The 57,671-nt window shown below is 51.4% G+C and carries 46 protein-coding genes (1 of these 46 running past the window's edge); 31 read left to right on the forward strand and 15 right to left on the reverse strand.

The features are described 5' to 3' along the window. Positions 1 to 69: 69 nt before the first annotated feature. The 3 genes from ctlX to ACYVK4_RS25320 form a co-directional block, all read right to left on the reverse strand. Entirely contained in the window at positions 70 to 999 is a 930-nt protein-coding gene (gene ctlX, locus ACYVK4_RS25310) for a citrulline utilization hydrolase CtlX (RefSeq protein WP_461130366.1), read from the reverse strand. Positions 1,000 to 1,181: 182 nt separating this feature from the next. Next, positions 1,182 to 1,538 (reverse strand): four helix bundle protein, encoded by a 357-nt coding sequence (locus ACYVK4_RS25315; protein WP_461130367.1) that lies wholly within the window; start codon positions 1,536 to 1,538, stop codon positions 1,182 to 1,184. Positions 1,539 to 1,672: 134 nt separating this feature from the next. Then, positions 1,673 to 3,160: an arginine deiminase family protein gene (locus ACYVK4_RS25320; protein WP_461130463.1), complete on the reverse strand. Its 1,488-nt coding sequence runs from the start codon at positions 3,158 to 3,160 to the stop codon at positions 1,673 to 1,675. 288 nt (positions 3,161 to 3,448) lie between these two features. Between ACYVK4_RS25320 and ACYVK4_RS25325 the strand changes: the two genes are divergently transcribed. The 9 genes from ACYVK4_RS25325 (at position 3,449) to ACYVK4_RS25365 (ending at position 21,568) form a co-directional block, all read left to right on the forward strand. Then, on the forward strand, positions 3,449 to 6,292 hold the full coding sequence (locus tag ACYVK4_RS25325; protein WP_461130368.1) for a hypothetical protein: 2,844 nt from the start codon (positions 3,449 to 3,451) through the stop codon (positions 6,290 to 6,292). A gap of 407 nt (positions 6,293 to 6,699) precedes the next feature. Then, complete coding sequence (locus ACYVK4_RS25330; protein ID WP_461130369.1) at positions 6,700 to 15,339, forward strand: SdrD B-like domain-containing protein; 8,640 nt, start codon at positions 6,700 to 6,702, stop codon at positions 15,337 to 15,339. 410 nt (positions 15,340 to 15,749) lie between these two features. Further along, the gene (sufC, locus tag ACYVK4_RS25335; RefSeq protein WP_461130370.1) at positions 15,750 to 16,505 is read left to right on the forward strand and encodes a Fe-S cluster assembly ATPase SufC; all 756 of its coding nucleotides are present in this window, start codon (positions 15,750 to 15,752) and stop codon (positions 16,503 to 16,505) included. Positions 16,506 to 16,589: 84 nt separating this feature from the next. Next, a complete protein-coding gene (gene sufD / locus ACYVK4_RS25340; RefSeq protein WP_461130371.1) occupies positions 16,590 to 17,915 on the forward strand; it encodes a Fe-S cluster assembly protein SufD in 1,326 nt (441 codons plus the stop codon). A gap of 64 nt (positions 17,916 to 17,979) precedes the next feature. Continuing rightward, the gene (locus tag ACYVK4_RS25345) at positions 17,980 to 18,900 is read left to right on the forward strand and encodes an esterase-like activity of phytase family protein (RefSeq protein ID WP_461130372.1); all 921 of its coding nucleotides are present in this window, start codon (positions 17,980 to 17,982) and stop codon (positions 18,898 to 18,900) included. Between the two features lie 96 nt (positions 18,901 to 18,996). Then, positions 18,997 to 20,235 (forward strand): SufS family cysteine desulfurase, encoded by a 1,239-nt coding sequence (locus ACYVK4_RS25350; RefSeq protein WP_461130373.1) that lies wholly within the window; start codon positions 18,997 to 18,999, stop codon positions 20,233 to 20,235. A gap of 5 nt (positions 20,236 to 20,240) precedes the next feature. Further along, positions 20,241 to 20,684, forward strand: a complete 444-nt coding sequence (locus ACYVK4_RS25355) for a SufE family protein (RefSeq protein ID WP_461130374.1) — start codon at positions 20,241 to 20,243, stop codon at positions 20,682 to 20,684. An 8-nt stretch (positions 20,685 to 20,692) separates the two neighbouring features. Further along, a complete protein-coding gene (locus tag ACYVK4_RS25360; RefSeq protein WP_461130375.1) occupies positions 20,693 to 21,004 on the forward strand; it encodes a DUF59 domain-containing protein in 312 nt (103 codons plus the stop codon). A 132-nt stretch (positions 21,005 to 21,136) separates the two neighbouring features. Then, positions 21,137 to 21,568: a BrxA/BrxB family bacilliredoxin gene (locus ACYVK4_RS25365; protein WP_461130376.1), complete on the forward strand. Its 432-nt coding sequence runs from the start codon at positions 21,137 to 21,139 to the stop codon at positions 21,566 to 21,568. A gap of 80 nt (positions 21,569 to 21,648) precedes the next feature. Here the strand turns inward: ACYVK4_RS25365 and eboC are convergent, their stop codons facing one another. Beyond that, entirely contained in the window at positions 21,649 to 22,524 is an 876-nt protein-coding gene (gene eboC, locus ACYVK4_RS25370; protein WP_461130377.1) for a UbiA-like protein EboC, read from the reverse strand. Positions 22,525 to 22,614: 90 nt separating this feature from the next. Beyond that, positions 22,615 to 23,547: a TatD family hydrolase gene (locus tag ACYVK4_RS25375; protein ID WP_012924777.1), complete on the reverse strand. Its 933-nt coding sequence runs from the start codon at positions 23,545 to 23,547 to the stop codon at positions 22,615 to 22,617. Positions 23,548 to 23,709: 162 nt separating this feature from the next. Here ACYVK4_RS25375 and ACYVK4_RS25380 point away from each other — a divergent pair, with 162 nt between their 5' ends. After that, positions 23,710 to 24,393: a DUF4136 domain-containing protein gene (locus ACYVK4_RS25380; RefSeq protein ID WP_461130378.1), complete on the forward strand. Its 684-nt coding sequence runs from the start codon at positions 23,710 to 23,712 to the stop codon at positions 24,391 to 24,393. A 6-nt stretch (positions 24,394 to 24,399) separates the two neighbouring features. Continuing rightward, positions 24,400 to 25,062, forward strand: a complete 663-nt coding sequence (locus tag ACYVK4_RS25385) for a porin family protein (protein ID WP_461130379.1) — start codon at positions 24,400 to 24,402, stop codon at positions 25,060 to 25,062. Between the two features lie 63 nt (positions 25,063 to 25,125). On the opposite strand, the gene ACYVK4_RS25390 is transcribed toward ACYVK4_RS25385, so the two are convergent. The 4 genes from ACYVK4_RS25390 to rpsU all read right to left on the reverse strand — a co-directional run bounded on the left by ACYVK4_RS25390 (position 25,126) and on the right by rpsU (position 31,254). Further along, positions 25,126 to 25,800 carry an EboA domain-containing protein gene (locus tag ACYVK4_RS25390; protein ID WP_461130380.1) on the reverse strand — a complete coding sequence of 225 codons (675 nt, stop codon included), beginning with the start codon at positions 25,798 to 25,800 and terminating at the stop codon, positions 25,126 to 25,128. Positions 25,801 to 25,937: 137 nt separating this feature from the next. Continuing rightward, the gene (locus tag ACYVK4_RS25395) at positions 25,938 to 29,393 is read right to left on the reverse strand and encodes an ATP-binding protein (protein WP_461130381.1); all 3,456 of its coding nucleotides are present in this window, start codon (positions 29,391 to 29,393) and stop codon (positions 25,938 to 25,940) included. Between the two features lie 340 nt (positions 29,394 to 29,733). After that, positions 29,734 to 30,630 carry a tyrosine-type recombinase/integrase gene (locus tag ACYVK4_RS25400; protein WP_461130382.1) on the reverse strand — a complete coding sequence of 299 codons (897 nt, stop codon included), beginning with the start codon at positions 30,628 to 30,630 and terminating at the stop codon, positions 29,734 to 29,736. Positions 30,631 to 31,056: 426 nt separating this feature from the next. Further along, the gene (gene rpsU, locus ACYVK4_RS25405; RefSeq protein ID WP_012924721.1) at positions 31,057 to 31,254 is read right to left on the reverse strand and encodes a 30S ribosomal protein S21; all 198 of its coding nucleotides are present in this window, start codon (positions 31,252 to 31,254) and stop codon (positions 31,057 to 31,059) included. Positions 31,255 to 31,311: 57 nt separating this feature from the next. On the opposite strand from rpsU, the gene ACYVK4_RS25410 reads away from it, so the two are divergent. Next, entirely contained in the window at positions 31,312 to 32,232 is a 921-nt protein-coding gene (locus ACYVK4_RS25410; RefSeq protein ID WP_461130383.1) for a Ppx/GppA phosphatase family protein, read from the forward strand. A gap of 48 nt (positions 32,233 to 32,280) precedes the next feature. On the opposite strand, the gene ACYVK4_RS25415 is transcribed toward ACYVK4_RS25410, so the two are convergent. After that, the gene (locus ACYVK4_RS25415; protein ID WP_461130384.1) at positions 32,281 to 33,699 is read right to left on the reverse strand and encodes a SusD/RagB family nutrient-binding outer membrane lipoprotein; all 1,419 of its coding nucleotides are present in this window, start codon (positions 33,697 to 33,699) and stop codon (positions 32,281 to 32,283) included. 24 nt (positions 33,700 to 33,723) lie between these two features. Then, positions 33,724 to 36,843 (reverse strand): SusC/RagA family TonB-linked outer membrane protein, encoded by a 3,120-nt coding sequence (locus tag ACYVK4_RS25420; protein ID WP_461130385.1) that lies wholly within the window; start codon positions 36,841 to 36,843, stop codon positions 33,724 to 33,726. A gap of 289 nt (positions 36,844 to 37,132) precedes the next feature. Here ACYVK4_RS25420 and ACYVK4_RS25425 point away from each other — a divergent pair, with 289 nt between their 5' ends. The 7 genes from ACYVK4_RS25425 (at position 37,133) to ACYVK4_RS25455 (ending at position 41,250) form a co-directional block, all read left to right on the forward strand. Continuing rightward, positions 37,133 to 38,137, forward strand: a complete 1,005-nt coding sequence (locus tag ACYVK4_RS25425) for a bile acid:sodium symporter family protein (protein WP_461130386.1) — start codon at positions 37,133 to 37,135, stop codon at positions 38,135 to 38,137. Between the two features lie 122 nt (positions 38,138 to 38,259). Next, positions 38,260 to 38,724, forward strand: coding sequence for a DUF6932 family protein (locus tag ACYVK4_RS25430; protein ID WP_461130387.1), 465 nt, complete (start codon positions 38,260 to 38,262; stop codon positions 38,722 to 38,724). 1 nt (position 38,725) lies between these two features. Continuing rightward, the gene (locus ACYVK4_RS25435; RefSeq protein ID WP_461130388.1) at positions 38,726 to 38,944 is read left to right on the forward strand and encodes a hypothetical protein; all 219 of its coding nucleotides are present in this window, start codon (positions 38,726 to 38,728) and stop codon (positions 38,942 to 38,944) included. 85 nt (positions 38,945 to 39,029) lie between these two features. After that, positions 39,030 to 39,479, forward strand: coding sequence for a MarR family winged helix-turn-helix transcriptional regulator (locus ACYVK4_RS25440; protein WP_461130389.1), 450 nt, complete (start codon positions 39,030 to 39,032; stop codon positions 39,477 to 39,479). Positions 39,480 to 39,532: 53 nt separating this feature from the next. Continuing rightward, a complete protein-coding gene (locus tag ACYVK4_RS25445) occupies positions 39,533 to 40,000 on the forward strand; it encodes a DinB family protein (protein WP_461130390.1) in 468 nt (155 codons plus the stop codon). 32 nt (positions 40,001 to 40,032) lie between these two features. After that, a complete protein-coding gene (locus ACYVK4_RS25450) occupies positions 40,033 to 40,563 on the forward strand; it encodes a DUF4442 domain-containing protein (RefSeq protein ID WP_461130391.1) in 531 nt (176 codons plus the stop codon). Positions 40,564 to 40,569: 6 nt separating this feature from the next. Next, positions 40,570 to 41,250: an alpha/beta hydrolase gene (locus ACYVK4_RS25455; RefSeq protein WP_461130392.1), complete on the forward strand. Its 681-nt coding sequence runs from the start codon at positions 40,570 to 40,572 to the stop codon at positions 41,248 to 41,250. 66 nt (positions 41,251 to 41,316) lie between these two features. Here the strand turns inward: ACYVK4_RS25455 and ACYVK4_RS25460 are convergent, their stop codons facing one another. Together ACYVK4_RS25460 and ACYVK4_RS25465 are read right to left on the reverse strand one after the other, a co-directional pair. Next, positions 41,317 to 42,135 (reverse strand): SDR family oxidoreductase, encoded by an 819-nt coding sequence (locus tag ACYVK4_RS25460; protein WP_461130393.1) that lies wholly within the window; start codon positions 42,133 to 42,135, stop codon positions 41,317 to 41,319. 366 nt (positions 42,136 to 42,501) lie between these two features. Beyond that, the gene (locus ACYVK4_RS25465; protein ID WP_461130394.1) at positions 42,502 to 43,254 is read right to left on the reverse strand and encodes an SDR family NAD(P)-dependent oxidoreductase; all 753 of its coding nucleotides are present in this window, start codon (positions 43,252 to 43,254) and stop codon (positions 42,502 to 42,504) included. A gap of 314 nt (positions 43,255 to 43,568) precedes the next feature. Between ACYVK4_RS25465 and ACYVK4_RS25470 the strand changes: the two genes are divergently transcribed. From ACYVK4_RS25470 to ACYVK4_RS25515, 10 genes are all read left to right on the forward strand, one after another. After that, the gene (locus ACYVK4_RS25470) at positions 43,569 to 44,558 is read left to right on the forward strand and encodes a glycosyltransferase family 2 protein (RefSeq protein WP_461130395.1); all 990 of its coding nucleotides are present in this window, start codon (positions 43,569 to 43,571) and stop codon (positions 44,556 to 44,558) included. 135 nt (positions 44,559 to 44,693) lie between these two features. Beyond that, entirely contained in the window at positions 44,694 to 45,860 is a 1,167-nt protein-coding gene (locus ACYVK4_RS25475; protein WP_461130396.1) for a 3-dehydroquinate synthase, read from the forward strand. After that, positions 45,857 to 47,083 carry a metabolite traffic protein EboE gene (gene eboE / locus ACYVK4_RS25480; RefSeq protein ID WP_461130397.1) on the forward strand — a complete coding sequence of 409 codons (1,227 nt, stop codon included), beginning with the start codon at positions 45,857 to 45,859 and terminating at the stop codon, positions 47,081 to 47,083. Before ACYVK4_RS25475 ends, eboE begins: the two co-directional genes overlap by 4 nt. A 42-nt stretch (positions 47,084 to 47,125) precedes the next feature. Further along, positions 47,126 to 48,514, forward strand: a complete 1,389-nt coding sequence (locus ACYVK4_RS25485; protein WP_461130398.1) for an alkaline phosphatase family protein — start codon at positions 47,126 to 47,128, stop codon at positions 48,512 to 48,514. 39 nt (positions 48,515 to 48,553) lie between these two features. Then, a complete protein-coding gene (locus ACYVK4_RS25490; RefSeq protein ID WP_461130399.1) occupies positions 48,554 to 49,108 on the forward strand; it encodes a hypothetical protein in 555 nt (184 codons plus the stop codon). Positions 49,109 to 49,298: 190 nt separating this feature from the next. Continuing rightward, entirely contained in the window at positions 49,299 to 50,387 is a 1,089-nt protein-coding gene (locus ACYVK4_RS25495) for a hypothetical protein (RefSeq protein ID WP_461130400.1), read from the forward strand. A gap of 147 nt (positions 50,388 to 50,534) precedes the next feature. After that, positions 50,535 to 51,047, forward strand: a complete 513-nt coding sequence (locus ACYVK4_RS25500; protein ID WP_461130401.1) for a hypothetical protein — start codon at positions 50,535 to 50,537, stop codon at positions 51,045 to 51,047. A gap of 436 nt (positions 51,048 to 51,483) precedes the next feature. Beyond that, positions 51,484 to 51,753: a hypothetical protein gene (locus ACYVK4_RS25505; protein ID WP_461130402.1), complete on the forward strand. Its 270-nt coding sequence runs from the start codon at positions 51,484 to 51,486 to the stop codon at positions 51,751 to 51,753. 302 nt (positions 51,754 to 52,055) lie between these two features. Then, complete coding sequence (locus tag ACYVK4_RS25510) at positions 52,056 to 54,149, forward strand: PAS domain-containing sensor histidine kinase (RefSeq protein WP_461130403.1); 2,094 nt, start codon at positions 52,056 to 52,058, stop codon at positions 54,147 to 54,149. Positions 54,150 to 54,230: 81 nt separating this feature from the next. Next, positions 54,231 to 54,665, forward strand: coding sequence for a response regulator (locus ACYVK4_RS25515; RefSeq protein ID WP_461130404.1), 435 nt, complete (start codon positions 54,231 to 54,233; stop codon positions 54,663 to 54,665). Positions 54,666 to 54,693: 28 nt separating this feature from the next. Here ACYVK4_RS25515 and ACYVK4_RS25520 read toward each other — a convergent pair whose 3' ends face one another. Together ACYVK4_RS25520 and ACYVK4_RS25525 are read right to left on the reverse strand one after the other, a co-directional pair. After that, complete coding sequence (locus tag ACYVK4_RS25520; RefSeq protein ID WP_461130405.1) at positions 54,694 to 55,227, reverse strand: hypothetical protein; 534 nt, start codon at positions 55,225 to 55,227, stop codon at positions 54,694 to 54,696. Between the two features lie 376 nt (positions 55,228 to 55,603). Beyond that, entirely contained in the window at positions 55,604 to 56,131 is a 528-nt protein-coding gene (locus tag ACYVK4_RS25525; protein ID WP_461130406.1) for a CopD family protein, read from the reverse strand. Positions 56,132 to 56,482: 351 nt separating this feature from the next. Between ACYVK4_RS25525 and ACYVK4_RS25530 the strand changes: the two genes are divergently transcribed. Both ACYVK4_RS25530 and ACYVK4_RS25535 read left to right on the forward strand, forming a co-directional pair. Next, positions 56,483 to 57,172 carry an RNA polymerase sigma-70 factor gene (locus tag ACYVK4_RS25530; protein ID WP_461130407.1) on the forward strand — a complete coding sequence of 230 codons (690 nt, stop codon included), beginning with the start codon at positions 56,483 to 56,485 and terminating at the stop codon, positions 57,170 to 57,172. A gap of 66 nt (positions 57,173 to 57,238) precedes the next feature. Next, positions 57,239 to 57,671, forward strand: the 5' portion of a protein-coding gene (locus ACYVK4_RS25535; protein WP_461130408.1) for a FecR family protein. 569 nt of this gene lie beyond the right edge of the window; the window shows 433 of its 1,002 coding nt (coding positions 1-433); its start codon is at positions 57,239 to 57,241; its stop codon lies off the right edge, out of view.

Genomic DNA, 57,671 nt, shown 5'->3' on the forward strand with positions numbered 1-57,671 from the left:
GCAGACGTATCAGTAACACTTGCGTCAGCCACTTACCGACTTGGGCGAAGCCGCTTACTGACTTACTGACTAATTCTTCGGCAAATGCACTTCGGCCATCATGCAGCGGGCGGAGCCGCCACCGTTGCCTTCGATCATGGACAGGTCGAAGTGGAACAGCGTGGCGTAATCATCTAACAGGTCGATCTGTTTGGCGGTCAGTGACTCGTAGGCTTTGGTCGACATGATGAGCATTTTTTCGCCTTTGCGGGTCAATACCAGCAACATGTTACCTGCGAAACTGGCCATCTGCTCCAGCGAAATATCGATTACCCGCTTGTTTAGCTTCTCCAGTTCCTGCCGGACCATGAGCCGCTCGTCGGGATCGCTGATGGCCGAGAGGCAAATGACGGCAAACGTATCGGCAATGCACATGAGCACATTGGTATGGTAAACGGCCTTCCCTCCCGCGTCGGCTGCGCTGAACGAGACAATCCGGTAGTTGGTCTGTTTGCTGAATTCGGCCAGCACATCGGGGTGCGTTCGGGGCGACAGGCTGGCAAAGGCAACTTTGTTCATCCGATCGAGGACGAGACTACCCGTGCCTTCGAGGAACTTCCCTTCCTGCTCAAAATGGGTCAGGTCAACGACCCTGGCGACATGGTACTGTTTGGCCAAATCGTCGATAATGTCCTGTCGGCGTTCGAGACGACGATTTTCGGCCTGCATGGGATACAAGACCACCGTTCCGCTGGCGTGAAAGGACACCCAGTTATTAGGAAATATCGAATCGGGCGTATAGGGTTCAGCCGTATCGTCATACACGGTAACGTCGACCCCCATTGCCTGAAGCTGGCGGGCCATTTCGTCAAACTCCTGACGGGCCGTTTCCTGGGCTACACCCTTCGTTTGTAAGGCCAGTTGACTATCCTGAAACGCATTCGACTCGGCCGTTTCGGTATTGAAGCCAAAGTTGACCGGACGAATCATTAAAATATGGGAAGTGGCCTGTGATTGCATGGAAATTCAGTTAGTAAGTTGGTAAGTCAGTAAGTTGGTAAGTCAGTAAGTCAGTAAGTTGGTAAGTCAGTAAGTGGCTGACGCTGGAGTATTGCTTTCGCGCGTCAGCCGCTTACCGACTTGGGCGAAGCCGCTTACCGACTTACTGACTAAATTTTCTTCAGCAAGTTAGCATGATCCAGCTATTTGTTCAATGCCCTGCTGAAAGCGTTTATCATCTTTGACAACTCCTCCGTCAATAAAATGATATGAGTTCGTTGCCCTTCATCAACATACCCTAATCGATAGGCCAGGTAAGTCATTGATTTAACTTCATTTGATGAGGTACGGCTATAATTTAAGAAACGGGCAAAATCAAGTTCGCTATGCCGGTCAAAGCCTTCAGCAATGTTGTTTGAGATAGACACCGACGCTCGACAAATCTGGTCTTTAAACCCCCAATCCCGGTTTTCGCGGTAGATAGTATAAATGATCACGGCTAAATCCTGGCCTTTTTGCCAGATCAACAAATCTTCAAATCGCTTTACTTTCCATCCCATTTTAAGCTCAAGATTACGGTTTAACTTTACAGGTTTCGACTTACCGACTTACCGACTTACCGACTTACCGACTTACCGACTTACCGACTTACCGACTTACCGACTTACCGACTTACCAACTTACAACTACACACTCACACCTCCTCCCGCAACAAGGGCAGACTCATGCAGTGGGAGCCGCCCCGTGCCCGGCTCAACTCGGCCGAGGGCAACATGATAAACGTGTTCTCGATAGTCTCGGGAGAGGATTCGCCCCGCTCGAAACGGTCCAGCAGTTTGGCCGCCCCGATTACCTCAAATCCTGCCGCCCGAAACGCATCGGCTGTTTTTTCGTTCCGGTCGTAGCCGACCACAACCCCATCTTTCAGCGCCAGCAGATTACAGGAGTCCGTCCATTGTTCGCGGGCACCAAATGGAAATTCGTTATTGCCGGAATAAATGAACTGGACGGGTTCGGTAGCCCCAAGGTCGTTTTCACTAATACCCGTTAGCAGGTCTTCCAGATTATCGATCTCGATCGGCTTATGTTCCAGGCCCTTACTGAACTGCATGATTTTCAGATCTTCCGATACATCTTTGGGAGCGAAGAAATGGATAACGTCACGCTTTTTAGCTTCGTCGCCGGTGCGGGCCAGCGAGCCCAGGAGTACCCATATATTGCGTTTCACCTGGGTGAATACGGTATCGATGTGCATGTAATCCCGCTTTTTCGGAATCTGGAGGATCGTTACTTTATCGACTACATTTTTGCTAAATACCAGGCGCATAACCTGCTGGGCCGCGTACAGGGTCGTACGTTCGCTAACACCAACAATCAGATGCCGCTTGCCAATCATCATCACATCGCCCCCTTCCAGCGTGGTCCGGGTAACATCGCGTTTCACATCGGCCTCGGGCAGTAAAAAAGCGTGCTCATTATCGGGAATTTCAAGAATTTTATCCTGATAATCCATAAAGAGCGGATGGTTAAAGAAAATATACTGGGCCAGCAGAGCCTCCCGCGTACGGGCCAGTTTGGCTGGCTTGTTGAGCAGAATATGGTCGTTGATCACGATGCCAATATCCCGCGTGAAGATAAAGTTGGGAAGCGGGGCAAACAGCATGGTGAAGTCGGGCAGCGAGCCCGAGATCATGATTTTTGCCAGTTCAACCGGATCGTACTGACTCAACTGCTGCTGAGTTCGAAACGATGTTCGCTCGATACCGCAAATAGCCGCAATCAGTCGGGTACGGATAACTTCATCGGCCAGAATATCCGACAGCAGACACTGAATATCGATAACCTTGTCGGACTTAAAATAGTCGGCGTGGTCGGGTTTGTAAAAGCCCCGGTCAGCATCGGGCCCGAGTTCCGCAATCCGGCCTTTCACCTTAACAGGATCAAGGAAGTATAACAGAATCTTAACGTAGTAGTCATACTCATCCCGGCGCATCATATCTAAATGCACAATGTCTTCAAAGAGCCAATCCTGTGCTTTAGACGGCACCACTTTACCTAGTCCCCGATCGGGGCTATGGATCAATAGTCTTCGTAGAGTGCCTATTTCTGATGACACCTGTATGCGTGACGATGGACGAGTTTGCGTATCATTATTGGTCGTCGCCAAGTCGTCAACGGCCATTTTTGCTTCATTTATCATAAACATCCAGCGTTGTATCTGGTTTCATGCTGGTACTGCAAGGTACGGGTTTGGCGTATGAAATAAAAAAAGAGCTTCGACACGGAATCTTGCTGTTTCAAAGCCGTTTGGAACCCCGAAGCGTCCATTTTAGTAACCTATACACTAATTTTATTTTATTACAGGTATTATAATTTAACAATAATTTACCATTATCACTATTTAGTAAATATTGGCACGCTGTTTGTCACCCGCATCCCTGGAGCCATGATTTCCGGCTACACAGCGCTCATGAATGCATCTATCAGGGAGGTTTGCTTGCCCAATTATTTCCACAGACTATCCTTTTCTGTCAAGGATTCAGCTGACGGGGCGTCTTATAGACTCCCCAATCAGTTAATTGGTAAAGTGTGGTTTTTCACAGCTACGCTATTGATCTTAAGCAATCTATCATGGGCGCAAACCCCGGCTCCCAATACCCTTACGCTGGTAAATCTTGTCAATAAATCCATCGCAAATCAGGGCGATGTACTGACCCATACCCTTGTCCTGACCAATACAGGCGCGGCCTCAGTTACGGCCATTCTTGTTCAGGATTCTACATCGACCGGCCTGCAGTATGTAAGCAATTCGGCAAGTGCTCCCGGCGGCACTACGTTTACGGCGGGCATACCCATCAGTTCCTGGTCGATCCCTTCCTTAGCGGCCGGCCAAAGCTTAAGTTTAACCTACCAGACGGTGGCCGACAGCTCCGGCATCTTGTATAGTCAGGCATCCGTTCCCGGAGATACCGCAACAGCTTGCACCTCTATTCCGCTCAAAGTTTGTGAAGGCGACACCTACGCAATTCAACTAACAGGACCCGCCGGGCGAAGCAGCTACCGCTGGTTTCGGGATGGTGTCGAACTAACCGATCAAACAACCCGCGTTCTGACAGTAAGCAGTCCGGGTAGCTATAGCCTGTCGGTCGACGATGTGTCCGGTAAATGCCCTGATTTCTCCTGTTGCCCGTTTATCGTCGAACAATATGCCTTACCTGACTTTCAGGCAACAACCGTATCAGCCAGTTGTCCAGATATGCCCCCGGCCAATGGAAAGATCATACTCTCGGGCTTCAACCCTGCCGATACCTATCAATATTCTGAAGGAAACGATTTCAATCCAACTGCATCGCTGTCGGGAGCCCCGAAAATGATTCCGGCCGATGGGGTTCTGGCCGATAATCTTGTCAATCCAGCCACGAGCCAGGCGTATACCATTCGGGTTTACAATGCATCGGGCTGTTACATTGAGCGAACCGTAACCTTGCTACCTGCGGTTTGCTGTAGTTTAACAGCCACAGCCCTGTCGGGTCCGTGTGCCGGTGCGACGAATACGTTTTCCAATACGGTAGTGGTCACACTCGCTCATGCTGTAACAGGAACACTCATCATCACGGATGGCCCGTCCAGCCAGACAGTTGCGGTAACAACAGCCAGTACAACCTTCACAGCGGTTTTTAACAACCTGCCCGCAAATGGATCTACCCATGCGGTAACGGCCAGCCTGCCAGGCTGTTCCAGTACTACAGCCAGTTATGTGGCCCCCATCGGTTGTTTACCAGACCTTGCTGTAAGTGTGACTCGGGGCGATTGTGAGCCCTCAACAAATACTTATTCGATTAGTGGCAGCCTGTCGTTAACCAACGCAATCACTGATACCGCTACCATTACTGATGGAGTTGTAAGCACGACGGTCCCGATCAACGCGGGCGAGACATCGGTCGCCTATTCCTTAACCGGTTTGTCTTCGGGGACGGATTCGCATACCGTGGTGGTAAGTTACGCCGGTCAGGCAGTGTCAAGTAATTATACCGCACCCGTTTCCTGCACTGTCGCCCCAACGGCTCCGGCTCCCGCTCTAACTCCTACGATCACGCTATCCGTAACCGACCCGGGGGTGTGTGAACCCGCCACCAACCTATACACAACAACCGGTACGCTAACGCTTACCAATGCGCCATCGGGAACAGCGATAATAACGGATGGGCTGGCAACGACAGCTCTTTCGGTGAGTGCCGGAACGACATCCGTCATCTACAGCCTGACGGGTTTGCTCAGCGGTTCGGGGCTGCATACGGTAACCGTCAATTTTGCCAGTCTAACGGCTTCTACCACCTATACTGCGCCGGTATCCTGCACCCAATCGATACCAGTTATGTTATCGCTTGAGCAACGGGTCGACAAATCCAGAACAAACATCGGTGAAATCAACAGCTATACCCTTGTACTGACCAACACAGGCACGACTACCGCCAGCGGGGTACCCGTTCAATTACTGAATACCCCCGGACTGACTTATATACCCGCATCTGTTACGCTGCCTTCAGGTACTACGTTTACGCCGGGCAATCCGGGAAGTGTCTGGATCATCGCATCGATCAGCTCGGGACAAAGCCTCTCACTCACATTTCAAGCCAGGGCCGACAGCAGCGGCATCCTGTACAACACAGCCATCATCTCCGGCGACACGGCAAGAGTCTGTACATCTGTACCCGTTAAAGTTTGTCCGGGAAGTGGCTATTCGTATCGACTGGCGGTGGCATCCGGCCACAGCCGATACCAGTGGTTTCGCACGGTCAATGGCATTACCAGTGAGCTCACCAGTTTCACAACCAACATTCTGGACGTTACCCAGCCGGGGGAGTACAAACTCATTATTGATAATAGCACCGGTACCTGTACCAACTTCAGCTGTTGCCCGTTTATCCTTGAAGAAGATACCCTGCCTACCTTCCAGGCAACGGTAATTCCGGTTGCCTGTGTGGGCGGGACCCCACAAGCCAACGGTAAAATTGAGCTGAAAGGCGTCAAGCCTACGTATACGTTCCAATATTCGGCAGGTACCAGTTTTACCCCAACGGCTGTACTATCCGGGTCAGCAAAGGCAATTCCTGCCGATGGCCTGATCGTTAGCGATCTCCCCAATCCAACGCTGGCTCAAGCCTACACCATCCGGGTTTATAATGAGTCGGGCTGTTATGCGGATACCAGCGTCGTGCTACTGCCCGTTGCGTGTACCTGCCCCGAGAATCAGTGTATTCCCTTTGTGTTTAAACAAACCAAACGGGTCGCACGAATAGGCGACGCTAAATAAGAAAAATCCTACTTCTGTATTTGGTCAACTTTACGTTATCATTCAGATTGCCCTGCAGTAACAGGTGAATGATAGCGAAGCACACTGTGTACCATACCTAAAGTGCGTCAAAACAATACATTATATATTCATATTATACTTATTTTTATACACACAGTAAAATAGATTACGAACGACATAAATTTGGATACAAACAACCATTGGCATATAATTTGATAATCTTTATTAAGGTAACCATTTATATAAAAATAGTATTTAAATAAATAGTATATATGTGTATTTTATTATACTTAAGTGTATACACCAGATGAAATAAATGGTTCCACAGTTACTTGGCACACGGTTTGACTTAACCAACGGATATTGATAAATACTCTCATCTGAGTAAAATTCAAATCTTTGGCTGTATGACAAATCCTTTTACGTCACGTACCTACTCTTCCTACCAGAGTCAGGAATGTTCCGGTCCCATCCCCTTACAACCTCGAAGTTGGGGAGCAATGAACGCCTGTCGGATTGATAAGCTTCGCCCTAACGTCTTCCCGAAATCTTACAGCTTCCTGCGGGTATGGTGGGCTCTTGCCTTACTTTTCGTATGCGGAGGAGCCTTATCAAGTTTAGGTCAAACAATTACCGGAACCGTTTATCGTGATTTTAACAGCGATGGTGCTTATACCGCCATCCCGTCATCAGGTACGTATGCGTATGGCGAACCGGGTGTTGCGGGCGTAGTCGTCAAGGCGTTTAACGCAAGTGGCGTTGTTTCGGCAACAGCCACAACAACGGCGGCCGGGACCTATACACTCAATGTTGGCTCATCCAGCCAGTTCAGAGTTGAATTTACAAATCTGGCATCCAGTGACTATGAAAGTTTCAGGGGTACAAACAGCGCCACATCGGTCCAGTTCACTACCGGAGGAACATCAGGTGTAAACCTGGGGATAAACTATCCCCGTAACTACTGCCAGTCCAATCCATCATTGCTGGTTGCCTGTTACTTAAGTGGCAACCCCTTAGCTTCGGGAAGTGACGTAGCTAACTTGGATGCCCTGGTAAAAGTACCTTACACGGCAACAAATACCACGCCCTCACCAACCGAACTCGGCACTGCAGCTGAAATTGGCAGCGTGTGGGGGACAGCTTATCAGCGATCAACCAAGAAGTTATTTTCAGCAGCCTTCCTGAAGCGCCATACGGGCCTGGGTCCTTTGGGTTTGGGTGGTATTTACGTGACTACGGTTGGTACATCACCCACAAGCACGACATATGCCAACGTGCAAACACTGGGCATTACGAATCTGGGCACCACGGCACTAGGGACTCGCGGTTTGCCAGCCAGTGGATTGACCTCAAGTTCTGACCCAACTGCTTTTACGCTGGTGGGAAAAGCGGGTTTAGGGGGCATGGCCCTGTCTGAAGACGAGAGCAAACTGTATGTTATTGATCTGTTTAACAAACAGCTCATTATCCTCAACATTGGCAATCCGGCCAAAGCGAGCCTCACAGCGGCCGACGTACAAACACTGGCCATTCCAGACCCTGGCTGTACCGATGGGGTTGCCCGTCCCTTTGGCATTACCGTGTACAAAGGCAAAGCGTATGTAGGTGTCGTCTGTACCGGTGAAAACAATTTCGCTACGGCCAAAGCCAACCTTAAAGCGTACGTTTATGCCATGGACGAAACGACGCAGACCTTTAATACGACCCCTGTTATAACCGTTCCGCTCAACTACCCCAAAGGCGATGTTCACCATACCTATCCGGCTTTGGGCGATGTCTGGAACCCCTGGACAGACACATTTTCAAACTTTAACACCAACAATACAAACGCGTTTGCTACCCGTACGGCCCTGCCTCAGCCCGTACTATCCAGTATTGCCTTTACGGATAATGGCGATATGGTGCTGGGCTTTATGGACCGGGCCGGGCATCAGTTAGGGTACCGCCAGCGGGCACCAGGCGACAACAGTGGCACACCTGTTTTATACAGTGGCTATGTTGGGGGCGACATTCTACGCGCTCATTTTGATGGTGCGCAATGGAATTTAGAGAATAATGGCAGAATCAGTACCGCTACATCGGCATCTGGTGTCGGAAATAACCAGGGACCCGGTGGTGGTGAGTTTTATGCCAAGGAAGAATACCTGAATGCTACTACTCACCAGGAAACTATGCAGGGTGGTTTGGCGGTCGTTTCAGGTACCAATCAGCTGGTAGCTACCGTAATGGATCCCTTATCTGTTTTTTCGGGCGGTTTCAGCTGGTTCAGTAATACCGACGGCGATGATGATCGGCGGTATCAGGTTTACATTTCCTCCACTGCAGGCGATGTGACCCTGGGAAAAGCCAATGGATTAGGGGGCATTGCTGTTGCCTGTGACGAAGCTCCCATTGAAATCGGTAACCGGGTTTGGATGGATGCTAACGATAACGGCATTCAGGACGCCGGTGAACCGGGCATTGCCGGGGTGAAAGTGACCCTGACCGGACCCGGTCTGACGTCGCCCGTAAGTGTCACAACAAATAGTAGTGGCGAGTATTATTTTTCCAATACCAGCGGCACAGCAGCTACCGGCTTTGCGTATAGCCTTACGGGGTTGACCAGTGGAAGTTCGTATTCACTAACCTTCCCAAGCAGCGCCAGCGCCAATACGCTGGTCCTCAGCACCAAACCTAACTCAGCTACAGGTACCAACACCGACCTTATCGACACCGATCCAAGTTCGGCGGGGCTTATCAGCTTCACGCTGGGCGAATCGGGTCAAAATAATTTTTCGTTTGATGCCGGGTATGTGACTCCGGCCTGTTCGCTGTCACTTACGCCCACCGTTTCGGGTTGCTACAGTACAACGGCGGGGAGCAAAGTAACCGTGAGTGTTGAGGTTGCCTGGGAGAATGCCCCGGCGGGTGAATACATCGTTATAACAAGCGGAGCACAGAGCCGAACGATTACACCGGGAACGATTACCATAACCTATCCGCAGGTAGTCGGAACGCTCACCGGGCAAAGCACGATTGTCAGCCCTCAGGTAGTTGCTTTTGAAGTAGATGCCAATAGTAGCACGGGCTCCATTACGGCCAAATTCAATAGCACGACAGCCTGTCTGGCAACAGCTTCATTCACGACACCGGCCCCTTGTTTGCCAACCGCCTGTGCTACAGGATCTGATTTAGGCGGTACCGTGTTTAAAGACTTTAATGACAATGGCACCAAGGAATCAGGTGAAACGGCGGGTGTACCGGCTGTAACCGTGAAAGCGATTGCCTGTGATGGTACCGTTTACACCACTACCACCGATGCTTATGGCCGTTACACACTTTCGATACCTCCGGCTAACTATCCGGTACGGGTCGAGTTTAGTAATGTGCCTGGCGTTTATAACCTGGGCGTAAATGGTGCTAACTCCCGGACAACCGTTCAGTTTGTCAATGCGCCTAACTGCACAACAGATCTTGGCGTAAACAATCCCATTGATTACTGTTCGAACACACCGGATATTTTCGTGCCCTGTTATGTATATGGCGACCCGTTGGTAACGGGCAGTTCGTCGGCAACATCGGCAGCACTGGTTAGTATTCCATATGGCGTTTCATCCATCACTTTCCAGGGCGAAAATCCGCTGGCCAGCGCCAGTAAGATTGGTAGCGTTTGGGGGGCGGCTTATAATAAAACAACCAAAAAACTTTTCCTGAGCGCGGTTCTAAAGCGCCATGCCGGCTTAGGGCCCGCCGGGTTGAGCGGTATTTATGTTACCGATTATTCGAACCCAGCCTCGGTCACCACAACCACATTCCTCAGTGTATCGGCCATAGGTATTGATGTAGGCACCATTGCCAGTAACTCATCCCGTGGTTTAGTGGGCGATAAGACCCAGCCAAGTCGTGATCCTGATTCGTTCAGTCTGACGGCGAAGGCAGGTATTGGCGATCTGGAAATATCGGAGGATGGCAACAAGTTATGGTTGATGAACCTGAATGATCAAAAGCTATATTCGATTGACATCACGCAGTTTAATACCGATGGCGTTACGAAGCCAACGGCAGCCAATGTCAACTCATTTATCATTCCAGCTACCTGCGTTAATGGTGAGTTTCGCCCGTGGGCATTGAAGGTGTACAATGGTAAAGTCTACGTAGGGGGCGTTTGTGATGCGCAGACATCGGGAGACAAATCCGATTTGAGGGCTTCTGTATATGAATTGAATGGCTCTACCTTCACCAAGGTTTTCGATTTCCCGCTAACGTATCCCAAAGGCTATCCAGCAGCTGCGAACCGGAATATAACGGGCTGGTTTCCCTGGACGGATACCTTTAATGACCTGCTTGATGGCAGCACTACTTTGCGTCACCCAGTCCCCATATTTACGGACATCGAATTTGATATCGATGGTTCGATGGTTCTTGCCTTTGGTGATCGTACGGGTTTTCAGGGTGGCGATCGAAACTACCGCCCGGATGGTACCAGCACAACACTTTACGAAACGAACTCACAGGCGGGCGATCTGCTCCGTGCCTTTTACTCGAACGGTGCCTTTGTACTGGAAAATAATGCAAAGGCAGGACCGAACATCGGCTACGGGGCAAACAATTCACAAGGCCCCGGTTTTGGCGAATTCTATAACGATAACTGGGTGCAGGAAGGTGGTACCAATGTCCTGTACCATGCCGAAGAAGTTATGGGTGGACTAGCCCTAAAACCAGGTAGCGGTGAAGTGGTGGTAACAACTATCGACCCTGTTGATGGTCACCCCTATGCAGGTGGTGTGCGTTACATGAGCAACTCCACAGGTCAGGTTACAGGCTCGTATTCTGTGTATATTACACGTGGCCCCGATGGGAGTCCGAATCCGGGAACGTTTGCCAAAGCAACCGGCCTGGGCGACATTGAGCTTAGCTGTAACACCATTACCTTACTCGAAATTGGTAACCGGGTGTGGCGGGACGACAATCAGGATGGTGTGCAGGATGCCTGCGAACCCCCGCTGGCAGGTGTAACTGTTTCGCTCTACCAAAATGGTACGCTGGTAGCCTCTACCACAACCAATACAAGCGGTGAATATTATTTCAACAATAATCCGGTTAGCAGTACAGTGGCCGGTACCGTGTCGAACACCGCTATCCAGCCCAATACAGCGTACCAGATCGTTTTCGGCAAAACTCAGTTTGCCAACGATCTGCTCACCCTGAGTGGCAATAAGTACATACTGACACAGGTCAACAGTACCACGACCAATGCTAATGATCTGAACGACTCAGACGCCCTGATCGCTACCGTTGCGGGCACGACAGCACCGGTTATCAGTGTAACCACCGGCAACGTTGGTTCGGTTAATCATACATATGACGTGGGCTTTATCCAGACAGCCAGTCTGGGTGACTTTGCCTTCGAAGATAAAAATACCAACGGCGTGCAGGATGCTACCGACACACCCATTGCGGGCGTAGTAGTGACCCTATATACCAACGGGGTAGCCTCGCTAACGACTACGACCAATGCCAGTGGCTTATATTCCTTCACAGGCCTTACCCCCGGCAGTAGCCTGAGTTACTCGGTTGGCTTTACTCAACCAGCAGGCTACACGACAATCACAGCTAACGCTGGTAATGACGATTCGAAAGATTCAGACGGGCTGCCTGCAACAGGAATCACGGGCGTGTATACCCTGACGGCGGGCGAGAACAATACGACCGTCGACATGGGCTACGTAAAGCTAGCCAGCCTGGGTGACTTTGTCTTTGTCGACGAAGACAAAGACGGGATTCAGGATGCCAATGAAGACCCAATTCCAGGCGTTGTTGTTACTCTATACATCAACGGAGTGTCTTCCACTACGACCACCACCAACGCCAGTGGCTTGTACTCCTTTACGGGCCTAACCCCAGGCAGCAGTTTCAGCTACGCAGTAGGTTTTACCACACCAACCGGCTATACCGCAACGATTCCTTTATCAGGTACGGACAAAACGATTGACTCAGACCCGGTCAATGGCATAACCGCTGCTGTCACATTAACCTCCGGAGAAAACAACCCGACACTGGATGCCGGTTTCTATCTCATCCCAGCCGGTTTAGGGGATTTCGTCTTCCTGGATAGTAATCGAGACGGGATTCAGGATGCCAATGAATTGGGGATACAAGGTGTTGACGTAACCTTGTACGTCAACGGGGTGGTATCGCTAACAACGACCACAAACGCGTCGGGCTTCTATTCGTTTACCGGCTTAACTCCCGGCAGCCTGATTAATTATGGAGTGGGTTTCGCGGCTCCGACCAGTTACACGGCTACATTACAGAATACGGGTAGTGACGACGCTAAAGACTCGGATGCGGATCTGATTACGGGCAAGACCCAATCGGTAACGCTGGCCCCCGGCGAGTTCAATCCGACACTGGATGCGGGCTTCTTCCTGCCCGAAACCATCCAGGTACTGGTTGGCACACCCATCTGTAACACCCTGACCAACCAGTATACAGCGACGGGTACGGTTAACCTGACCAACGCTATAGCCGGAAATCTGACCATCACCGACAACGGTGGCAACCTGACGGTGATAGCGATCACAACCGGACAAACCACCGCTACCTTCAGTCTGACGGGGATTAGCGGCTCTACTCCGCCGACTCATACAGTAATCGCTGGCTTCGGTACGGCCACGGCCAGCACCACTTACGCTACACCAGCCTCATGCACCGTCTGCTCGACCAGCCTCACCACGGCTAATCTGCCAAACGGACAGGCCAATACGGCTTATAGCCAGACGCTGATCACCACCGGCGGAACCCTGCCCTACACCTACACGGTGCTGGGCAACCTGCCCGCGGGTCTGAGTCTGGAGGCCACCACGGGGGTGATCTCGGGTACGCCTACATCAGCTTCTGCTACCAGCTTCTCGGTGGTGGTCACCGACGCCAAAGCCTGTTCCGATGTTGCCGCCCTGAGCATCACGGTGACGGCCCTGCCCGTCTGCTCGCTGGAAGCGACAGCTACCCCGGGCGTCTGTAACACGGCCACCAACACCTATACGGTGACGGGTACGATCTCGGCCACCAACGCAGCTATCAACTCGGCCAGCCCCCAAACGCTGACCGTCTCGGTGGGCAGCAGCAGCACCGTGGTGACTCTGACAGGTGACGGGCCGGTTAGCTATACCCTCACCGGATTGACTTCTGATGGGCTGACCCAGACGGTTAGTGTGGTCTCCTCGGCCACCGCCTGTGGTACCACATCGGTCACTTACACCGCTCCGGCCTCCTGCTCCATTGCCCCACCGGCCCTGAGCGTGCTGGTCAGCACACCCCTCTGTAACAGTGTGACCAACACTTACACCGCGACGGGTAGCATTAGCCTGAGCAACATCGTCTCGGGTAGTCTGACCCTGACTGATAATGGCACCACTCTGGAAGTCATCACCCTGACAGTCGGCCAGACCACGGCCAGTTTCTCGGTAAGTGGTGTCAGTGATGCCAGCAGCCACACCCTCATCGCTACCCTGACGGGCGGCACATCCGCCAGTGCCACCTACACGGCACCGGTAGCCTGTACCGTCTGCTCGACCAGTCTGACTACGGCCAGTCTGCCCAATGGACAGGTCGACGCCCCTTACAGCCAGACCATCACGGCCACCGGCGGAACCCTGCCCTACACCTACACGGTGCTGGGTACCCTACCCGCGGGTCTGAGTCTAGAGGCTACCACGGGGGTGATCTCGGGTACGCCTACATCAGCCACTACCACCAGCTTCTCGGTGGTGGTGACCGACGCTAAATCCTGCTCCGATGTTGCCGCCCTGAGCATTACGGTAACGGCCCTGCCCGTCTGCTCGCTGGAAGCGACAGCCACCCCGGGCGTCTGTAACACGGCCACCAACACCTACACCCTGACGGGTACGGTCTCGGCCACCAACGCAGCTATCAACTCGGCCAGCCCACAAACGCTGACTGTCTCGGTAGGCAGCAGCAGCACCGTGGTGACCCTAACGGATAACGGTCCGGTCAGCTATACCCTCGCCGGACTGACTTCTGATGGGCTGACGCAGACGGTTAGTGTGGTCTCCTCGGCGACCGCTTGTGGTACCACATCGGTGACCTTCACCGCCCCGGCCTCCTGTTCGGGTGCCCCGGCGCTCTCTCTGGAGAAAATGGTCAGCCGCTCCAAAGCCAAAATCGGCGACATCCTCACCTACACCCTGGTGCTGACCAATACGGGAACTGGTACCGCTACCAACGTCGTGGTCACCGACTCCACCACCGCCGGGCTGACCTTCGTGCCCGGTTCAGTCTCCGCCCCCGCCGGCAGCACCTTCACCCAGGGAACGCCCATCAGCACCTGGACCGTCGCCAGCCTGCCAGCCGCCCAGAGCCTGAGCCTGACCTTCCAGGCCCGGGCCGACAGCAGTGGTATCCTCTACAACAAGGCCACCATCCCCGGTGATACGGCCACCGTCTGTACCACCATCCCTGTTCGCGTCTGCGCCGGGGATAGTTACACCTTCCGCCTGGAGGTCGCCCCGGGCCGGTCCAGTTACAAATGGTACCGCGACGGCGAGGAGATCGTCGGTCAAAACACCAACGTGCTGGAGGTGAGTGCGCCGGGAAGTTATAGCCTGGCTGTCGACAATGTGACGGGCAAGTGCCCTGACTTCAGCTGCTGTCCCTTCATCATCGAGGAAGCCCCCCTGCCCACGTTCCGGGCCGTAGCGACCCCGGTGACCTGTGTGGGCAACAGTCTGCAAACCAATGGCAAGATTACCTTAAGCGACTTCAAGCCCACCCAAACCTATCAGTACTCGCTGGGCAGCAGCTTCAATCAGGCTGCGGTGCTGTCGGGAAGCGCCAAAGTGATCCCGGCCAACGGCATCATTGTCAGCACGCTGAGCAACCCGGCGGTGGCTCAGGCCTACACGGTACGGGTCTACAATGGCTCGGGTTGTTACAAAGATGTGACGGTGCTGTTGCTGCCCACTATCTGCGGTTGTCCAGCCGATGTGTGTGTGCCCTTCGTGCTGCAGCAAACCAAACGACCCAAACGCATTGGTAATGCCCAGTAAAGGTTTATAAGCATAGGTTTCGTTTTATACAAGTCGGGCCAGCTCTTTCAATGGAAGCTGGCCCGACTTGCTGTAGGCCATCACCTACAAACATGCCCCGGTTAAGAAAGCAGTGATTCCTGCAACAAAGAGCCATTACCTCTTTCCCACATAGTTCACTATCCGATCGGGTAGAGTGAGGCCCTTCCGGTAACAGGAATGACTAATCCCAAACCAGGTTGTGGCCGACTTCTGTCCTGTAGCGGTTAAACGTGTTTTGACGCATGCAGAACAGGAGTTTTTTGATTATCAGCGAATAAGCAAAGGTTAAGTCAACTTTTAAACCAGTGATTTTGTTACCTAACAGCGCAGAAGCCATTTCATGTGCTAACTTTGCGGCTTTATTTAGAGGTGTCACGATAGAACCTATTATGTTATCCATCAGTAATTTACATGCCTCAATTGGCGAAAAAGAGATATTAAGAGGCCTTAACCTGGAAATCAATCCCGGTGAGGTTCACGCCATTATGGGTCCCAATGGTGCGGGCAAAAGCACGCTGGCATCAGTATTAGCAGGTCGTGAGGACTATGATGTAACGAGTGGCAGCGTAGTTTTCGATGGAAAAGACCTGTTGGATATGGCCCCCGAAGAACGGGCGGCTGAAGGCATTTTTCTGGCCTTCCAGTATCCAATCGAGATTCCCGGGGTGAGTACGACAAACTTCCTGAAGACAGCACTGAACGAAATTCGCAAATATCGTGGGCAGGACTCCCTCGATGCGGTGCAGTTCCTGAAGCTGATGAAGGAAAAAATGAAGCTCGTCAATATAGACCAGTCGCTGTTGAGCCGCTCGCTGAACGAAGGCTTTTCGGGTGGCGAGAAAAAGCGGAATGAAATTTTTCAGATGGCCATGCTGGAACCCAAACTGGCTATCCTGGATGAAACCGATTCCGGTCTGGACATTGATGCGCTTCGCATTGTGGCCGATGGAGTCAATAAACTTCGGTCGCCGGAGCGGGCTACGATCGTTGTAACGCACTACCAGCGCTTACTGGACTATATCGTGCCCGATTACGTGCACGTATTGTACAAAGGTCGTATCGTGAAGTCGGGTCCCAAAGAGCTGGCCCTTGAACTGGAAGAAAAAGGATACGACTGGATCAAAGCCGAAGCTGAAGCCATCTGATGTATGATCTATTATATATGATGTATGATATAAGCTATACCATACATCATACATCATACACCGTTATACATCATACATAAACAAATGACTCCCTCTTACGCATCATATAACGATTTTAAGGAGCAGTTGCTGGCGTCTTTTCGGGACAACGAAGAGCGCATGAACGGCGAGCGGAAATCGCCGGTACATCAGCTTCGCCGGGCTGCCCTGAAACAGTTCGAGCAGCTTGGCTTCCCAACCACGCGGCATGAAGAATGGAAGTACTCGAATGTCAATAGTCTGATTAAAGAAGATTTTGCCCTCGACACAACCTCTTCACTGACGGCCGAAGACCTGGCTCCGCTGGAAATTCCGAACCTGGAAGGCAACATCCTGTATTTTGTCAATGGCATTTACCATCCCGAGCTTTCGCGGATTGTGAGCCCGGCGGAACAGGTACAGATCGTCAGTTTAGCCGAAGCGATGAAAGCGGACTCCGAATTTATGGAGACGCATTTTGCTCACTATGCCGATTATCAGGATAGCGCGTTTACGGCCCTGAATACGGCTATGGCCAGCGATGGTGTGGTGGTTCGGGTTCCGAACAATACAACTGTCGAACAACCAATCATTCTGCGCTTCATTACCGACGCCCGCGTTAACAACATCACTTCGCAGCCCCGTAACCTTATCGTTATCGGCAAAAATGCCGAGGTGATGATGGCGGAATCGTACCGGACACTGGGCGAAAATTCCAGCTTCGTAAACGTAGTGACGGAAATCGTGCTTGACCGCGATGCCCGGATGCAGTATTACAAAGTGCTGAACGAAACGGAGAAAGCCTATCACATTGGCACCACCCAGGTTCATCAGGCCGACAACAGCCATTTTTATTCCGCGTCGATCACGCTCAATGGAAATTTTGTTCGGAACAACCTGAACATCGTGCTCAACGGCCAACATGCCGAAGCATTCATGTACGGTTTGTATATGCCCAACGGTCGCCAGCACGTGGATAACCACACGCTCGTTGATCATGCCATGCCTAATTCGTACAGCAACGAACTCTACAAAGGCATTCTGGACGATAACAGCACGGGCGTTTTCAACGGCAAGATCTTCGTTCGGCCCGACGCGCAGAAAACCAACGCCTACCAGTCGTGTAAGAACGTCGTGCTGTCGCCGGGTGCTTCTATGAACACCAAGCCCCAGCTGGAAATCTACGCCGATGATGTGAAGTGTTCGCACGGAACGACCACGGGTCAATTGAACGACGAAGCCTTGTTTTACATGCGGTCGCGGGGTATTCCCAAAGATGAAGCCCGGACGCTATTACTCTACGCCTTCTCGCAGGACGTGTTGAGCCAGATCAAAATTCAGCCCATCCGCGAATACCTCGAAGGAGTTGTTCGGGAGAAACTGACAAAGTAAGATAAATTTATGTCGCGTTTTCGTGGTGTCGGGTTCTCAAACCCGACACTTTTTTTATTCCTCCATGCGCCTATTCCACCTGCTTACCTGTTTACTCCTCACCTACTCCACCGCTTACGGCCAAAGCGTCCAATTCCGTTTTAAAGGTGATTCGATTACAATGCCCTTCGTTCGGGATAGCTTACGGGGTATATCGGGGCTGGAGATCATTCCATCAACGGGCGAGTGGCACCTGGTGAGCGACCGGGGCTGGCATTTCACCTTTACCAACGTCCAAACCATTCGCGATCTGGGCGATAATACTCACCTGAAAGCGAGTCAGAAAACACCCTACTGGTTTGAAAACACCCGGTATGACGCCCGAACCGGAACCTACTTTTGGACGGATGAGCACGAGCATGTCACCTCTGTCCATTATGGAAAAGTCCTGCGCGACAGTGCCGCACAGGTTCTTCTGAAGCTACCTCTCCCCGCCCCTAACAAAGGACTCGAAGGGTTGACCATCATGCCATCCGGTGCGCTTTGGGTGGCTCCCGAAGCGGGTTGGGAAGGCGAAACCCGGTTGACGCAGGACACCATTACGTTTTTTCGCTACCCAAATCCACTGGCTTCTGACCCAATTGTAGAGCGCTATCAATACCCCATCAACCGGTGTCTGTTCGCGCAGGGCGAAGAACGAACGGGCGGCATTTCGGAAATCCTGGCCGTGGATGACCAGCGGCTCCTTGTACTGGAACGGTGTTATGATAACGAGCAAAAACGCGTGACGGCCAACCTGTATCTGACCACCCCCGACGAAGCCACGCATACCCTGCGGAAAGAGCTGGCGTTCAATTTTAATAGCCAGTTTCCGGGTAATGTCTGCAATCTGGAAGCAATGGCCTGGGCCGATGAACAGCACCAGACGCTGGTCCTCATGGCTGACGATAACTTTCGCGTCAACAAAACCCTTCGCAATCAGGTCATCGTTTTGAAAAGACGGTAGCCTGCATACGAACCTAACCACCCTTACTTTACGTTTTATCCATGACCTTGGGGTGAATGATTCAACCATTTGCCCTCTTTTCGATACGAACACGATATGCAATCAGCGATAGAAACAACCCTCGATATACAGCAAATCCGCCGGGATTTCCCCATCCTCGATCAACAGGTGAACGGTCGTCCGCTGGTTTATTTGGATAATGCCGCTACGAACCAGAAACCTACGGCGGTCATCAATGCCCTGACAGACTATTATGAGGGCTACAATGCCAATATTCACCGCGGTATTCACCACTTGGCCGAAAAAGCAACGGCCGCCTTTGAAGCATCCCGCCGTGCGTTTCAGGATTTTCTGAACGCCAAACACTGGCAGGAGATCATCTTCACCTACGGCACCACCGATGGCATCAACCTGGTGGCGCAGACCTACGGACGCCAGTTTCTGAAAGAAGGTGACGAGATCATTATCTCGACCATGGAGCACCATTCCAACATTGTGCCCTGGCAGATGTTGTGCGAAGAGAAAGGCTGTATCCTGAAAGTTATTCCCGTCAACGACGACGGTGAATTGCTTATCGATGAGTACGAAAATTTGCTGACGGAGCGTACCAAAATTGTTTCGTGTGTCCATGTCTCGAACTCGCTGGGCACCATCAACCCCGTCAAAACCATCATCGACAAAGCCCACGCCATTGGCGCGGTTGTCCTGATCGACGGGGCGCAGGCCAGTTCGCACCTGGAACTCGACGTACAGGCGCTCGACGCGGATTTTTACGTCCTGTCGGCGCACAAGTTGTACGGCCCGACGGGCATGGGTGTGTTATATGGTAAAAAAGAACTGCTCGATGCCATGCCTCCTTACCGGGGTGGTGGCGAAATGATCAAAGAAGTGACGTTTGCCAAAACGACCTATAATGACATACCCTATAAGTTCGAAGCCGGTACGCCCAATATCGCCGATGTAGTTGCCGTCAAGACAGCCCTTGAGTACATGGCTGGTCTGGGCAAAGAAAACATTGCGGCTCATGAAAACGACCTGCTTCAGTACGCCACCGAGCAATTGAGCGAGCTGGACGGTCTCCGCATCATTGGCCGGGCAAAGCACAAGATTGGTGTCGTTTCCTTCGTGCTCGATGGCATTCACCACCAGGATACGGGCGTTATTCTGGATCAGCAGGGCATTGCCGTTCGGACGGGGCACCACTGCACCCAGCCGCTCATGCAACGCTTTGGCATTGCCGGAACTACGCGGGCATCGTTTGCGGTTTATAACACCAGAGACGAAATTGACCGGCTCGTAACCGGTCTGCGACGCGTTCAGAAAATGATGCTTTGAGCAGTATGACAATTAACGAGAAACAGGACGAAATAATTGAGGAATTTGACTTGTTCGACGACCAGCTCGACAAGACGCAATATATTATTGACCTCGGCAAAAAACTGCCACCTATGCCCGAATCGCTGAAGACCGACGACAACCGGATCATGGGGTGCCAGTCGAAAGTGTGGGTTGATGCCGAATTGAAAGATGACAGTAGCACGGGCGCTCGGCTTTATTTTTACGGCGACAGCGAACCAACGGCCCAGATTTCGAAAGGTCTGGTCGGCTTACTGATCCGGGTGCTCTCGGGCGAAAAACCGGAAGACATCGCCAACGCTGATTTATACTTTATCCCCCGCGTGGGCATGGGGAACCTGATTACTTCCCTGCGCGCCGGTGGACTAGCGTCCATGATCGAACGGATGAAAGCGTTCGGCCGGGCATACACTGAAAAAACTGTTTAACCATTGTCATGACAGAAGAAGAACTAAAAGAACAGGTTGTACTGGCCCTCAAGGGTGTTTACGACCCCGAAATTCCGGTGGATGTATATGAGCTGGGCCTCATCTACGACATCAAGATTTTCCCGGTCAATAACGTGTATATCCTGATGACGCTGACATCACCCTCCTGCCCGTCGGCCGGGGAGATTCCAGCCGAAATCGAACAGAAGGTCCGGGCCATCGAAGGCGTCAGCGACGTAAGCGTAGAATTGACCTTCGATCCCCCCTACTCCACCGAACTGATGTCGGAAGTAGCGAAACTGGAACTTGGGTTTATGTGAAATTTAGTCAGTAAGTCAGGTGAGTCGGTAAGTCAGTAAGTGCTGCCGCATCAGAGATACACGTGCGACAGCACTTACTGACTTACCGACTCACCTGACTTACCGACTCAACTTATTAACTAACTAACTATTATGTATCCTCCTCATTTGCTTACCCCGATGCGGGAAGACCTGACCAGCGTCGGGTTTGAAGAATTAACCACTGCCGATGACGTGGTGAACGCTGTAGAAAACAACCAGGGCACTATGCTGGTCGTTGTCAATTCGGTTTGTGGTTGTGCCGCCGGTGCGGCCCGCCCCGGTGTGAAAGCGGCTTTAGCGGCTAGCCCCGTTAAGCCCGACAAAATGGTCAGTGTGTTTGCGGGTGGCGACCTGGAAGCAACGGCCAAGATGCGTGAGTATCTGTTGCCCTATCCTCCATCGTCCCCAGCCATTGGCATTTTCAAAGATGGCGAACTCGTGCACTTCATCGAGCGGCACCACATTGAAGGCCGTTCGGCGCAGATGATCGCCCAACACCTGGAAATGGCGCTGGAAGAGTTCTGCACTCCTGCCAACGCATAGGTAGTAGCGTTTTTAAATAAGCATGGGTCAAATGCCATATCTTGAAGATATGGCATTTGACCCATGCTTATTTAAAAACGCTACGTTACGGCAAAAACCTTCGCCAGCAATCTCGACAGCGGCAGTAAGCAAAAGACCAGCATAGCCAGCGGAAACGACGCAAAGGCCGCAACCCAGGCTGCGTTCATAACAATAAGTGAAAGAACCCCCGCCCGAACGGCCAGACCGATATTCCGGCCAACGGGTTCCTTAACAGCCCGCCAGAGCGGAGGGAAAATATAGTAGCCAAACAGGAGCAGAAACGGCAGCGCGGTCCCCAATTGCTGCTGCCGTTGTGCCAGAGCCGCCAGGCAGCCAATGACCAGGGCGTAGAGAATACCGGCAAACCGGAGTGTTGTCGGGCTACCGCCATGTACTTCGCCCCGACTGATCATCGTGATAGCAGCAATATAGGCGATGGGTACCGCCCCTACCCACGCCCACGGACCAACCTGGTCAGGAACAATGCTGATGCCCAGCAAGAGGTTCAGTCCCCGGCAAAGACCCATATTTACGGGGCCAAGCAAATTATGATGTTTTCCAAACTTGTCGTAGACCAGCGATGCTACGGTAATCCCGATAGCCAGAGAGCCCGCCATTGGATTGACGGCAAATGATGCAGCGATACCCATAGCGAACAACACACTCCCCAGCAACGCAGCCGTCGATTTAGGGATCACACCGCTGGGAATAGGGCGCTCGGGGCGCTCTACAGCGTCCAGTTCGGCATCGAACACATCGTTAAAGACAACGCCCCCGCCATACAGCCCAACCGTGGCCAGACAAAGCCAGGCGACCGGAGCCGGAGCCGGATCATAAACCCCAAAGTATCCGGCAATAGCTATACCGGCCAGCACATCGGCAATGGCCGTGACCAGATTAGCCGGTCGGGTGAGGGAGAGAAGTGCTTTTAACATATAGTGAAAGAGCGAGAGAGTGAAAGAGCGAAAGAGCGAAAATGGCTTGCGTCAGCTTTTCACTCTTTCGCTCTTTCACCCTTTCACTCTTTATTTAATTATCGTTGATTCCTTGTCTACTCGTGGTGCCTGTCCGCCCCGTAATACTGAGCTTCCGTTATAACGCTGGCTTTGGTCGATACCCATCGGCTGCGTGAGTTCTTCCAGACTCAATTGACCGCTTTGGGCAAAGGCGGTTACGGCGTTGGTGAAGGTCACCAGTTTGATAGCCTCGTCCGAGATGCCGCGCTGCTTCATCAAAGCGGCTGTTTTGGGTACAGCCAGCGGATCGCTGATGCCCCAGTCGGCGGCCGAGTTGATCATGATGCGCTCCGGTCCGTACTGTTTTACGACTTCTACCATACGTTCGTTGCCCATCTTGGTAAACGGATAAATAGTAAAACCGGCCCAGAAACCCCGATCCAGTACTTCACGCACCGTCTCCTCATTATTGTGGTCAACGATCACCATGCCGGGGTCGATACCGTGCTCAATGGCGATGTCCATACTTCGACTGGTGCCCTGTTTTTTGTCGCGGTGGGGCGTGTGGATCTGAACGGGAAGTCCAGCTTCACGGGCCAGTTCCAGTTGCGCCCGGTAATATTTATCCTCGGCGGGCGTCTGGTCGTCAAAGCCGATTTCGCCAACACCAACCACTCCTTCTTTATAGATGAATAACGGCAGGATTTCCATAACCTGTTCCGCTAGTTCTTCCTGATTTGCCTCTTTGGAATTCAATCCGATGGTACAGTAGTGACGAATTCCAAACTGCGACGCCCGAAATCGCTCCCAACCGACCAAACTGGCAAAATAATCCCGGAATGAGTCGACACCCGTACGCGGCTGTCCTAACCAGAAAGCCGGTTCGATCAGCGCCACAACGCCTGCATCGGCCATTGCCTGATAGTCGTCTGTGGTGCGGGACGTCATGTGGACGTGCATATCGAAGAACGACATGCCACGAATTGAATCCATAAAATCCATAATTGTTCTACGTTAAAGGCATTAAGCAAGCATCAATTGGACAACAAAGTTCCGTAAAATTTAACCGCCTTCTGCACGTTTTTTTAGCAACATTTAATTCAATCCAAACAAACTTCACAGTAGTCTATTCGTTTTATAGATAGTCTTACAACAAATGCAATCATGAATATGCATCAACAACGTAAAGCAGCAAAGTGGAAACTGTGGGCAATCTTACTGTTTCTGGCGGGCGGAGGCCTCATGTCCTGCCGCGAAAACGCTATCAACGACCTGAGTCCGGCCGATAGTCCGGTTTACATAACGAACTACGATCGCTCGGTCAACTTTAGCCAGTATAAGACTTTTAGCCTGCCCGACTCCGTTATTATCGAATCGAACGATTCGTATGCAATGGACCAAACGGCGGTTTCGAGCCGGTTTGTGACCAACGTAGCGAGTGGGCTGACGGCAAGAGGGTTTCAGCGGGTTAGCCGTGGAGACAGTGCTGATTTGGGTGTGGCCATCATTCGGGTCAACAATCAGTATACAGGGGTTGCCTCTAACCCCTATTCGTATTATTCGAATTACTGGGGTGGCTTCGGTGGTTTTGGCGGCTATGGTTATTCACCTTATTACCCCAGCTACTATACCTATCAGGTAACCGATCAATACTGGGAAATTCAGATTGTCGACCTGAAGAACCGGCCCGCTACCGGAACAGGTACAGGAAACGGCACCGCACAGCCACAGTTGAACGTTATTTATAACGCGACCATCCGAGGTACGGACGTCACCGATCAGCAAGCGGTCGACAACGCCATAACGGCCATTTTTAACCAATCGCCTTATTTAAAGGCCACTGAATAAGTCACTATGAAATCGATAATAGCACTCATTGCCCTGATGGCGTTGACGACAACGACCTGGGCACAGTACCAAAATGACAATTCGGGCAATTACGGCTTCCCGTCGCCCTATCAGGAGTATGTGACGTTCAACATTGCCGCCCGCTACGGGGTCGCTTTTCCAATGGGTGGCACCCAGGGATACATCGATAAGGTGTCGCCAACCAATTTTGCGCTGGAAGGGGAATGGCTGTTTCCCAAACGATTCGCCATCGGTCTGAAAACGGGTTACCAGTATAACAAACAGCGTCTGGACCGGCAAGTATATCAGTATGGTGAGCAGTCCATTTCGGCCGTACAAACCCGAACGCTATCCGTTATTCCAGCCATGGCGTCGCTCTCCTATTATTTTGCCGATAACGCAGCTGCTCTGCGCCCCTATGTGCAGATGGCGGGTGGTGGCGCTTATGTGGATTACACCAATTATTTTGGTCCCCTGGCCGATCAGAAAAATGGCTTTAGGGGAGCCATAGCCCCTGCCATTGGTGTCAAATATTACGGCAAGCGTGAGCAGGGTCTGGGTGCCGAGATTCAGGCCCAATACCAGAACATTTTCTTCAACTACGATTTATTGAAGAATAGCGCGCCCTCACTGATGGTATCGGCGGGTATCTCGTACCGGTTTTATTAGGCAGACCGATTTTGTTATAGACCTATAAGGTTTCAAAAGCCTCATAGGTCTTGGGATGATTGACTACATCAACTCCTCCATATGGTCAGGTAAACTACGCCCGGCGGCCCGGCGTTCGGCAGCGAAATCTGTCAGCGTTTGAGCCAGTCGGGCGTTGTTGCGTTCAACTAGTCCGATGACCTGCGTGACGTCTTTGTCTGTAAAAAAAGCTTTCATAATCAGCTGATTCCAGGCGGGTTCGTCGAAATAATCAGCGGGATATGGATTGTGAAGCATAATAGCCGACTGCACATCAGCAATGTTATTCCGGATACCTTCGGTGGCTTGAAACTTCCATGCTTCGGGAAAAGCCAGCACCGGCAAGGCCGAATAGAGCGCAACCAGTTCGTTCAGCTCGCCCGCTTTAAAGAGTTCACTGATGGTTTTCACGTAGGTGGTCTGATCGTCGGCGGGGAGTTGGAGCAGCCACCACACCCGCGCCAGCCGGTCGAGGGTCCAGTTCTGCACCGTAAAGCCGGGACGCACCCGTTGTAAGGCAAATTCCATATCTGCCGGCACAACAACGGGCTGTTTACCAACAAACCGGGGTAGCGCCGTAAATACGCGGTAAAAAACAGCCACTTGCGGATTGGTCGAAAATAGGTCAGCCTGCTGGCGCAGGTAATCGACTGCTTTTTCGGAATTAGGTTGCTGTTCGATCAGGTAAAACAGCGTCTGGCTCATTGACTCGATATTCATAACGCAAAAGTAGTCGTTCGTTGAATTGGGTGTAATGATAAACCACACCTTCTTGATTGACATTCATAAGCGAACTGCTCGACGTTCCCTGACGTACACGGTGATCAGAACATTCCTGACCAGGGCATCAATCATGACTAAACGATTTCAGGGAAGTAAACGCTAAAGGTAGATCCCTCTCCGGGCTTGCTATGGGCCGTTATGATTCCTCCGTGATTGACAACTACCTTTTCGCAAATAGCCAGACCAATGCCCGTACCCGGAAACTGACCTTTGCCATGCAGCCGCTGAAAGACATGAAAGATACGATCCAGGTATTTCTCATCGAACCCAATTCCATTGTCGGTTACATCGATGCGATGGTAAGTGGCTGCTGATCGGCCCGGTTTAACCGAAAGAGGCAGCTCTTCGGCCTTTACCAGTTGAGCCGTAACCTCGACAACCGGCGGCACCGGACTACCGGATGGACTCGTTCGATAAAACTTGAGCGCATTTGACAGCAGATTTTGAAATAACTGTGTCAGTTGCGAGGAGTCGCCCAAAATGGTAGGTAATGGATGAATATGCACCACGCCACCCGTTTCCTGAATCATCACGTCCAGATCAGCGACTACCGAGTTGAGCGTTTCGACAAGCGAAATTCTGTTTTTAGCCTCCTGCCGGGTGGTAATTCGAGAGAAACTCAGCAGATCACGAATCAGCGTAGACATCCGGCTGGCCGCGGTTTGCATACGCATTAAATAGTTGGTACCCTCGCCCAGCTGATCGGCATATTGATCTTTTAACAAATCGCCGAACGACTGAATTTTACGGAGTGGTTCCTGAAGGTCGTGCGAAGCAACATAGGCAAACTGCTGTAGATTATCGTTGGAGCGCTGTAGATCCTGAATGGACGCCTGCAATTCGACGGTACGCTGCTGCACTTGCTCATCCAGCGCCGTTGATAGCTGTCGATACCGATCTTCACTGGCGGTCAATGCCTGATTGGCCCGAACCAACTCCGTAACTTCCGTGCATACCTCCAATACTCCCTTTAGGGTGTTACCTTCGTAATAGGGCGTCAGCAGGATATTGAAATAACCAGTCTCCACAACTTCACCCCGTTGTATGGGAATGGACACTCCCCATCCCTGATCGGCGACGCCCGTTCTGTAGACCTGCAAACATCGATCAACAAAGTCCTGTCCGCGGAGCTCGGGCAAGGCCTCCAGCAGGGGTTTTCCCAGCACCGTGTTTTCGCGGCTGATCAGGTCGAGCATGGCCTGATTGATCAGATCAACAACCAGCGTGTCTCCTTTCATCAGGAGCATGGCTACCGGTGCTTGCTGGACCAGGTTTCGCAAACGCGTTTCGGCCTGTCGGCGCGTTTGGTCCAAACTTATCTGAGCCCGTACCTTTGTCAGCAGTTCCTGACTCGAAAAGGGCTTTACCAGATAATCATCCGCCCCCGACTCCAGGCCGTCAATCCGGGCCTCCTGACCCGCTCTGGCCGACAGAAAAATAAAGGGAATATGGGCTGTAACCGGGTTTTGCTTTACCCGGCGCAACAGCTCTTTACCATCCATCACCGGCATCATGATATCACTCAGAATCAGATGAGGCTGGTTGGTGGTTAATTGCTGAAGCGCGTCGGCCCCGTTCAGAGCGGAATTTACGATGAAGAAGGGTGTTAACAGGCGAGTCAGGTAAGCCCGCATATCCGCATTATCGTCAACCACCAGTATATTCGTTACCTGATTGATCTCAACGTCTCCCTGGGGGTCTGTTTCATTGACAGCAAACGGCGGGGCCTCTTCGGAAAGCATCGTCTGGGCTTCCTGCAAAAAACTCTCGGCCAGTTGACTTATCTGGCTTCGTTGTTCGCATTCAATTACCTGACCTGCGGGCAGGTGTTTTTTGCCCAGAGGCAACCGAACGGTGAAAGTGCTTCCTTCGCCTTCTGCACTGGCTACCGTGATGGTTCCGCCGTGCAGACGAACCAGCTCATGAACCAGCGAAAGGCCAATACCACTTCCTTCATACGTACGACCACCCGCGTTGGCTACCCGGTGAAACCGCTCGAACATGTGTGGGAGTTCTTGCTGAGGAATACCAACACCCGTATCTGACACCCGCAGCACGGCACTACCGGATTCGGTAGTTAACTCGACAGCGATTCGCCCATGCAGTGTATACTTGAAGGCATTCGATAACAGATTGAGAACGATCTTTTCCCACATATCTGCATCGGCATAGACAGTCGACGGTATAGGCTGACAGTCGACGGAAAACCGTAATCCGGCCCGTTCGATCAGCGACCGGAAACTACTGGCCAGATCGACCGTCAGACTGACCAGATCGACTGGCCGGAAACTGGCTTTTACCCGGCCCGCTTCAATTCGGCTGAAGTCGAGCAGGTTGTTGACCAACTTCAACAGGCGCAGCGCATTTCGATGGGTTGCGTCAACGGGCTCTTTATACCCCGATGCCTGGAAATTCCTATCCTGGAGGAGTTCCTCCAACGGCCCCAGCATGAGCGTCAGCGGGGTTCGAAATTCGTGACTGATATTGTTAAAAAAGGCCGTTTTCGCCTGGTCGATAGCCGCCAGCGCTTCGGCCCTTTTCTGCTCTTCCTGATACGCATGTACGTTCGAGAAAGCCGTATTGATGGTGTTGATCAGCAGCGCGTAGAACGTAAGATAGTCCTGATCCAGTGCCCGGCGCGGACTAACACCCGCCAGCACAAAGCCGATGGGCTGCTCCCGGTTCGATAACAGGATAGGCAACCGAACGGCCGTATGCGGTTGTTCAGGATAAGGCCCGCCCACCAATGACCCTACCCGCTGGGCTAATTCAGCCACAACCTGCGTTTGGTCTAAGTCGCTGAGCCAACTGGTTTCGGCAACGTTCAGTTCTGTAAGATACTTCGGCACTGGCTTATCAGCCTCCAGCCCGGCCGTGCTGATCAACCGGGCCTGTTGGCCCTCGTTCTGTAGTTCATAAAACAGCAGGAAAGGCAGGTCGAGTGCAAAATCGGGTTGCCCGCTGGCCAGGCGGGTATAAATCTCAGCGTTCGTTTTTGCTTGTCCGACCAGCGCAGCTACATCCCGAAGAACCTGCGTTCGGCGAGCGCTCAACATCTTATCGGTTGTTTCGGTAATGGGGTGAAAGATACCTCCAACCTCACCCGATTCATCGCGGATGGGCGCAAAAGAGAACGTCATGAAGGCCTCCTCCAGATAGCCGTAGCGATCCAGAAACATGCGTTGATCTTTAATATAGGTTCCTTCGCCCTGCTGCCCACGGGTAAACGCGTCACCGACAACGGGCAGGGCCGTCTCCCAGCAAATACGGAAATTCTGGCCCATCGACTCGGGATGTTTGGCCCCACAAATGGGTCGATAGCTGTCGTTATAAAGTTGAATCGTTTCGGGCCCCCAGGCGATGAGTATGGGAAACGTTGAGGAGAGACATAAACTAACGGACGTTCGTAAGCTCTGCGGCCAGGTCGCAATGGGACCGAGGGGCGTTTTTGCCCAGTCCATTGTACGAATTAACTGCCCCATTTCGCCCCCTCCCGCTAAAAACTGCTCTGACGATTCACGTTCAGTCATGGTACCAAATGCACAAAATGAGTTTAAGCGACAAAAAGAGGACACATTTCAGCTTTGTAGATCCAAAAATGACGCGATTATTTTTACAGTCAGACGGGGAATAATCCTGATGGGGATTAGACCTTTAATTCAAGAAATTCTTTCGATTCACCAACCGAACGCTCTCCTGAATAGTCTGCCTCTTAATAAACAAACGGGTCAACTTAATTGAATGTTTAGTAAATAATATGCCCTCTTTTCTGCCTTAAATAAACAGGAAAGTCATTCACAAACGAACAAGCCCGGTCAACAAAATCAATAACCTGCTCCGGGCATCTGCCCCTCATCGAAAGGAGTCTTTTCACTTTTTCGCCTTTGGATGGGCCTGATCGTACGTCTTTTTCAACTGATCCAGACTGGTATGTGTATAGATCTGGGTAGCAGCTAAACTGCTATGCCCAAGCAGATCCTTGATCGCATTCAGATCCGCGCCCCGGTTGAGGAGGTGGGTAGCAAAGGAGTGACGCAGAACGTGCGGGCTCTTTTTCTCAAGCGTCGTTACCAGCGTCAGATTGCGTTTTACAATACGCTGAATCAGCATTGGATAAGCCGCGATACCTTTATCACTGACGATCAAATAAACGGAGTCGGCCTGCCCCAAAAATTCGGTTTCTTTTAAACGAATGTATTGCTGAATAAGCTCGAACAGGGGTTGGTTCAGCGGAACGATACGGTGCTTGTTGCGTTTCCCCAGTACAATGATCGTCTTTTCGTAGAGGTTAACATCGGTGGCTTTCAAACCCGTCAATTCACTCAGACGGATGCCGGTTCCGTAGAGTAGTTCGAGCACCAGTTTATCGCGCACGCCCTCGAAGGTATCGGGAAACTCGACGTCGTTGAGCAGCATCTCCATGGGTTTCTCTTCAACATACTGCGGCAACTTTTTACTGGCTTTCAGCGCCTGTATCTTCGACATGGGATCGAAGTCGATCACCTTTCGGCGCAGTAGAAACCCGTAAAAATTCCGAAGGGTTGCTATTTTCCGGTTCACCGACGACTTATCCGTCCCAGCCTCCACCAGGCTCACAATCCACGATCGGATGTGTCGAAAGTCAGCCCGCTCGGGCTGGTCGACGTTGCATTCGGCCAAGAGAAAGGTAGTAAACTGCTCCAGGTCTTTCGTATACGCCGTCAGGGTATGGTGGCTCAGCCGTTTTTCGTAGCGGATGTGGGCGAGGAAATCTTGACCGGGATTCACAGGATTTGAAGGATTAAACAAAATTGTTGTCAGCCAGAATTTCCAGGCATACGTGCAAAGGGACTTATCTGGTCATGAAACAGTGACCTTACCCGATCAAATTTAATCATCTTATCCCATTAACCCCACTTTTTAATCGTATAACAAGCAAACCTGAGGTATTTCAAAATAGGTATTGAGGTGAAACTACTCCAGGCGGGATCACCAACCGGTTTCAGACTACCCTGTTCATCGCTCTTTCGTGCGAACCATCTTGTCTGATCCTGTAAAGCCTGTTAAAATCCCGGTCAGAAAAAAAGCAGCAAACATGACTGTCTGCTGCTCTTATTCGTGTCTTATCTGGCGATTCGGCACCGTTGACTGCGCAATCAACGATTCATCCACGACCAACTTCACACCACCAGCGTAGCTGATGACCGAACGATTCTATTGTTCGGTATGGTTGCCGTACATCCGCTCTTTGTAAGCGGCTTTGATAATTTCTGTGCGACGCTTTACCGACGGTTTTTGGAAAGCCGTCCGCGACCGCAACTGCCGCAACACACCCGTCTTCTCGAATTTCTTCTTGAAGCGTTTCAGGGCCTTGTCAATCGACTCGTTGTCTTTTACGTTAATGATAAGCATGTTCTAAATTTTCTGTTTTAGCTAAAACCGGACGGCAAAGGTAATAGATTTGCATCTATGAAGCAAGCCATTATTGACTTAGGCACCAATACATTTCACCTTTTAATAGCCGAAAAAACGGATACAGGCTATATGACGCTGTTCCGCGAAAGTCGGCCCGCTAAAATTGGGCAGGCCGGTATTAATCAGGGCATCATGACGGAGGAAGGTATCGAACGGGCACTGGGCGTACTGACCTATTTCCGGCAGGTGCTCGACCAGTATGCCGTAGCCCCCGATCAGGTCATGGCTACAGGTACCAGCGCTATTCGGGTTGCCCGAAATCAGCAGGATTTCATCGACCGGGTTCGGGCCGCAACGGGCATTCCGATTCGCGTGATTTCGGGGGAGCAGGAAGCCGAATACATCTATAAAGGCGTTCGGGCAGCCGGGGCGCTGGACGACGCCACCTCGCTGGTAATAGATATTGGCGGGGGCAGCGTGGAGTTTATCCTGGGCAACCAGTCCCGTATCTTCTGGAAACAGAGCTTCGAGATTGGCGGGCAGCGGCTCCGCGAACGGTTCATGCCTACCGATCCTATCAACCCCGGCAGCATCCGGCGGCTTCACGATTATTTTCAGGAACAGTTATTACCCCTGGCCAACGCCATTCACCAGTACGAGCCAACAGTGCTGGTCGGCTCCTCGGGCTCGTTCGACACCCTCGTCGATATGTGGTGCATGCACGAACAGGGCCACCTGCCCGACCCGCAACAAGCCGCTTTTACGCTGCCCGTTGCCGAATTTTACCGGGCTTACGAGTTGCTGATCACCCGAAACCACGAACAGCGAATGCAAATCCCCGGCATGATCGAACTGCGCGTCGACATGATCGTGGTAGCCGTTTGCCTAATCGACTTTGTGCTGAAAACGCACGGCATTACACAGATACGGACCTCTACTTATTCATTGAAAGAAGGGGTACTAGCGTCGTTGTAGTGCTATTTTTCGTACCGAGCGTCGGCCCGACGCTCGGTACGAAAACGACTACTTATCCCACCACAACGGTTCCGATAACGCGACATCGGCGGGTACGTTTTTCCCGTTTTTTGTCGTTTCGCCGTTGGGGTAGGCTACCCGGCGGATGTATGTCGGCAGGGCGGCATTAACCGGCAACTTGAATCCTTTGTACTGATAATTGTACCGACGGGCATCGTTCCAGGCTTCGGGATTCAGGTAAGTCGCCACGTATTTCTCCTTAAAGATGAGATCACGGGTGAGGGCATTAGCTCCCACGCTGACCACTGGATTCGTGATGTACGCATCCTGGGCTGCGGCTGCTACGCCGAGCTTGTCCATGTTGGCCCGAATACCGGCGAGATAAGCCGTATAGGCGCGGGCCTTGTCGCCAGTTGCCAGAGCCGCTTCGGCCTCCACAAACTTCATCTCTGCAAACGTCACAATCAGCAACGGCGAGGCATCGCCGGTAAGGGGCGAATTGAGCGAAATGTACGACTCATCTTTCGTGGTGTTGTTGCCGCCTACATTGCCTTGCCCATTTACCGTGCCTTTGTAATCATTATTGACGGTTTTATCGGTGATCTTCTCGATGCGCGGATCGAAAACGCCGTAAGTCGTACCATTCAGTTGGTTTACCAGTTGCGTCGACAGCCAGCCATCAAGAACCAGTGCGGCATTGTTACGCGCCACCTGCGCCCAGGGATTTCGCAGCAGGAACGACGTCATCTGTGCATCATCGGCATTGGACGTGTACGATTTTGACGTTGCCTCCAGAACATCGGCGGGTTTATAGGCGCTTGTTTTGGAGACTTTGTTCAGCATGCGGGCCTTGAGGGCGTAGGCCGTTTTCGTCCAGGCGACCGTGCTCCCTTTATGAATCAGGTCGTTAGCGGCACTTAGCTTCACCTTTGAATCGGTTTTGGCCAGCTCCGTAATGGCCTCATTCAGTAGATTCAGGGCCGTAGTGTACAGGGTTTCGGCGGTGTCGTATGTCGGCGTCAGGGTCGTTCCGGTAAAGGCATCGGAGAAAGGCGCACTGCCAAAGGTATCGGCAATCAGCGTGAGGTGGTACGACAGCATGACATCGGCCACCCCCACATACTCAGATGCCCCCTGTTCCTGGGCTTTTCGCTTCATGTCGTACAGGTCGGCCATGCCGAAATAAACGGCATCCCAGGCGCTGGTATAATCCGTGATCTGGTACGTATCCGTCGACCCGCCAGCGCCCGGACTCGCCAGATACTGCACAAAGTACGACGTAATATTCCCCACCCGCTGCGAGTTGAGGGCTGTTTTCTGGGTCGTTGTCGAGAGAAACGCACTCAGTGGCGGATTGTCGATCAGCGTCGGATTCTGATTCAGTTCAAAATAATCCTTGCATCCGCCAAGGCCCCAGATCAGGAGCAGAGCCAGCAGCGAACGCATATAGTTCGGGAAGAATTTCATAGTAGCTTGAAAAGAAAATGATACTTAAAAACCGACATTGAGCGTGAACAGGAAACTCCTCACAGCGGGATAGGTGAAGCCGGTGAAGCCATCGACGTTACTGCCGCTGTTGGTCGAACTGGTTTCGGGATCGTAGCCCGTGAACTTGGTCCACAGCCACACATTATTGCCCGTAACACCCAGGCGGGCGCTTTTCACGAACGATTTCTTGAGCAAGGTGGTGGGCAGAGTATACGACAATCCCACCGATCGAAGCCGTACCCAGGAGCCATCTTCAATGAAGTTTTCTGATACGCCCCGGTGCACGTTTCGATAGAAACCGTTGCCATAATCGACGCCATCCGGCCCCTTGCCCTGGCCCAGCCAAACGGCTTTGGTATTGGGTGTACCATCGGCCAGAACACCTTCAAACACTTTCGTATCGTTACGATCTTCGGTGTATTTGGCGATGCCAAAGGCCGAGAAGAAGTTGCTCAACTGGTTGTAACGATCCTGCCCAACGCGGGCATCGAACAGAGCAGTAAGCGAGAAATCGCCATAGCGCAGGGTGTTAGTGATGCCGCCAATCCATTTGGGCTGCGAATTACCCAGCAGTTTCTGCGCCGTATTGACAACCGGAAAACCATTAGCCCCAATGACAACCGGACGACTCCGGTCGAGTTCGACCGTTTCCTCCGTTGGGTTGGCGTAATACCGCCTGTAACTCCGCCCGTACAGGTTTCCGTACGCATAGCCCGGCACCAGTTTCATCGTGACCGTCGAACTGGAATAACCGAACTGCGAGGCATAGTTAATTTCGGTCAATCCCTCGCGAATACTCAGGATTTTGTTGCGGTTGGCCGAGAAGTTCAGGTTTACATCCCAGTTGAATTTCCCCGTTCGGACGGGGTTCGCCCGCAGTATCAGCTCGATACCCCGGTTGCGCATGGAGCCGGAATTGATGGCCGCATTCACGTAGCCCGTCGACGAGGTTACATCGACGCGAATGATCTGGTCCTTGCTGATGGAGTTGTAATACGTAAAATCCAGCCCAAAGCGGTTGTTGAGGAAATTCATTTCCAGACCGCCTTCAAAGGTATCGGTAAACTCCGGGCGAAGGCCTGGGTCGCCGAGCAGTGCCCCCCGAGTAAAGCCTGTTGTGCCGGAGGGGAGTTGCGTATAGGATGAATAACCCGAAACGGTCGAGTACGGCGCGGCATCTTTACCAATCTTGGCGTATGATGCCCGCAGCTTACCCAGGCTGATGAATTGAGGGAGTTGAAACTGCTGCGAAAACAGATACCCAAGGCTCACCGAGGGGTAAAAGAATGAATTATTGGGAGCCATAAGCGAAGACGTTATGTCATTCCGGCCCGTCAGGGTCAGAAACAGGTAATCTTTATAGTCCATGGTCAATTCGCCGAAAATACCCATCAGTCGGTAGTCTTCAGCGCTTTGCGTAGGAACGATCGTTTTGGCATTCCGCAGATCGAAGTAATTATAGACGGTCAGTTCCGTCCCCTCGGCCCCGAATCCACGAATCCGGCGGTCGTATAGGTCGTGACCCACGCGCAGCGTCGCGTTAATATCCGAACCAAATTTGGTGTTGGCACTAGCCGCAAACGTGGAGGTGATGGCGCGGAAGTTCGTATTATACTGGTATACGAACCCGAGACCATTATCCTCATAAATGCGCTCGTTGGCAATGCCCGATGGGCCGGGCGCTGTTCGTTTTCGGTCTTCGGAATAGGTGTCCAGACCGGCGCGGTAATTCAGCGTCAGCCACGACAAAGGGTTGTAGGTGAAGTTCAGACCACCCACCAACCGGTTCACATTATCGCGCAGTTTGTTGGTCATGGCTCCGTAAATGGGGTTGCCATTCCCGTACGTCTTGTACGAACCATCGGCATTGAGGTAATCCCGAACATCGTAGCGGGGCGACCAGTAGCTGAGGCTTTCGTTATACCGATCAGCATTGTAGCGGTCGCCACCTGAGTTGATAAAATTCAGGTTGGCGCTGGTGCTGAACTTGTCGCTGAATTTCACATTGGTATTCAGACGAACCGACAGTTTGTTGTAATTGGTGAACGGGATAACGCCATCCTGCGTCACATGCCCAATGGACGACAGGTAGGTGATCTTGTCATTACCCCCCGAGAAAGACAGGTTATTCTGAAACTGCTTGCCCGTGTAAAAAGCGTCGCGGAAGTGGTTGTACAGCTTCTGCGGGTGCGTCGGGTCGATTTTGATAGCCTCCGCTACGGTTGGCCCCCAGGAAGGAAAGAAGTCCTGTGGATTGTAGATGCCTGAATAGCCAATGGTGTATTTGTCCTGTACTTCGGGGTATTTGTTCACATTCTCGAACCCATATGTCCCGCTGTAATTGGCCCGCAACGCTCCGGCCTTACCGGATTTGGTGGTGATAACGACCACGCCATTGGCCCCGCGCAACCCATACAAAGCCGTTGCCGCTCCTCCTTTCAGGATGTTGATGGTTTCCACATCGTCGGGGTTGATGTCTGCGGCCCGGTTCGATAAACCCCGAAGCTCCGCCCCCGAATTACTCGTTCCCGTCGAGGTACTGTTGTCAAAGAGCACACCGTCGACAACGAACAGCGGCTGGTTATCGCGGGTGGCGTCGATGGAGTTGATGCCACGGATCAGAATCCGCGCCCCCTGCCCCGGTGCTCCGCCGGTGCTCGAAATAGTTACCCCGGCCACTTTACCCTGCAGGGCATTGACCAGATTGGTCTGTCGGTTCTGCACAATCTGCTCGGCATTGACGCTTTGTGCCGCGTAGCCAAGTGCTTTCTTATCACGGCTGATGCCCAGGGCCGTCACCACCACTTCGTTGAGCATTTTGTTGTCTGTCTTCAGCGCAATGCTGATGCTGGTCCGGCTCCCTACGGCGACCTCCTGACTTTCGTAGCCGATGTAGCTGAATACCAGGATTGAATTTCCGGGCGTGGCCCGAATGGTATATTGTCCATTTTCGTTAGTCAGGGTTCCGACCGTAGTGCCCTTTACAGACACGTTTACCCCCGGCAGCGCGGTGCCCTCCCCATCGGCTGTAACCGTACCACTTACCTCGATCTGCTGCGCCATCACGATCGACGAACAGAGCAGCAGGGCCATTACCAACCACCTGCGTATTAGTTTTTCCATAGTTGAGTATGTATTAAAAGCGTATTAAAAAAGTTAAAGGACAAAGTTATCATTTACTTAAAATTTTGCAAAGCCCACATTAAAGCAAATTTTATTCGCCTAAAATTCATTTAAGTTACTTAAGGCAACAGCATCTTACGATCTGTGAGTAGACAGAATGTTGTCATTAAATGGGCACCTTCCCGGTTTTCTGTATAAGTGTTAGAAATGGGTAATTTTAGCCCGGCACTTGCTTTTTAGCTGTACACATGTTCTTTGCGTCATTCTCCGTCTTACGCCTTTTTAGAAAATGAAAGCTGAAACCAATGACCGCTCGTCATACAGCAATTTGATTTATACCGCCCTGATTATTGTCGCTGTAACGACAGCTTTAATCTTTCCGGGCCCTTTCACCAGTGTTGGCGATTTTCCGCTAAAAAAACTGATTGTCCCCCTCCTCCAGATCATCATGCTGGGCATGGGAACCACGATGTCGATCAAGGATTTTGAAGGGGTCATCAAGCAGCCCAAAGCGGTGTTCATCGGCGTAACCTGCCATTTTCTGATCATGCCCCTGCTGGGTTACACACTGGCCAATGTGTTCAGTTTCCCCCCCGAAATAGCGGCTGGTGTCGTGCTCATTGGCTGTTCGCCGAGCGGGCTGGCCTCCAACGTTATGTGCTTCATTGCCAAGGCCAACGTGCCGCTATCCATCACGGTAACGACCCTGTCGACGCTGCTGGCTCCGTTTCTGATGCCCGCACTGATGACCCTGCTGGCGGGTCAATTCATTGAGATTTCGTTCTGGAAAATGATGATCGAGATTATGCAGATCGTTATTCTGCCCGTAATCGTTGGTCTGGCGTTAAATCGAATTTTTCACAAGTCGGCGGTTGTGCTCAACCGCGTTATGCCGCTTATTTCGATGGGTGGCATTGTTCTGATCGTGGCTATCATTACGGCCGCCGGCCGCGATAGTCTGCTGACGGTGGGCTGGACACTGGCCCTGTGCGTATTGATCCACAACCTGACGGGCTTTACGCTGGGCTACTGGAGTGCCCGCCTATTCGGTATGGACGAGCAGAGTTCCCGCACCGTAGCCATTGAGGTAGGCTTGCAGAACGGCGGTCTGGCATCGGGCATTGCCGTTCAGATGGGCAAAGTAGCTACGGTGGGCCTTGCCCCCGCCCTCTTCGGCCCCATTATGAACACGACCGGTTCGCTGCTGGCTACCTACTGGAGCCAGAACCCACCCAAAGATGTGGCGCTTGATGAAACCGCGCGTGTTCAGTCGGTATCGTCGCATGATGTTTAAGGATTGATCTTAGAACCGTGCCACGGGTCTTACAGACGGGACTGGGCGTATGATCTGGACATTGAGCACACAGAATCGTTATTATAGGGCACTAAACTATACGTTCACTATTTACTTCTTTTGTGCTTAAACTATCAGAAGATGGCTTTTTACCACCAGGTCGCCATCGTTGTAACATAGATGACTTTTTTGCATTGTTTGTACAGAATAATACCCATCGACAGCAACTATTTCAGGCGTGGAAGTCATATAATGAACGCCTATTGGTAAATCTGGGATTGGGTAATATCAAGCTAGTTCAATGGATAGACGGCAGTTTTGTAACCAATAAATTAACTCCTAACGACATCGATTTTGTCACGTTTATTCCGTATGATTTGTATGAGCCTAACGAAGATGGACTAATTGAGTTCTATAGTACAGTATCCTTGCATAATAATGGTTTAGATGCCTATATCTGTCCAATTTATCCAGCCGAACACCCTGACTACCAATTTACTCGACATTACCGAACGATATGGAACAAACGATTTAAAAAGAATAAAGACACGATTGGTGAGAAAGGTTTTTTGGAATTAATATTGTAGTATGGTACGTTCAAAGACAAAAGAAGAACAAATCAACGACGTGTTGGAATTGCTGGCCGACACGAATCGTATGCTCAAAAAACTGTCGCCGGAAACGAATCGGCTTGTGTATTTGCAAGAGCAGCAATTAAAAGGACAGTATCAGCAACAACTGATGGCTCTACTGGATGAATATCCCGTTGCTTTAGTTGTGTCTCCCCGAAAACGACCTTCACTATAAAGCAACTATCGTTGGCCTGTTTGAAAACAGGCTTTTTTATAGGCCCAAAAGTTGCATATACAACTCTCTCAAATATATTTACCCCATGAATCCCGAGCAACGTCCTAAACCCGCTGATTCCCCGGATAGCTACTGCATTGCCGGTCGGCTACGGATGCTGGCGCGGGTGGTGACGGGGCGTTACAATGACGCCTTTACTTCGGAAGGCGTCACGTTTGCTCAGGCAGGATTGCTGATGCATATTTTTGGTCAGCCCGGCATACGGCAGGCCGAGTTATCGAAGCGATTACAGATCGAGAAATCGGCGATGAGCCGGGATGTCCAGCTCCTGCAAAAAAACGGCTGGCTGACGGATAACCTACGCAACGGGCTTTTCCTGACCGAAGAGGGTCGCCTGCTGGCCAAACGATGTCATAAAATCTGGAAAGCGCTCAACGAACAGGTGCGTAGCGATCTGGGTACCGACGCAGTTGATGGACTGACGGTTTTTTCTGAACATGCATTGACCAGACTTTTACCCAATCAACAACCTTAATACCGCATCGGTAGCCCTTCATTTAGTTCACCCACTACACTATTGCAATGCCCATGACCACCCAATTCCTTGCACAACTCTGGCAATTCAACCAGGCTGCCGCTTCTGGACCCGTTCGTAAACTGACTCCCGATAATTTCCGCCATCGACTCACACCCGAAACGGCGTCGGCCGGGTTTATGGCCCTGCATACCGCCGAGGTCATGCACCGGTTTGCTTTTATGCTCTTTGGCCGGGAAGTAACCATCCCCTTACAAGCCGTGGGCGGTGTTTCGGACGACGGACGGGTACTCGATCTAACAGCCGTTCTGCAATTGTACGACGATAGCTTCGCGATGATTGCCGAACAGATTCAGCAAACGAGCGATGAGCAGTGGGCAGAAATGGTCCCATCTCCTTTTGGCGAGGTCTCACGCATGCAACTGCTTACCTTTCTCATGCACCATAACTCCTACCATGCCGGGCAAATAGCCCAGGCCACCAAAAAAGGACAGCCGTTGGTTACCGCCGAGCCAGTGTAAAATTCAGGAATTCCTCTGCTTACTCATCCGATATGAAACCTGTCTTCCTTCAAACCAGCCGGACCGAGTCGTTCAAAACGTGGCGATTTCGTCAGATTATGAACTGGTACCCGATGTATTTCGGAACGGGCGGAAAAATTCTGTTCTGGTCGAGCGATTCGCGGGAGGTTCATCTGCGCCTACGCCGAAACCTGTGGACCTACAATTACGTTGGCACCATCTTCGGCGGCAGTATGTTCGCAGCGGCCGATCCGTTTTACATGCTCATGTTATTACGGATTTTAGGAAAGCAGTATGTGGTCTGGGATAAAACGGGCAGCATCCGGTTTCGGAAACCCGGTCGACAGACGCTCTACGCTCGTTTCGACATTAGCGATGAACAACTCGACACCATCCGGCAGGCGGTAGCGACCCATGGGCAAACGGAGCAGCGATTTACATTGGACTGGGTGGATGCGGATGGCGTTGTTCACGCCCAGATCGAACGACTTTGTTACATTGCCGATAAACAGCATTACGAACAGCGGAAGAACGACCGCCAACAACCACGATTTCAGCGGTAAACCACCATGCTTCAGGAACACCACTTACTCGTCCGGCGTACAGCCCGTTATTACACTGTAGGGAAGCTTACGGAACAAACTAAAAACATCTGGTTCTGTCTGCACGGATTTGGGCAGCTGGCACAGTACTTTGGTCGTAAGTTTAGCCATTTAGACAACGGCGAAACCCTGATTGTCGTACCTGAAGGGCTCTCCCGAATGTATCTGGATACCAGTTATCAGCGGATCGGTGCGTCGTGGATGAGCCGCGAAGACAGCCATCATGAAATCAGCGATTATGTGCAATACCTAAACGCGCTATACGACCTGCTCATGGACGGCCGCAAACCTCATAAAGCCGGTTTGCACACCACCCTGTTCGGTTTTTCGCAGGGAGCTGCCACCGCCTGCCGCTGGCTGAACAACGGGCACGTCCACGCCGATCGGCTCATTCTATGGGCGGGTTACTTCCCGCACGGGCTTACTGACCTGATCGACGCCCCAAAATTCCGCGCCACCGAAATGCACTATGTATATGGTCGGCAGGACGAATACATCCGGGAGCTGGCGGACATTGACGGCTACCTCGACCGCCTGAAAACCGATGCACCAACACTGCAAATCACTGCCTTTGACGGTACACACCGCGTGGAGCCGGAAGTATTGAAAGCGTTGGTGAGTTTACCGAATAGAGACGCTGATTTTTGAGAAGCAGACTGGCATGACTGGCCTCCGTTAACCGTTATCGGGGGCCAGCCATTTGATCGTCGGCATTTACTCCCCCAGCCCAAATCGCTGGTTAATCATCGCAAAGAAATCTTCGTTGCTCATGCTCTTCCAGGCGCCGTAGGTGGCTTGTGCATCCTGCCCGGCTACATAGCGGATCTGATCCGAATCATCGGTGGCGGCCTGGTAGATGACGCCGGCAATTTGTTCGGCGGTTGAATAATTGGCCGAATTCTTGCCGAATGTCGCAAATACTTTCTCCAGACTGGCATCGTATACACTTGCGCCATCCATCGTTCGTTTCAACGAGCGGGTGGCAAAATCGGTAATGACACCGCCCGGCGCCACAATTTTAACCCGAATGCCAAAGGGCCGCAGTTCATAGTTCAGCGATTCCGACAGGCCATCCAGCCCAAACTTGGTGGCATGGTAGATGGAATTGAACGGCAAACCGACTAACCCGCCAATAGAGGTCACATTGATGATGGTGCCACCGCCAGCGTCCCGAAAATTGGGCAACAACGCCTTTATGGTCCTCATTACACCAAACAGGTTGGTATTGAACTGGTCCATAATCTTCTCTTCAGAGGCCGTTTCCAGCGGGCCAGCCAGACCATATCCGGCGTTGTTGAGCAACACATCAACCTGCTGCCAGTCGGCCAGTGCCTGGGCTACGGCTTGCTGAACGCTTTCCGGCTGCGTCACATCAAGAGCATATACTTTAATGGACGGGTATTTCTGAAGTTCTGTTTCGTTTTGCGGGTTACGCATGGTTGCGGCCACATTCCAGCCGTTATCAGCGAACAGAATAGCGGCTGCCCGCCCGATACCCGACGATGCGCCTGTGATAAAGATTGTCTTTGCCATGTAGTTGAGAACCTGATTTAAACAGACAAGTTTTTTGACAGAGAACCTGTTTAAACTTTTTATTTTATCAAAAAGGGTGGCATGAGGCTGTAGTACCGACCGGGACGGTCGGTACTACAGCCTCAAAGCCACTATTCATTCAACCTATTTTAGATTCGGGATCGTAGGATTAACAGAATGGCTAGTGCTTTACCAAAATAGAAGTTAGAATAAACGTTGGCGGCTTTGTCTGGGCCAAGCTCTGGCTTGGCCTTAGCTTTCAGTTAGCCAACGGCCAAGCCAGAGCTTGGCCCAGACAAAGCCGATCCAAAGGTTAAAGAATTAAATTGGAAGAGCACTAGTAGCCAGCAAATCCTCTCAATTGTTTTACTTCCGATGAATGGTCGTAGCGGCTGCCTGCGCCGATGCCAGGATGGTCATATCGGCAATGGTGACGTTGGCCGGGGCCGTTACAGCGTAAACGATCGTATCGGCAATATCATCGGCGGTAAGGGGGGCAAATCCTTCGTATACTTTAGCCGCCCGTTCGGTATCGCCTTTGAAACGCACAACCGAAAACTCGGTTTCAACCGCACCCGGCGCAATATTGGTGACTTTAATACCGTGCTGGGTCAGGTCCAGCCGCATACCTGTGCTGATGGCTTCCACAGCCGCTTTGCTGGCGCAGTAAACAGCCCCATTGGCATACGTTTGCTTACCCGCTATTGAACTCAGGTTGACAATATGACCACGCTGGCGTTCGACCATACCTGGCGTGACGGCCTTCGATACATACAGCAGCCCCTGCACGTTGCCGTCGATCATCAGATCCCAGTCGGCAACATCCCCATCCTGAATCGGCGACATACCAAAGGCGTTACCGGCATTGTTCACCAGAATATCAATGGCTTTCCACTCGTCAGGCAGACTATTGATGGCGTCACTGACTTCGGTCCAGTCGCGCACATCGAAGCGCAGGGTTGTTACAGCGGTCTGGGTGCCGAGCTGCTCTTCCAGCTCCGTCAGGCGTTCCTGCCGACGGCCGCAAAGGATAAGCCGGTATTCAAGGTCGGCAAACGCTTTAGCCGTGGCGCGACCAATGCCAGAGGTTGCTCCGGTAATGAGGGCAATACGAGACATACGAAAATGATCTATTAATGAAGCTACAAAGATAAACGAGCATTGATAGGTAAGCTCCCTTTTTCTCCACCCAATAGCAACCGCCAGGATGGGTTACATATCGGAGTACACAAAGTCATTACTTTATATACTTAGAAATAAAAAAATAATCTTAAAAAATCAGCTGGTCACTTTTGGTTAGGTTTTTGCAACGAACTGATCATATTCTGGTCCACACGAAATTGGCTGCTGACGGTGCCTTCGAACCGAAAAGGGGGCTTTTTGATGAACCATTTTTGACCTCTTAAGATCCAAGAACACACTCTATTTACGTTATGCTACCGGAGTTTTCAGTTGTCATTCCAACCTGTCAACAACCAGCTTTGCTGCTCAAATGTCTTGATGCTCTGGGCCGTCAACGGCTATCTCATGACCAGTTTGAAATTATTGTTGTTGATGAAGGTAACTCGTCTGAGACTGAAACGGCAGTTGCCCTTTTTGCCAGACAGATCGCCCGCGACAGCATGCCAATCGAGGTGCGCTACCTGCCTCAACCCACACGCCAGGGAACGGCTGCAGCCCGGAATCTGGGGTGGAAAGCGGCTCGTGGGCGGTTCATCGCCTTTACGGACGACGACTGTTTACCGGAGCCCGCCTGGCTTTCAGCGGCTCTTACCTGCTTTCAGCGGGGCGCCCAGGTATTGAGCGGCCAGCTACGCGTGCTTTTGCCCGATCAGCCAACCCCCCTCGACCGAACAGCTACCTTTCTTAAACGCGCCGAGTTTATGGCGTCCAACTGCTTTTGCCGGAAAACAATGCTCGAACGGGTTGGCGGCTTTGAAGAAGCGTTCGATACCGACTGGCGGGAAGACAGCGATCTTCAGTTCAAATTTCTTCAGTCGGGTATTCCGATCAGCAAATGCCCCGAAGCCGTCGTAGTGTATCCAATCCGGTCGTGCCCCTGGTATGGGCTGTTGCAGGACGAACGGAATAATTGTTACGATGCGCTGCTGTTCAAACGGCACCCCAGCCTGTTCAGAGAACGTATTCCGGTGTACCGGTGGCAAATTTTCTGCTACTATGTCTCCGTACTGAGCCTGGCACTGGGGCTGTTCAGCGTGTGGAATGGGCAGGCCAATCTGGCTATTATGGGCCTGAGTATCTGGGCGGTTTTGCTGGTAGACCTGATTATGCACCGCTTGCCTAGTGCTCCCCTTACCTGGATGATTCTCAAGCAGGTTATACTAACAGCCATCGCTACGCCATTTTTGTCTGTTTACTGGCGACTCTATGGAGCGGTGAAGTACCGGGTACTTTACTGGTAATGAAACGCTTACTAAATCGCGTCAGACACGGCAGCCTTTTTTCCCGTGTATAGATGACACAATAAGGAACCATTAATGATTTGGTTGTATTTTTGAGGGATAAGGAGAGTATTACTCCATTCTCCTTATCCTTGCATGGATCACTTGAATCAAACTTTTAGCGTTCGGTTTACATACACTGTTTATTTCACCGAGCGGCTTTTCGATACGACTAATTCACTGCTAACCGATTTTTTCTCCCGGCAAGCTTCGACCGGAACCAGAAAAAAAGTGCTGTTTATTGTCGATTCAGGCGTTGTCGATACGCACCCTGACTTGCTGGATAACCTGAAGGCGTATTTCGCTCAGCATACAGATTTAATTGATTTCGTGCCAGACAGCCTGGTTATTCCGGGGGGCGAGCTGGCCAAGAATGATCCCGATCTGGTGGAGAAGATCGTTGATGCGGTAGACAAGTTCGGCATCGACCGTCATTCGTATATCGCAGCCATTGGGGGCGGATCGGTCCTTGATCTGGTCGGCTATGCTGCGGGCATTTCACACCGGGGCATTCGCCACATCCGCATCCCGACCACCGTACTTTCGCAAAACGATTCGGGGGTGGGTGTCAAAAATGGGGTCAACTACCGGGGAAAGAAAAACTTCCTCGGCACCTTCGTTCCGCCCGTTGCCGTATTCAACGACAGTCAATTTCTGACAACCCTCGACGACCGCGACTGGCGGGCCGGTATTTCCGAAGCCATTAAAGTAGCGCTCATTAAAGACAAAGCCTTTTTTGAGTGGATCGAGAGCCATGCCGAGCAATTGGCCGCCCGCGACATGGACACCATGCAATACCTCATTCACCGCTGCGCCGATATGCACCTCCAGCACATTGCCGGTGGGGATCCGTTTGAGATGGGCTCCTCACGACCGCTCGACTTTGGTCATTGGAGCGCTCACAAACTGGAGCAGCTTACCGATTTTGAACTCCGTCATGGCGAAGCCGTAGCCATTGGCATTGCGCTGGACAGCCTGTACTCGAAACAACTGGGCTGGCTCACCGAAACCGACACCAACCGCATTTTAAATACCCTGCGCACCCTCGGCTTCACCCTCTACCAGCCAATGCTGGATGCCGACAATAGCGCTGGCTTATTGAAAGGACTTGCTGAGTTTCGGGAACACCTCGGTGGCCAATTGACCATCATGCTCCTGAAAAATCTGGGCGAGGGCGTGGAAGTTCATGAAATGGATGCCGACCACATCCGGGAGGCCATTGCGACCTTAAAGAAACAGGAACAACAGGCTCAACTGGTATGAAACTGAACGTCGTTGGCCATCTGGGCTATTGCACGAATATTCACCCCGGCGAAACCTGGACGGATCACTTCGCCGTTTTGCAGAATGTTATTCCGGATGTGAAACAACGGCTCTCGCCCGACGGCCCGTTCGGGCTGGGCCTGCGCCTGTCGAATCTGGCCAGCGAAGAACTGGAGATTCCCGAAAACCTGATTGCCTTTCAGCACTGGCTGGCCAGCAACGATTGCTATGTATTTACCATGAATGGCTTTCCATTCGGTGGGTTTCACGATACGGTAGTAAAAGATCAGGTGCACGCACCCGACTGGACAACCGAAGCGCGGGTTGAATACACCAAACGACTGTTCCGCATTCTGTCGGTTTTATTACCGGTCGATGAACTGGGGAACCCTATTCCGGGGGGCGTTTCGACATCACCCCTCTCCTACCGCCACTGGTTTGAGTGGGAACAGCCAGCTGCCCGCGACTATATTCTTTCGCAGACAACCCAGAACGTTCTCGAAGTTGTTGCCGACCTGATCCGGTTACGGCGCCAGACCGACCGCCTGATGCACCTCGACCTGGAACCCGAACCCGATGGCGTCATTGAAACGTCTGACGAGTTTATCAGCTGGTTTACGGACTATCTGCTCCCCATGGGCATTGAGCAGCTAACCACCGAATTTAACCTGACCGACGAGCAGGCTGAAGCGGCCATCTGCGAACATGTTCGGCTGTGTTACGACGTTTGCCACTTTGCCGTGGGCTACGAACGACCCGCCGAGGTGCTGGACAAACTCAAAGATTTTGGCCTGCGTGTCGGCAAAATACAGATCAGTGCGGCTTTGAAAGCCGAATTCCCCGACCAACCTGATGAACGGGAGGCTGTCCGGCAGGCATTTGCAACTTTCAACGAACCCACCTATCTGCACCAGGTGGTGGCTCGAACCAAGTCGGGCGAGTTGCTGCGGTTCCGGGATTTGCCCGATGCGCTGGCCGCGTTCGACGAGACCCATGCCGAGTGGCGGGCCCATTTTCACGTACCCCTTTTCATAAAGGATTATGGCGTTTTGCAGTCCACTCAGGATGATATAACGGAGGTATTGAACCTCCTGTCCACCCGTGCGTTCACCAACCAGCTTGAGGTAGAAACGTACACCTGGGATGTGCTGCCGGCACCGTTGAAATTTAACTTGATCGACTCGATTGAACGGGAAATAAAGTGGGTTCAACAAATTGCCTAAAGGCAAAAACGACGTTGCGCCCTTTTCGTTTAGATTCACTGTATGAAAAAAACCGTAGTCCTCGACGTTGTGGGCCTGTCGTATTCGCTCATTGGCGAACACACGCCTTTTCTGAAACAGTGGTTTGCCGGTAAGCACCAGGCCACCATCGACCCCATGCTGCCCGCCCTGACCACATCCGTGCAGTCGACTTATGTAACGGGTAAATGGCCGAACGAAACGGGTATCGTCGGCAACGGGTGGTACGACCGGACCGACTCCGAAGTGAAGTTCTGGAAGCAGTCCAACAAACTCGTAGCGGGCGAGAAGATCTGGGAGCGGGCAAAAAAAATTGACCCCAACTTCACAGTTTCCAAGATGTTCTGGTGGTACAACATGTACTCGTCGGCCGACTACTCGGCCACGCCCCGCCCGCAGTACCCCTCCGACGGCATGAAGCTGCCCGACTGCTATACCCAGCCCGGCGACCTTCGCGACCGGCTTCAGAAAGAACTGGGCACGTTTCCGTTGTTCCAGTTTTGGGGCCCGGCAACCACCATCAAAAGCAGCCGGTGGATTGCCGATGCCTCCATGCTGGTCGACAAATGGCATAACCCAACCCTGACGCTTATTTACCTGCCCCATCTGGACTACTGCCTGCAGAAGTTCGGTCAGGATTTTACGAAAATTGCCAACGACCTGCGCGAGATCGACGACGTATGCCGCGACTTGATCCAATACTACGAAAAGCAGGATGCTGAAGTCATCGTTCTGTCGGAGTACGGCATCACCAACGTGAGCAAGCCCATCCATATCAACCGCATTCTGCGCGATGCGGGCATGATCCGCTACCGGGAAGAGCGCGGTCTGGAAATGTTCGATGCGGGTGCCTCGCCCGCCTTCGCCACCCCCGACCACCAGATTGCGCATGTGTATATCAATGATCCATCGGTTTTTGACAAGGTGCGTGCGCTGCTGGAGAAAACACCGGGTATCGAACTGGTATTGGATAAAGAACAGCAGAAGAAATACCACATCGACCACGAACGCTCCGGCGATCTGGTTGTCGTAGCCGATGCGGATAGCTGGTTCACGTATTATTACTGGCTCGACGATGCCAAAGCACCCGATTACGCCCGTCTGGTGGCCATTCACCAGAAACCCGGCTACGATCCCGTCGAGATGTTCATGGACCAGACCAACCCGCTTATCAAACTGAAAGCCGGGTATAAACTCGGTCGGAAACTGTTGGGCTTCCGGTATTTGATGAACGTGATTTCACTGGATGCCACCCTCGTGAAAGGCTCTCACGGACGCGTGGGCACCGCCCGGGAACATCACCCTGTTTTTGTAAGCAGCCAGTCTGTGGGTCAGACCCTTTCGGCTACGGCAGTGTACGACAAAATATGGGAAGCAATGACCGCCGAAGTCGTTGAAAAACAGATGCGGTAAGTTGTTGGTTAATTAGTCGAAAGGACGTAATTTACCTCTATGAAAGCCCTCGTCGCCCTCCTTCTGTTGGCCACGGCCTGTACGTCGAACCGGCCGGCTACGGTAAATGCCCCGGCAGACGGGGCCGAATACTACCTGCCGAATCAGCCCGCAACGGCGGTGCTGCCCCGGCTCTACCCCGATCCACAGGGTGGGCTTGGTCACTCGCAGGACCCCGACATCCGGGTTACGGACATCCGCCTGACGGCCAGTTACACGGTGTTGTACATGACCTTTGGCAAGGATAAAAATGGCCGCGACAACAACTATTTCGGCACCAGCAGCATATCCTTCAACCCAAAAGCGGTGCTGGCCTCGGCTGATGGAAAACGTACCTACGCTCTGATCAAGACAGAAGGCATTCCTGTGTCGCCGGAAACCCGCGATATTAAGAATGACGAAGTGGTACCCTTCATCCTCTATTTCGAACGGCTGGACAAGGGCGTTGAGTCCTTTGATCTGTTCGAGTGTAAGAGCGACAACCAGAATTCCTGCTTCAACGTAGCGGGCATGAACGTCCAGAATCCGCTCAGTTCGGAAGCGAAACAGAACTAATTATTGCCGGCAAACCGGCTGTAGGATAAAATAATAGTCGAAAGCGGGTCAGCATGCGTTATTAAGACATGCTGACCCGCTTTTTTGCATCTGTATCCATTCATTTCCTGTTTCACCAGCCTGTCAGGTCGCTTACCCGTTCAGGTCGGCAGGGTTAACAACCTGATCCGTCAACAACTTTTCTTTCCAAATGAAAAACACCCTTACTCGATTAAATGCTCTTTTGGGCATCGTATTTATTACCTGGCTGAGTAGCGGCTGCAACCGCACCGAGCAGGACACAACAACTCCTCAGTCTACGTGTCGCCTTCAGCAATATACCGTAACCACCAACTCGAACGGGTTCAACTCCACCAAACAAACCAGCTACGAATTCGATCCGCAGGGAAATCTGACCAAAACGACCACGGCCTTTAATCAGCAACCTACCAACGGCACCTACGGAACCCAGAACAGCACAACAACCAGCACCTACCGCTACGATACCAATGGCTTCCTGACAACGTCCGGTTCCGAGCAGCAGACAACCAGCCTGAGCTTCGATAATAAAACCACGACCGAACGGGTCTCCATCACGACCAGCTACGCGTATGCCAATGGGCGACTGACGACAGTGGTCACCAAAAACGTGGGTGCCCAGGGCGTAACGACGACCACAACCGAGGCCTACTCGTACGACGGATCGGGTGATCTGACCCGGAAAACCTCGCAGAGCACTTTTGCCTATGATCCGGCTACAGGAAAGGAAAACCCTGTCAATTCAACGGGTCCCTTACGCATCTGGACGTATCAGAAAAATCAACTGACCGACTACGTCGAACGATCCGGCACAACCGACTCTCGACCCGTTACGATCCAGAACGGGCTGGTAACCACCTTTACGTCTGCCGGGAATCATAAAACGATCTGGGCGTATGACAGCCAGCAGCGGCAAACGAAAATAAGTGATTACCTGGGCGATACCCTGACCAGAACAACCAGCCAGACCTGGAGTACGGCGAAACCCGCAACGGCTGCGCTCAGCATTTTCAAAGGTTTTCCGGTACCTGTTCCGGCCAGTGAGTACGGCCAGCCGGGCGTGATGGCCTCCTCCAGTTACTCGTATGTTAACACGACGAATAACAAACTGGAAACATTCACCAACCAGACCTCGGTGATACAGACCAACAGCCAGGGATTTGTGACGAGTATAGCCACTACGGTCAGCCACCCGAACCCGGCATCGGCCTCGCAGGATTATACCGTGGCGGAAACGTACACCTACTCCGGTTGCCCCTAACAACTGATTACCGGGATTAACTGCCCGGCAGACCCTGCGTTAGAAACGTACGTAAATCAATGAATCATCTTTTTTCTATTCATATATACACCGAAGTGGGCAATCAGTCGTTAGAAAGCAGAGTTACATTTTAGTTTTTGTTTGCTTATGCCTCTTTTTGCTTCCTTAAAACGTCACTACCGCACTCCTCTTTTTGTCTTCAGCAGCCTTTTTGTCAGCGTTTTAGCCATTGCTCAGGTCAATTTAAAATACCGACTCATCAACGGGTATTTATTGAGCACCACTGCAACGGTCAATAAAGGCAAACCAACACTTTTTGTATTCGAACAGGCAGAAACGTTCGAGCAGGTCTTCCAACCAAACACGAACACGGCAAGTCGTAAACGCGACGCCCCGAATTTCGAGAAAGAAATGGCCATTGGTATTGCGCTGCCACTTACCAAAACCCCGCCAAAACTATCCGTCAGTAAAGTATTTGTGCAGGATTCAACCCTAACGGTACGATATATACGTATGGCAGACACAACCCTTGCCAACGCACCATTGGCCGAAGCAACACAGCCTTTGCTGCTGATTTCCATTCCCAAACAAGCGGTCGTAAAAACTAAGCTTATCGAGAATGGCAAAGTGATACAAACCATCAAAAAACGGGATGACTGACTCGTACCGGACAGCAATAACCGGCCAGGTTTTTCATAAGCCACTTACAAACCATCGTGTGTAAGTGGCTTATTTACGTTGTAGGTACCCGTGCGAACCTATCGTTAGGTACGCCTAAATTAGTTCTCAACAATGGGTTAGTTTACGGTTTAACTGCCTGATTACCTATCGGCTTTGGTCCTTAACCTAAACCAGCCGGAAACGTTTATCTGGGCAACTCTACCAAAAAACGTGTAAAAAGTACAGTTCATCGAAGTATTTTTCACAGCACACGTTTATTAATGAGTTTTGTATCACAAAAGGACCGGCAGATATGATACTTTACTACACTGTCATCCTATCAGTAGTTAGTTAAGACAACGTAGTGAAGCTATTCCACATTTGACATCTGTTTATATTCATGAATCCTGTCATTTCCACCTCCCGACGACCCCTTATGTCAACGACCACCATCTCCGCCAATCCAGAAGTAAACAGCCAAATACTGAATGACTTGTTAGAAACCACGAGCGAGCCGCGTATGCAGTGGATCTCGATGAGAATGAAACGCTCATCCAACTGGTTATCAACGAGTAAATACCTGGGTGTTGATGACGACAACTACCTGATGTATGGCCTGACACGAAGCGAGAGCGTTCTGTTTACGGTGGGTACCATTGTCGGACTAACCATTATAGGGACATTGGTTAACTGGCTATTTCTATAGTAATCGAATACCCTAATACGTTTCCACACCTCATTTACGGATCACCTATCTGGTCATGCCTTTATCCGGTTATTCAACTAACCGGGTAGAAGCATGACCAGCTTGTTTAGTTACCGCTACGTTTATACCTGGCATCTTTCGGCCCCGTGCTGAGCGGGCTTCACAAGGGTTGTCAAGGCACTTCTTACGCGGGTATCTTCCGAATTAACAGTCGATCAAATGTACCAACGCCAAAACCCAAGTATATACATTCCAGTTACCTTATCGTATCTATTATTTTTTCGTCAATGACCGGCGAGCAAATGTCATTTTATCAAGATAAGAACCTTAAGGAACGTTTAAATTCAGATGTAGCGTTGAAGGCAGCCGGGCTTGGTATCTGGGTGATCGATTCGACCGGCAGCCTGATCAGTTGGGACAAGCGATGTCAGGAATTATTCGGCCTTGCCCAAACCGATCAGCTTCCTTTTGAGCAGGCACTCAGGCGCATTCACGCCGATGATGTAGACCAGGTAGGCCACGCGATCCGTCAGGCCGTGGACCCTCAATCAGACGGCTCGCTTGATATTGCGTTTCGGACGGTCGACACCAGAAATGAGCTTCTTTACTGGGTTCGTTTTATTGGAAAGGCATCCGTCCATGACACCGATGAGTCCTGCTTGCTGTCGGGTGTTGCTCAGGACGTAACGGAAGACCGGCAGGCCCGCCAGCACATTAACGAGAGTGAGCAGCGTTTTCAAAGCCTGATTGAAAAGGCGCCCTTTGCGATCGGGCTTTACAAAACACGCTCGCTAATCATTGATATAGCCAACGAGGCTATGATTCGGGTATGGGGAAAAACTCCTGCTGTAATCGGGATGAAACTAACCGAGGCCTTACCCGAACTCGATGGCCAGCCGTTTATCCAGCTCCTGGAGCAGGTTTATGACACAAACGAGGCTTATCAGGTTTCCGAACAGCAGGTTGACCTGGTGGTCAATGGTCGTCTGCAAAGCTTTTGGTTTGCCTTTACCTACCAGCCTCTGACCGATGCCAAAGGGCAGGTATATGCCATTCTCAACATGGCCGTTGATGTAACCGAACGGGTTATGGTCAATCAGAAATTAGCCGCTACGGAAGCCAGTCTTCGAGACGCGATTGAACTGGCCGAACTGGCGACCTGGCATCTGGATATAGAAACAAATACATTTCATTATTCGCCCCGGTTTATGAACTGGCTTGGCTTCGCCGAGTCATCCAAAGGACTGGACGACGCCTATAATCCGCTGCCTGTCGAATACCGGCAATCCGTTGCCAACGCTCTGGAAAAGGTTATCAAACCCGGCTCATCAGGCCGCTACGAGAATGAGCACCCGATCATTAACCGACTCACGGGACAGGTGCGCGTCATTCAGGCGCAGGCTCAGGTTATTTACAACAGCGCGGGAAAACCAGTTTTGCTGAATGGAATAGCGCATGATGTTACGGAGCAGCGCCGAATTCGATTAGCCCTGGAGCAACAGGTTCGCGAACGTACGGAAGAGCTGGAAATCTCGAACGAAGAGCTGGCCGCTACCATTGAGGAACTGGCAGCCACCAATGAAGAGCTGGCGGCCACTAATGAAGAACTGACCGAGGCCAACGAGGGACTGGCCGAATCCAACCAGCACCTGACGCGTTCGAACCAAAATCTGGAGCAATTTGCCTATATCGCTTCGCACGACTTGCAGGAGCCCCTGCGCAAGATCCAGCAATTTAGTGATTTATTAAAAACACGGTATGCTTCGTCGGCAGGGGATGAATTCGTTTATCTGGAGCGCATGCAGGTTGCCGCCAGCCGCATGTCGCTCCTGATAAAAGACCTGTTAGCGTTCTCCCGCATTTCAACCAGCCCCGCGCCAGCCGCCCGGGTGTCGCTCGCGCAGGTCGTTGGCGAAGCTCTGGAGAATTTGTCCGTAGCCATCGACGAAACGAACGCAGTCATTCAGGTGGATGATTTGCCGGTCATGCAGGGCGACGCATCGCAGCTGGGCCAGTTATTTCAAAACCTTTTCTCGAACGCATTGAAATTTCGGCGACAGGATGTCTCTCCCCAAATTAAGGTAACTGCCACGACCGTTTTTGCTACTGAAGTACCCCCTTTCATCAAGCCAGCCAGGCAGTCGACGGCCTATCATCTGATTGAGGTGTCTGACAACGGAATTGGCTTCGACGAGAAATATGCCGACCGCATTTTTCAGGTTTTTCAGCGTCTGCATGGACGAAATGAATTTGCAGGCACTGGTGTTGGATTAGCCATCTGCCAGAAAGTAGTAACCAATCACGGGGGAGCCATTACCGCCATGAGCCAGCCGGGACATGGTGCCCGATTCAGCATTTACCTGCCCATTGGTACGGAGGTCAACGGGTTCAGCTAAGACAGCTTTCTTTGTTCTAAAGCCTGATTAGTCAGCCCCGTCATGAATGTATCGAATTCATTCTTGTACATTCGTCATTACATGCATAACAACGTCCAACGAATGACTGATTTTCCGGCTAAGGGTGTCTTTATTGCTGATGATGATGAAGACGATCGCATCCTGTTACAGTATGCTTTTGCACAGCACAGCCCGGAATGTCACCTGGTGTTTGCCGAAGATGGCGTAGCCCTACTGGAAACCCTGACGCTGGGTCATTTTGACCCATGTTTGATCATTCTGGATATGAACATGCCCCGGTTAAACGGCATGGAAGCCTTGCAGCTCTTACGTCGCAATCCTGCCTTCCTCCATAAACCGATCGTTATCCTGACCACCTCCAATGACCCCGCCGATCGGCAGCTGGCGTTTACGTTGGGGGCCAATGAGTTTCTGACAAAGCCGCTGAGCCTGGTGCTGCTGGAGCAAATGGTCATGCACCTCCGGAGCGAGTGGCGCCTGGACAAATGCATTTGACCTGATGACTCATTCACCCTGTCCTCTACTAGTCTTCGTCACTCTGAGGCATTTGACCTAACTGATCAACAATCAGTTGCTGTTTGAACTGGACGACAGCCAGATGGTGGTGATACTGCAGCAAAGCCATTTCGTTCTTCTTGATTAAATCAGACCGGCAAGGCTCGACAAAAACGGTATCCATTACTTGCTGATTCTGTTCCTTAATCGTTTTAATGGCCAGTTCAAGCTCAGCAATTCGGTTTTCATAATGCTTTTTCTGCTGTCTGGTCAAACCGAGCATGTGCTGATTCAACACAGGTTGAACATGAACAGACGTGCTCAATAGTTGCTGCCACTCCTGCTCTAATTTGTAAATAGCCTCTGACGAAAACGTACCATCAAACGCTTCGACGGGTAACGCAGTACGTTGATCATTTTCGACAATCTCGATCTTGACCAATTGACTTCCCCGTGCAACCACCGAATTCAACACATCGTATATGGTTTCAAGGTTGGTAAACCACCAGGAAAAATTTCGAAACTGAGCCTGAGTATCAATCGCAGAGAAAATTAGATGCATCTGAATCAAATGTTACGGATATGACACAATAATTGGCCTTTGTTTCCAAATAGAAAATTTTATTTAGTTTTTGGTCATTAAACTTTTACGAATTGTATATAAAAGAGCTCACAATTAAGTAATTAGTCCAATAATCAATTAATATTTATACATATATAGAAACAATAATACATTTAGCTATTTTTTTCAGAAAGAAATTGGCGAGATGCCTGTCTGCTGGTCAGGAATCTTTCAGAAAGAGCACCCATAGCAGAACTACGACGGCGAAACGGACATCGTATTGGGCACGCTGGGTTTCCTTAGTCGAATAAAGATTAATCTGGTATGGAATGGCCATTGTTCTCCAATCGAGCTGGGAGATTAGAATAAAGAGAGACTAGCGTTCGCGTACCTTACGGTAAATACGGATGCCAGTCATGAGCAGGACAATGAGTGCCAATAGCCCCAACATGCCCCACAGCATACTCAAAGCATCTTTCAGAACGACCAGAAATACGATGCCGAATAGAAACAGCGTGGCCACCTCGTTCCAGACCCGTAACTGGTTGGATGTGTAGCGAAACTCCTTGCGTTGCTCCTGCTTAAAAATAATATGGCACAGACCGTGGTAAACATAAAGGCCCAGCACCAGCATCAGCTTATACACCAGCCAATCGGGCGTTGAGTTGTAATTGTACCACGTGTTCAGGCCCAGCAGCAGCGTAATGATGGCCGATGGCCACGTAATGCCGTACCACAACCGACGCTGCATGAGTAACAATTGATCCTGTAGCACACTACGGTCGGGCTCAGGCCTGGCTTCGGCTTCGGTCGCGTAGATCAGTAAGCGGGGGAAATAAAACAACCCGGCAAACCAGGTCACCACAAAAATGATGTGCAGGGCCTTACTATAGAAAAACAGCATACGTTACATCAATCAAACTTTGTTTCGTCCGGCAATATAGGCACGCCCAACTGGCTCACCAATTACCGCATGGCCCCTATTCCGACCGAATCTCCTCACTCCTGTACCCAACAACCGGCGGGCATAGGCGTAAGTTCTTGTTAACGATTTGACGCCCTGTTTCTCCAGAACAACAGTATATGCCGTTACAGCCTATTCGGCAACGTAAAAGGAATGATGAAGGATCATATTGAAAAAGTATTGACTTTATTTTAGAAATAATTAAAATGAACTAAGGGGATTTTTTCTGAAAGTTGTCTTTAGTACTATAAAGTTGAATTTTATACAGGAAGGTTATAGAAACTGTAGGCTATGCAAGTTCGTCAACTGATCAAATCCGAAAGCCCAGGGTGCCCCGTTCCGATCGAAGAAATGGCTCCCTATAGTCAGGAAGACGAACCGGTAGCGGAAAAAGATACCGCCCACGATACCGAATTTTTTACCCGGCTGGCCTTTCGGGAAAGTCCGCAGAAAGGGTGCGAACTCCTCTTCCGGCGTTACCATCAGGCCCTGTGCAGTCATGCCGTCCGCTATGTGTATTCCAAAGAAACGGCCGAAGATCTCGTAAGTGAGGTATTCTGTAAATTCTGGAAGACAAAAGCCTACGAGAACATCACCTCTTCGTACCGTTACTACCTGTTTCGATGCGTTCGGAATGAAGCCTACAACTACCTGCGCCTGGAGTTTCAGAAACTGGACGATATAGAAACGGCCCAGATTCACGAAGAAGCGTTCAGTCAGCAACCCGACCAGATCATCCAGTTTGAGGAAGTACTTCACAAGGTAGAAGATTTGGTTAGTCAGCTGCCGCCCCAGTGTCGCAAAGTGTTTTTACTAAACCGTTTTGAGGGAAAGAAATACCAGGACATCGCCACTGAGTTGGGGCTGTCGATCAAAACCGTTGAAGTCCACATCGTCAAGGCGCTGGGTATTGTCCGGAAAGGCCTGAAAGATCACTGGCTTGCCGCCGTAGCCGTCATTGGGTATGTCTTCCCCTGCTGATGGCAATCAGCCAATAGTACCGTTTTTCAGAGCGTACATTTAGACCGGACATTACACCAACCGACGATGGAATCAGAAATCAACAAAGACTTTATATTCAATCATTTCGCCCGGAAGACCTCTCCGTTACAGCGCGAACTGATTGCTCAATGGCTGCGCGACAAAGCCAATGAAGAAGCTTATTACGAATGGCTGGAAGAGTGGGAAACTAAACATCCGCAGTATATCGCCAACACCGAATCGGCCCACCAGCGTTACTCGACTTTTATTGAGCAAAACCCCAACGACGAAACCGTCGCTGCTCCCCCCAGGCTTTTTCTGGGTAAGCCAAACTGGTTCGAGCGGTCGTGGCTAATTGCTGCGTCTGTCCTGCTCCTGCTTTATTCCGGTGCCTTTTTAGGACGCAACCAACTTCTTTACCAAACGTACGAAACAGATTTTGGCGAGACACAGTCGATCCGGTTATCGGATGGCAGTACCGTTATCCTGAATGCCAACT

Source organism: Spirosoma aerophilum (assembly GCF_054782495.1).

Bases quoted from the DNA above. Each gene is read 5' to 3' on its own strand.
- ctlX (WP_461130366.1), bottom strand. From the start codon at position 999: ATGCAATCACAGGCCACTTCCCATATTTTAATGATTCGTCCGGTCAAC.
- ACYVK4_RS25315 (WP_461130367.1), bottom strand. From the start codon at position 1,538: ATGGGATGGAAAGTAAAGCGATTTGAAGATTTGTTGATCTGGCAAAAA.
- ACYVK4_RS25320 (WP_461130463.1), bottom strand. From the start codon at position 3,160: ATGGCCGTTGACGACTTGGCGACGACCAATAATGATACGCAAACTCGT.
- ACYVK4_RS25325 (WP_461130368.1), top strand. From the start codon at position 3,449: ATGAATGCATCTATCAGGGAGGTTTGCTTGCCCAATTATTTCCACAGA.
- ACYVK4_RS25330 (WP_461130369.1), top strand. From the start codon at position 6,700: ATGACAAATCCTTTTACGTCACGTACCTACTCTTCCTACCAGAGTCAG.
- sufC (WP_461130370.1), top strand. From the start codon at position 15,750: ATGTTATCCATCAGTAATTTACATGCCTCAATTGGCGAAAAAGAGATA.
- sufD (WP_461130371.1), top strand. From the start codon at position 16,590: ATGACTCCCTCTTACGCATCATATAACGATTTTAAGGAGCAGTTGCTG.
- ACYVK4_RS25345 (WP_461130372.1), top strand. From the start codon at position 17,980: ATGCGCCTATTCCACCTGCTTACCTGTTTACTCCTCACCTACTCCACC.
- ACYVK4_RS25350 (WP_461130373.1), top strand. From the start codon at position 18,997: ATGCAATCAGCGATAGAAACAACCCTCGATATACAGCAAATCCGCCGG.
- ACYVK4_RS25355 (WP_461130374.1), top strand. From the start codon at position 20,241: ATGACAATTAACGAGAAACAGGACGAAATAATTGAGGAATTTGACTTG.
- ACYVK4_RS25360 (WP_461130375.1), top strand. From the start codon at position 20,693: ATGACAGAAGAAGAACTAAAAGAACAGGTTGTACTGGCCCTCAAGGGT.
- ACYVK4_RS25365 (WP_461130376.1), top strand. From the start codon at position 21,137: ATGTATCCTCCTCATTTGCTTACCCCGATGCGGGAAGACCTGACCAGC.
- eboC (WP_461130377.1), bottom strand. From the start codon at position 22,524: ATGTTAAAAGCACTTCTCTCCCTCACCCGACCGGCTAATCTGGTCACG.
- ACYVK4_RS25375 (WP_012924777.1), bottom strand. From the start codon at position 23,547: ATGGATTTTATGGATTCAATTCGTGGCATGTCGTTCTTCGATATGCAC.
- ACYVK4_RS25380 (WP_461130378.1), top strand. From the start codon at position 23,710: ATGAATATGCATCAACAACGTAAAGCAGCAAAGTGGAAACTGTGGGCA.
- ACYVK4_RS25385 (WP_461130379.1), top strand. From the start codon at position 24,400: ATGAAATCGATAATAGCACTCATTGCCCTGATGGCGTTGACGACAACG.
- ACYVK4_RS25390 (WP_461130380.1), bottom strand. From the start codon at position 25,800: ATGAATATCGAGTCAATGAGCCAGACGCTGTTTTACCTGATCGAACAG.
- ACYVK4_RS25395 (WP_461130381.1), bottom strand. From the start codon at position 29,393: ATGACTGAACGTGAATCGTCAGAGCAGTTTTTAGCGGGAGGGGGCGAA.
- rpsU (WP_012924721.1), bottom strand. From the start codon at position 31,254: ATGCTTATCATTAACGTAAAAGACAACGAGTCGATTGACAAGGCCCTG.
- ACYVK4_RS25410 (WP_461130383.1), top strand. From the start codon at position 31,312: ATGAAGCAAGCCATTATTGACTTAGGCACCAATACATTTCACCTTTTA.
- ACYVK4_RS25415 (WP_461130384.1), bottom strand. From the start codon at position 33,699: ATGAAATTCTTCCCGAACTATATGCGTTCGCTGCTGGCTCTGCTCCTG.
- ACYVK4_RS25420 (WP_461130385.1), bottom strand. From the start codon at position 36,843: ATGGAAAAACTAATACGCAGGTGGTTGGTAATGGCCCTGCTGCTCTGT.
- ACYVK4_RS25425 (WP_461130386.1), top strand. From the start codon at position 37,133: ATGAAAGCTGAAACCAATGACCGCTCGTCATACAGCAATTTGATTTAT.
- ACYVK4_RS25435 (WP_461130388.1), top strand. From the start codon at position 38,726: ATGGTACGTTCAAAGACAAAAGAAGAACAAATCAACGACGTGTTGGAA.
- ACYVK4_RS25440 (WP_461130389.1), top strand. From the start codon at position 39,030: ATGAATCCCGAGCAACGTCCTAAACCCGCTGATTCCCCGGATAGCTAC.
- ACYVK4_RS25445 (WP_461130390.1), top strand. From the start codon at position 39,533: ATGACCACCCAATTCCTTGCACAACTCTGGCAATTCAACCAGGCTGCC.
- ACYVK4_RS25450 (WP_461130391.1), top strand. From the start codon at position 40,033: ATGAAACCTGTCTTCCTTCAAACCAGCCGGACCGAGTCGTTCAAAACG.
- ACYVK4_RS25455 (WP_461130392.1), top strand. From the start codon at position 40,570: ATGCTTCAGGAACACCACTTACTCGTCCGGCGTACAGCCCGTTATTAC.
- ACYVK4_RS25460 (WP_461130393.1), bottom strand. From the start codon at position 42,135: ATGGCAAAGACAATCTTTATCACAGGCGCATCGTCGGGTATCGGGCGG.
- ACYVK4_RS25465 (WP_461130394.1), bottom strand. From the start codon at position 43,254: ATGTCTCGTATTGCCCTCATTACCGGAGCAACCTCTGGCATTGGTCGC.
- ACYVK4_RS25470 (WP_461130395.1), top strand. From the start codon at position 43,569: ATGCTACCGGAGTTTTCAGTTGTCATTCCAACCTGTCAACAACCAGCT.
- ACYVK4_RS25475 (WP_461130396.1), top strand. From the start codon at position 44,694: ATGGATCACTTGAATCAAACTTTTAGCGTTCGGTTTACATACACTGTT.
- eboE (WP_461130397.1), top strand. From the start codon at position 45,857: ATGAAACTGAACGTCGTTGGCCATCTGGGCTATTGCACGAATATTCAC.
- ACYVK4_RS25485 (WP_461130398.1), top strand. From the start codon at position 47,126: ATGAAAAAAACCGTAGTCCTCGACGTTGTGGGCCTGTCGTATTCGCTC.
- ACYVK4_RS25490 (WP_461130399.1), top strand. From the start codon at position 48,554: ATGAAAGCCCTCGTCGCCCTCCTTCTGTTGGCCACGGCCTGTACGTCG.
- ACYVK4_RS25495 (WP_461130400.1), top strand. From the start codon at position 49,299: ATGAAAAACACCCTTACTCGATTAAATGCTCTTTTGGGCATCGTATTT.
- ACYVK4_RS25500 (WP_461130401.1), top strand. From the start codon at position 50,535: ATGCCTCTTTTTGCTTCCTTAAAACGTCACTACCGCACTCCTCTTTTT.
- ACYVK4_RS25505 (WP_461130402.1), top strand. From the start codon at position 51,484: ATGTCAACGACCACCATCTCCGCCAATCCAGAAGTAAACAGCCAAATA.
- ACYVK4_RS25510 (WP_461130403.1), top strand. From the start codon at position 52,056: ATGTCATTTTATCAAGATAAGAACCTTAAGGAACGTTTAAATTCAGAT.
- ACYVK4_RS25515 (WP_461130404.1), top strand. From the start codon at position 54,231: ATGCATAACAACGTCCAACGAATGACTGATTTTCCGGCTAAGGGTGTC.
- ACYVK4_RS25520 (WP_461130405.1), bottom strand. From the start codon at position 55,227: ATGCATCTAATTTTCTCTGCGATTGATACTCAGGCTCAGTTTCGAAAT.
- ACYVK4_RS25525 (WP_461130406.1), bottom strand. From the start codon at position 56,131: ATGCTGTTTTTCTATAGTAAGGCCCTGCACATCATTTTTGTGGTGACC.
- ACYVK4_RS25530 (WP_461130407.1), top strand. From the start codon at position 56,483: ATGCAAGTTCGTCAACTGATCAAATCCGAAAGCCCAGGGTGCCCCGTT.